General features: G+C 45.9%; 54 protein-coding genes (1 of these 54 running past the window's edge). 18 read left to right on the top strand and 36 right to left on the bottom strand.

All coding sequences use genetic code 11. The features are described from left to right. The 3 genes from ABIO93_RS19975 to ABIO93_RS19965 form a co-directional block, all read right to left on the bottom strand. Nucleotides 1-77 carry the start of a hypothetical protein gene (locus ABIO93_RS19975; protein ID WP_348070876.1) on the bottom strand. 475 nt of this gene lie to the left of the window's left edge, so 77 of the gene's 552 nt are visible here — the first part of the coding sequence; the start codon lies at nt 75-77; the stop codon falls past the left edge of the window. Nucleotides 78-167: 90 nt separating this feature from the next. Then, on the bottom strand, nt 168-923 hold the full coding sequence (locus ABIO93_RS19970; protein ID WP_348070874.1) for an SDR family oxidoreductase: 756 nt from the start codon (nt 921-923) through the stop codon (nt 168-170). A gap of 88 nt (nt 924-1011) precedes the next feature. After that, a complete protein-coding gene (locus tag ABIO93_RS19965; RefSeq protein WP_348070872.1) occupies nt 1012-1590 on the bottom strand; it encodes a TetR/AcrR family transcriptional regulator in 579 nt (192 codons plus the stop codon). A gap of 241 nt (nt 1591-1831) precedes the next feature. Here ABIO93_RS19965 and ABIO93_RS19960 point away from each other — a divergent pair, with 241 nt between their 5' ends. The 3 genes from ABIO93_RS19960 to ABIO93_RS19950 all read left to right on the top strand — a co-directional run bounded on the left by ABIO93_RS19960 (nt 1832) and on the right by ABIO93_RS19950 (nt 6134). Beyond that, the gene (locus tag ABIO93_RS19960; RefSeq protein ID WP_348070870.1) at nt 1832-4810 is read left to right on the top strand and encodes a histidine kinase; all 2979 of its coding nucleotides are present in this window, start codon (nt 1832-1834) and stop codon (nt 4808-4810) included. A 51-nt stretch (nt 4811-4861) separates the two neighbouring features. After that, nucleotides 4862-5608, top strand: coding sequence for a LytTR family DNA-binding domain-containing protein (locus tag ABIO93_RS19955; RefSeq protein ID WP_348070868.1), 747 nt, complete (start codon nt 4862-4864; stop codon nt 5606-5608). A gap of 145 nt (nt 5609-5753) precedes the next feature. Continuing rightward, nucleotides 5754-6134, top strand: coding sequence for a hypothetical protein (locus ABIO93_RS19950; RefSeq protein WP_348070866.1), 381 nt, complete (start codon nt 5754-5756; stop codon nt 6132-6134). 85 nt (nt 6135-6219) lie between these two features. Here ABIO93_RS19950 and ABIO93_RS19945 read toward each other — a convergent pair whose 3' ends face one another. Next, the gene (locus ABIO93_RS19945; RefSeq protein ID WP_348070864.1) at nt 6220-7461 is read right to left on the bottom strand and encodes a styrene monooxygenase/indole monooxygenase family protein; all 1242 of its coding nucleotides are present in this window, start codon (nt 7459-7461) and stop codon (nt 6220-6222) included. 174 nt (nt 7462-7635) lie between these two features. On the opposite strand from ABIO93_RS19945, the gene ABIO93_RS19940 reads away from it, so the two are divergent. Then, nucleotides 7636-13287, top strand: coding sequence for an AAA family ATPase (locus ABIO93_RS19940; RefSeq protein ID WP_348070862.1), 5652 nt, complete (start codon nt 7636-7638; stop codon nt 13285-13287). Here ABIO93_RS19940 and ABIO93_RS19935 read toward each other — a convergent pair. Next, nucleotides 13241-13579 carry an Hpt domain-containing protein gene (locus ABIO93_RS19935; protein WP_348070860.1) on the bottom strand — a complete coding sequence of 113 codons (339 nt, stop codon included), beginning with the start codon at nt 13577-13579 and terminating at the stop codon, nt 13241-13243. The genes ABIO93_RS19940 and ABIO93_RS19935 overlap by 47 nt on opposite strands. 8 nt (nt 13580-13587) lie before the next feature. After that, nucleotides 13588-14280, bottom strand: coding sequence for a response regulator transcription factor (locus ABIO93_RS19930; protein ID WP_348070859.1), 693 nt, complete (start codon nt 14278-14280; stop codon nt 13588-13590). 239 nt (nt 14281-14519) lie between these two features. Between ABIO93_RS19930 and ABIO93_RS19925 the strand changes: the two genes are divergently transcribed. The 4 genes from ABIO93_RS19925 (at nt 14520) to ABIO93_RS19910 (ending at nt 19080) form a co-directional block, all read left to right on the top strand. Continuing rightward, nucleotides 14520-15578, top strand: a complete 1059-nt coding sequence (locus ABIO93_RS19925) for a substrate-binding domain-containing protein (protein ID WP_348070857.1) — start codon at nt 14520-14522, stop codon at nt 15576-15578. Between the two features lie 152 nt (nt 15579-15730). After that, nucleotides 15731-16963, top strand: coding sequence for an Nramp family divalent metal transporter (locus ABIO93_RS19920; protein WP_348070855.1), 1233 nt, complete (start codon nt 15731-15733; stop codon nt 16961-16963). Next, entirely contained in the window at nt 16963-17979 is a 1017-nt protein-coding gene (locus ABIO93_RS19915) for an NAD(P)-dependent oxidoreductase (protein ID WP_348070853.1), read from the top strand. The genes ABIO93_RS19920 and ABIO93_RS19915 overlap by 1 nt, the downstream gene beginning before the upstream one ends. A 57-nt stretch (nt 17980-18036) precedes the next feature. Continuing rightward, nucleotides 18037-19080 carry a dihydrodipicolinate synthase family protein gene (locus tag ABIO93_RS19910; protein ID WP_348070851.1) on the top strand — a complete coding sequence of 348 codons (1044 nt, stop codon included), beginning with the start codon at nt 18037-18039 and terminating at the stop codon, nt 19078-19080. Between the two features lie 21 nt (nt 19081-19101). Here the strand turns inward: ABIO93_RS19910 and ABIO93_RS19905 are convergent, their stop codons facing one another. From ABIO93_RS19905 to ABIO93_RS19895, 3 genes are read right to left on the bottom strand one after another with little or no spacing between them, the layout of a single operon-like run. After that, a complete protein-coding gene (locus ABIO93_RS19905) occupies nt 19102-19587 on the bottom strand; it encodes a TlpA disulfide reductase family protein (RefSeq protein WP_348070849.1) in 486 nt (161 codons plus the stop codon). A gap of 54 nt (nt 19588-19641) precedes the next feature. Continuing rightward, nucleotides 19642-20163 (bottom strand): DinB family protein, encoded by a 522-nt coding sequence (locus tag ABIO93_RS19900; RefSeq protein ID WP_348070847.1) that lies wholly within the window; start codon nt 20161-20163, stop codon nt 19642-19644. Between the two features lie 27 nt (nt 20164-20190). After that, nucleotides 20191-20634, bottom strand: a complete 444-nt coding sequence (locus ABIO93_RS19895) for an SRPBCC domain-containing protein (RefSeq protein WP_348070845.1) — start codon at nt 20632-20634, stop codon at nt 20191-20193. Nucleotides 20635-21073: 439 nt separating this feature from the next. Between ABIO93_RS19895 and ABIO93_RS19890 the strand changes: the two genes are divergently transcribed. Next, nucleotides 21074-21511 (top strand): hypothetical protein, encoded by a 438-nt coding sequence (locus ABIO93_RS19890; protein ID WP_348070843.1) that lies wholly within the window; start codon nt 21074-21076, stop codon nt 21509-21511. Nucleotides 21512-21964: 453 nt separating this feature from the next. Continuing rightward, nucleotides 21965-22948: a helix-turn-helix domain-containing protein gene (locus tag ABIO93_RS19885; RefSeq protein ID WP_348070841.1), complete on the top strand. Its 984-nt coding sequence runs from the start codon at nt 21965-21967 to the stop codon at nt 22946-22948. A 78-nt stretch (nt 22949-23026) separates the two neighbouring features. Here ABIO93_RS19885 and ABIO93_RS19880 read toward each other — a convergent pair whose 3' ends face one another. Together ABIO93_RS19880 and ABIO93_RS19875 are read right to left on the bottom strand one after the other, a co-directional pair. Next, a complete protein-coding gene (locus ABIO93_RS19880; RefSeq protein WP_348070839.1) occupies nt 23027-23407 on the bottom strand; it encodes a DoxX family protein in 381 nt (126 codons plus the stop codon). Between the two features lie 213 nt (nt 23408-23620). Further along, nucleotides 23621-24079, bottom strand: coding sequence for a hypothetical protein (locus ABIO93_RS19875; RefSeq protein WP_348070837.1), 459 nt, complete (start codon nt 24077-24079; stop codon nt 23621-23623). A 201-nt stretch (nt 24080-24280) separates the two neighbouring features. Between ABIO93_RS19875 and ABIO93_RS19870 the strand changes: the two genes are divergently transcribed. Continuing rightward, nucleotides 24281-24823: a transposase gene (locus tag ABIO93_RS19870; RefSeq protein WP_348070835.1), complete on the top strand. Its 543-nt coding sequence runs from the start codon at nt 24281-24283 to the stop codon at nt 24821-24823. 214 nt (nt 24824-25037) lie between these two features. On the opposite strand, the gene ABIO93_RS19865 is transcribed toward ABIO93_RS19870, so the two are convergent. Then, nucleotides 25038-25883: a hypothetical protein gene (locus ABIO93_RS19865; protein ID WP_348070833.1), complete on the bottom strand. Its 846-nt coding sequence runs from the start codon at nt 25881-25883 to the stop codon at nt 25038-25040. 176 nt (nt 25884-26059) lie between these two features. Here ABIO93_RS19865 and ABIO93_RS19860 point away from each other — a divergent pair, with 176 nt between their 5' ends. Continuing rightward, a complete protein-coding gene (locus ABIO93_RS19860; protein ID WP_348070831.1) occupies nt 26060-26773 on the top strand; it encodes a LytTR family DNA-binding domain-containing protein in 714 nt (237 codons plus the stop codon). Nucleotides 26774-26779: 6 nt separating this feature from the next. Next, nucleotides 26780-28810, top strand: coding sequence for a tetratricopeptide repeat-containing sensor histidine kinase (locus tag ABIO93_RS19855; protein WP_348070829.1), 2031 nt, complete (start codon nt 26780-26782; stop codon nt 28808-28810). Between the two features lie 19 nt (nt 28811-28829). On the opposite strand, the gene ABIO93_RS19850 is transcribed toward ABIO93_RS19855, so the two are convergent. The 8 genes from ABIO93_RS19850 to ABIO93_RS19815 form a co-directional block, all read right to left on the bottom strand. Continuing rightward, a complete protein-coding gene (locus ABIO93_RS19850; protein WP_348070827.1) occupies nt 28830-29252 on the bottom strand; it encodes a secondary thiamine-phosphate synthase enzyme YjbQ in 423 nt (140 codons plus the stop codon). Between the two features lie 44 nt (nt 29253-29296). After that, nucleotides 29297-29869, bottom strand: coding sequence for a dihydrofolate reductase family protein (locus ABIO93_RS19845; protein ID WP_348070825.1), 573 nt, complete (start codon nt 29867-29869; stop codon nt 29297-29299). Between the two features lie 35 nt (nt 29870-29904). Next, nucleotides 29905-30399: a DinB family protein gene (locus ABIO93_RS19840; RefSeq protein ID WP_348070823.1), complete on the bottom strand. Its 495-nt coding sequence runs from the start codon at nt 30397-30399 to the stop codon at nt 29905-29907. A 35-nt stretch (nt 30400-30434) separates the two neighbouring features. Further along, the gene (locus tag ABIO93_RS19835) at nt 30435-30815 is read right to left on the bottom strand and encodes a VOC family protein (protein ID WP_348070821.1); all 381 of its coding nucleotides are present in this window, start codon (nt 30813-30815) and stop codon (nt 30435-30437) included. 29 nt (nt 30816-30844) lie between these two features. Next, the gene (locus ABIO93_RS19830; protein WP_348070819.1) at nt 30845-32170 is read right to left on the bottom strand and encodes an MFS transporter; all 1326 of its coding nucleotides are present in this window, start codon (nt 32168-32170) and stop codon (nt 30845-30847) included. 154 nt (nt 32171-32324) lie between these two features. Then, nucleotides 32325-32927, bottom strand: coding sequence for a hypothetical protein (locus ABIO93_RS19825; RefSeq protein WP_348070817.1), 603 nt, complete (start codon nt 32925-32927; stop codon nt 32325-32327). Nucleotides 32928-33114: 187 nt separating this feature from the next. Then, nucleotides 33115-33636 (bottom strand): DinB family protein, encoded by a 522-nt coding sequence (locus tag ABIO93_RS19820; RefSeq protein ID WP_348070815.1) that lies wholly within the window; start codon nt 33634-33636, stop codon nt 33115-33117. Between the two features lie 118 nt (nt 33637-33754). Beyond that, complete coding sequence (locus ABIO93_RS19815) at nt 33755-36043, bottom strand: glycoside hydrolase family 95 protein (RefSeq protein WP_348070813.1); 2289 nt, start codon at nt 36041-36043, stop codon at nt 33755-33757. A gap of 221 nt (nt 36044-36264) precedes the next feature. On the opposite strand from ABIO93_RS19815, the gene ABIO93_RS19810 reads away from it, so the two are divergent. Genes ABIO93_RS19810 through ABIO93_RS19800 form a run of 3 tightly spaced genes read left to right on the top strand, consistent with a single transcriptional unit; the run spans nt 36265 to nt 40146 of the window. Then, nucleotides 36265-37584: a glycosyltransferase gene (locus ABIO93_RS19810; RefSeq protein WP_348070812.1), complete on the top strand. Its 1320-nt coding sequence runs from the start codon at nt 36265-36267 to the stop codon at nt 37582-37584. Nucleotides 37585-37612: 28 nt separating this feature from the next. Beyond that, nucleotides 37613-39505, top strand: coding sequence for a 7TM diverse intracellular signaling domain-containing protein (locus ABIO93_RS19805; protein ID WP_348070810.1), 1893 nt, complete (start codon nt 37613-37615; stop codon nt 39503-39505). 2 nt (nt 39506-39507) lie between these two features. Then, a complete protein-coding gene (locus ABIO93_RS19800) occupies nt 39508-40146 on the top strand; it encodes a response regulator transcription factor (RefSeq protein WP_348070809.1) in 639 nt (212 codons plus the stop codon). Nucleotides 40147-40148: 2 nt separating this feature from the next. Here ABIO93_RS19800 and ABIO93_RS19795 read toward each other — a convergent pair whose 3' ends face one another. The 14 genes from ABIO93_RS19795 to ABIO93_RS19730 form a co-directional block, all read right to left on the bottom strand. Beyond that, entirely contained in the window at nt 40149-41093 is a 945-nt protein-coding gene (locus ABIO93_RS19795) for an L-histidine N(alpha)-methyltransferase (RefSeq protein ID WP_348070807.1), read from the bottom strand. A 15-nt stretch (nt 41094-41108) separates the two neighbouring features. Continuing rightward, nucleotides 41109-42266: an ergothioneine biosynthesis protein EgtB gene (gene egtB, locus ABIO93_RS19790; protein ID WP_348070805.1), complete on the bottom strand. Its 1158-nt coding sequence runs from the start codon at nt 42264-42266 to the stop codon at nt 41109-41111. Next, a complete protein-coding gene (locus tag ABIO93_RS19785) occupies nt 42247-43824 on the bottom strand; it encodes an ABC transporter permease/substrate-binding protein (RefSeq protein WP_348070803.1) in 1578 nt (525 codons plus the stop codon). Before ABIO93_RS19785 ends, egtB begins: the two co-directional genes overlap by 20 nt. Next, nucleotides 43824-44780: an ATP-binding cassette domain-containing protein gene (locus tag ABIO93_RS19780; protein ID WP_348070801.1), complete on the bottom strand. Its 957-nt coding sequence runs from the start codon at nt 44778-44780 to the stop codon at nt 43824-43826. The genes ABIO93_RS19785 and ABIO93_RS19780 overlap by 1 nt, the downstream gene beginning before the upstream one ends. A gap of 112 nt (nt 44781-44892) precedes the next feature. After that, nucleotides 44893-46275, bottom strand: a complete 1383-nt coding sequence (locus ABIO93_RS19775; protein ID WP_348070799.1) for a mercuric reductase — start codon at nt 46273-46275, stop codon at nt 44893-44895. Nucleotides 46276-46469: 194 nt separating this feature from the next. Then, the gene (locus tag ABIO93_RS19770) at nt 46470-47573 is read right to left on the bottom strand and encodes an exo-alpha-sialidase (protein WP_348070797.1); all 1104 of its coding nucleotides are present in this window, start codon (nt 47571-47573) and stop codon (nt 46470-46472) included. Between the two features lie 331 nt (nt 47574-47904). Then, a complete protein-coding gene (locus tag ABIO93_RS19765; RefSeq protein WP_348070795.1) occupies nt 47905-48831 on the bottom strand; it encodes a bifunctional riboflavin kinase/FAD synthetase in 927 nt (308 codons plus the stop codon). After that, nucleotides 48828-49529: a tRNA pseudouridine(55) synthase TruB gene (gene truB, locus ABIO93_RS19760; RefSeq protein WP_348070793.1), complete on the bottom strand. Its 702-nt coding sequence runs from the start codon at nt 49527-49529 to the stop codon at nt 48828-48830. Before truB ends, ABIO93_RS19765 begins: the two co-directional genes overlap by 4 nt. 31 nt (nt 49530-49560) lie before the next feature. Beyond that, nucleotides 49561-50340 (bottom strand): undecaprenyl-diphosphate phosphatase, encoded by a 780-nt coding sequence (locus ABIO93_RS19755; RefSeq protein ID WP_348070791.1) that lies wholly within the window; start codon nt 50338-50340, stop codon nt 49561-49563. Continuing rightward, nucleotides 50337-50552, bottom strand: coding sequence for a DUF3098 domain-containing protein (locus ABIO93_RS19750; RefSeq protein WP_348070789.1), 216 nt, complete (start codon nt 50550-50552; stop codon nt 50337-50339). The genes ABIO93_RS19755 and ABIO93_RS19750 overlap by 4 nt, the downstream gene beginning before the upstream one ends. A 55-nt stretch (nt 50553-50607) precedes the next feature. Next, a complete protein-coding gene (locus tag ABIO93_RS19745; RefSeq protein ID WP_348070787.1) occupies nt 50608-51486 on the bottom strand; it encodes a permease-like cell division protein FtsX in 879 nt (292 codons plus the stop codon). Between the two features lie 132 nt (nt 51487-51618). Further along, entirely contained in the window at nt 51619-52215 is a 597-nt protein-coding gene (locus tag ABIO93_RS19740) for a bifunctional nuclease family protein (protein WP_348070785.1), read from the bottom strand. Between the two features lie 286 nt (nt 52216-52501). Then, complete coding sequence (locus tag ABIO93_RS19735) at nt 52502-53476, bottom strand: electron transfer flavoprotein subunit alpha/FixB family protein (protein WP_348070783.1); 975 nt, start codon at nt 53474-53476, stop codon at nt 52502-52504. A gap of 42 nt (nt 53477-53518) precedes the next feature. After that, complete coding sequence (locus ABIO93_RS19730; protein ID WP_348070781.1) at nt 53519-54256, bottom strand: electron transfer flavoprotein subunit beta/FixA family protein; 738 nt, start codon at nt 54254-54256, stop codon at nt 53519-53521. A gap of 94 nt (nt 54257-54350) precedes the next feature. Between ABIO93_RS19730 and ABIO93_RS19725 the strand changes: the two genes are divergently transcribed. Together ABIO93_RS19725 and ABIO93_RS19720 are read left to right on the top strand one after the other, a co-directional pair. Beyond that, nucleotides 54351-54677, top strand: a complete 327-nt coding sequence (locus ABIO93_RS19725; protein WP_348070779.1) for a tetratricopeptide repeat protein — start codon at nt 54351-54353, stop codon at nt 54675-54677. Nucleotides 54678-54852: 175 nt separating this feature from the next. Next, entirely contained in the window at nt 54853-55209 is a 357-nt protein-coding gene (locus ABIO93_RS19720; protein WP_348070777.1) for a hypothetical protein, read from the top strand. A gap of 36 nt (nt 55210-55245) precedes the next feature. Here ABIO93_RS19720 and ABIO93_RS19715 read toward each other — a convergent pair whose 3' ends face one another. Further along, a complete protein-coding gene (locus tag ABIO93_RS19715) occupies nt 55246-56550 on the bottom strand; it encodes a Gfo/Idh/MocA family oxidoreductase (RefSeq protein ID WP_348070775.1) in 1305 nt (434 codons plus the stop codon). Between the two features lie 45 nt (nt 56551-56595). Then, on the bottom strand, nt 56596-57671 hold a 1076-nt coding region (locus tag ABIO93_RS19710), incomplete at its 5' end, for an acetylxylan esterase (protein WP_348070773.1).

The raw sequence follows: 57671 nt of genomic DNA, 5'->3' as shown, positions 1-57671 counted from the left end.
TTCTCCAATGGGGCCGATAAGTCCTCATTGAAAATCAAAATAGCCGCTTCGATAATGCTTTGCTCCGTATCCTTCATAAAACAAAGGTATAGGAATGTCTCACATTTGTGACATTTCTATACCTTTTTAATTTTGGAATAATATTGAACTACTGAAAATCAGAAGGTTTATAACGTAGCCATACCGCCGTCGATGATCAATTCGGTTCCCAATATGAAGCTGGAATCGTCGGATGCGAAGAAAACGGCGGCTTTGGCGATCTCTTCGGATGTACCAAAGCGACCGACGGGAATCTGACTCAAAATGCCTTCGCCCATTTGTTTTAGCTGGTCTTCGGTAATGCCAAATTTGGCGGTACTATGAAGTGGGGTAACGACCGGACCAGGGCTGATCGCATTCACACGGATCTTTCTGGAAAGTAATTCAGCGGAAAGGTTTTTAGCGAGGGAAAGCAATGCGGCTTTCGTGGCTGCGTAAATACTCGCGCCGGGCATACCGACGTGCGCATTAATGGAGGTGTTCAGGATAATAGAGCCGCCATCGTTGATCAATGGAAGCAGGGCTTGAATGGTAAAATAGGCGCCTTTGAAATTAATGTCGAAACTCTCTTCATAAAATTCCTCACTTACCTGATCAACCGATGAAAATTTGGCGATACCTGCATTGATAAAAAGTAAATCTATCTTTTCAGCATGTGCCTTTACCTCTTCCTGTAACTGTTGAATGTCAGCAAACTTGCTTGTATCTGACACAATTCCGTAAGCTTTTTCACCCAGCGCCGCGGTCGCTGCACCGATCGATTGGGGGTTGCGGCCAGTGATAATGACGTTCGCGCCTTCATTAATAAATTCACTTGCTGTGGCAAAACCAATTCCACTGTTACCACCTGTAATGACTGCTACTTTATTTGCTAGACGATTCATGATCTGTTAGTTTTTGTTGTTTTGTAATGATCGATACAAAACTAAAACAATAATTTGTAATGATCACTATAAAACTCAAAATATTTTTTTAGAGACTTGAAACAACTATCTCCATCGCAGCGTGGAGGAGCTTTTTGTCGGAATTGGTCGCGGCGACTACGCGGACACCCATGAGGTTTGTAAACACGTAGGCAGCCAGTATTTCGGGGTTTTTGTCTGATGAAATTTCTCCATTAGCCTGCCCCTTTCTGATCAGGTTTTGCAGGATGCTCTGCACCTGTTTTTCATTGTCAGCAGCCACTGCCAGGATTTTTTCGTCCACATTAGCAAGTTCGGTGACCGTATTCACCATAAAGCAACCCTTTTTTTCAGGGTCATTCAATGTGTCTTCGACCAAGGTATTCAGCAGCAGCCTGATCGTTTCTTTCACGGGGATATCTTTTGTACTGACATCATTCATCCAGTCGTGCTGAGAGCGCAGGTAGGTTTGTAGTGCAGTCAAAAACAGCTTTTGCTTGTCGCCATAGGTGTCGTAAAGGCTGGGCGCATTGATTTCCATTGCTTTCACGAGGTCGGCCATGGAGGTACCGGCATATCCTTTTTTCCAAAAAACCTGCAATGCTTTCTGCAAGGTAGCCGCTTCGTCAAATTTCTTAGGTCGTGCCATAGGGCGTAAATTTTGTAATATTCATTACAAATAACAAACTTTGGTTGAAAAATGTGCCACGTCGTCTAACCATCTACCCACCATTCCTGACCGATTACTAAGAAAAACAAACAACTTACTGAACGGTTTTACCAATGACTCATTTAATTGTACAATTTGCGTGCGTTAAGTCTTTTTAACGCGTAAATGTACCCCGGTGGTTTTTCTGAGGCGGTTTCGAATTGGTTTCGTCGTTTTGCTGATGACAGCGAAGCAAAGTTGCCTCGCCCAGTTGCCGGATTTCAATGTACAGCTGCTCGATGAAAGCAATGGGATCCAGACCGCGGACATTTCCAGCCTGGTACGCGACAAGCAAGGGTTTCTATGGATGATGTCGTCGCGGCACTTGCAGCGGTTTGATGGCCAGAATGTAAAACGCATTGAAACAGAAGGTGAAGACCTTACCGATGTCGCTGCCGACACTTCCGGGACGATATGGACCGTGACGGAATCGGAGATCAAACGATATGTCAATGACTTAAAGGGATTTGAAAAAATAAGAATAGAAGGTCCTAAAATTGAGCCACTTAACAAGCTGTACAAACTGCATGTGACGGCCGACAACCAGGTTTGGGCGAATGCGGGGAAGGGGCTGTATCGTTACGATCCGGCGAAGAACAGCTTCGTTTTTTACCCGTTGCCGGGTCTCGGCAAACATTACTTTTACCGCCGTATTTTTAGCAAAAGAAACAGTCAGCTTTATCTGGGCGATGTGCACAGGGTTTTTTGTTACGAAACACAGAACCGGAAGGTGAGGAGCGTAGCGTTTGAGTCGGTAAAATCCCTGATACCGATTTCCGATGACATTGCCTGGGCAACAGACGGTCATTTACAAACCTTTGAGATTAATTTTGCGAATGGAAAGGTGAGCCGTATCCATGGAAAAGACGAGCAACACCCGTCGGTATTCCCTGCTGCGAGCCTGATCAGTGTGATCCCGTTCAAGGCCAACACTTACCTCGTTAATACAACCAAAGGTTGCTATCTGTTTGATAGTGAGACGGGTGTCTTCAAAAAGGCGCTGATTAATGACTCGGGCAAACAGCTGCCCAATGACGAAAACTATGCAGATTTCTACGATAAGGACGGTACTCAATGGATCCTTTGTCAGGAAGGAATTATGTTTTTCAGGCCGCTTGAACATAACATTGGCTGGCTGAGAGGGTTTTCGCATACAGATAAAGGATGGAGCAACATTGTCCGGGCGATTACCGAGGATAATAAAGGGAATATCTGGCTTGGCACCGCTTCGGGGCTATCGCGAATGAACCTTGCCAGCGGGCAAATGAAATCTATTCATCCCGATCAAGCCACGAGCCGGCTGTTTCCATTGGGAGCGATTCGCGGGCTGGTTTTCGATGGTCAAAACCTGATCATTGGCCCTGAAAACGGCAGGCTGCTGATCTTTGATCCCGAGCGCGAGACATTCAGGGATGTGCAATATCCGGCCGGGGAAGCGGGGAAAAGTCTCAGAACGAAACTGGATAATGAACTGATCGCCACGATCTATACTTTAAAATCCGGGGATTTTCTGGTAGTAGGGGAAATGACTTGCTACCTGTTGGAAAAAGGTACTTACCGGATCAGTGAAAGGAAGTTCAAAGGTGCTGAAAACAACATTCAGGCTGTGACTGAGGAGGAAAAAGGCAACTTCTGGATGGGCTCGTATCAAGGTCTAATGTATGTCGACAGGCATTTCAGGACGCGTTTTCAGGATAATCAATTTTCGCCGGGTAATTTGGTCAGTTCGGTATTGATACGCAATGATTCAACGATTTGGTGTGGTTCGGTAGGTTTGTTTGAAGTAATAAGAAGTAAAGGTAGCCTCAAAAGAAAACTCATTTTTCCGGAATTGCGTAACCAGCGGATCTCTGTTTTACATCAGGATAAAAGCGGCAGGATCTGGATTGGCGCCGACGACGGACTGTACCATTTGAATGTCAAAGGAAACAAGCTGGAATGGTTTGATATTTGGGATAATATTCAGAATAAACGATTGAATTCCAATAGTTTGCTCGAATCTAAAAGCGGCTATGTTTTCATCGGGGGTTTTAATGGATTGAATTATTTTGACCCGGAAAAAATTGAATCGCGTGAGGAAAAACTGAACGTCAGCATTACCGCGGTCAGGATCAATCAGGACGACTCCTTGTTCATGCTCCAACAGCAACCACTGCAACTGACCTGGAAGCAGAATTCCTTTGAATTTCAATTCGTTACGGCATATTTCCGGAATCCGCAGAAGTTAATTTACAGATACCGGCTCGTGGGACTGGATAGCGGCTGGACATTGAATGGTCGCAATAACCGGGTGCGGTTTTCGTCACTTCCGCCCGGCGAATATACCTTCACGGTAGCGGCCAGCCTGGACGGCGTCACCTGGTATGAAACACCCAGGCCTTTCGCTTTTGAGATTATGCGGCCTTTTTGGAAGCAGTTGTGGTTCATTGTTTTGTTTGTAGCTGCAACGGGCGTACTGAGTTACTGGCTGATTAAAAGAAGAGTGACGGCGATCCGCAGGCAAACGGCACTGCGCGAACAGTTTGCTGAGATGGAAATGAAAGCATTACGGGCGCAGATGAACCCGCATTTTATTTTCAATTGCCTGAATTCCATCAACAGGTACATTGTGAAGAGCGACAATGCGACCGCATCACTTTACCTCACCCGGTTTTCGAAGCTGATCCGGCTGATACTAGACAATTCAAATAGCAAAAAAGTGCTGTTATCCAATGAGTTGGAAGCATTGAAGTTGTATATTGAAATGGAAAGGATCCGGTTTGATGAAAAGTTCGAGTACCACATTACATTGGGCGAGGAAGTTAATTCTGATTCGATAGAGGTGCCTTCCCTGATCATTCAACCCTATGTTGAGAATGCGATCTGGCACGGTTTGCTGCATAAGGAAACCAGTGGGAGCCTGTGGGTACAAGTGAATATGCGGGATGATAATGTGCTGGAATGTGTGGTGGAGGATGATGGTATCGGTCGTGAAAAAGCGCGGGATTTTAGAAGTAAGTCGGCGACTAGCAAGAAGTCCCTGGGGATGAAACTCACTGAGGACCGCATTGCGATACTGAACCAATATGCGCAGACCAATGCCAGCGTGGAGATCATTGATCTGGTTAATGAGGCTAACGGGGCCGCCGGGACGCGGGTTGTCATTAAAATTCCGGTATAGCAGGCCATTTGTTTCATTTTGATTAAATAAACTACTTTTAAGAGCTTTGAGATGATAAAATGTATCATTATTGATGACGAAAAAAACTGCATTGAAATGCTCGAATGGTTGTTGAAAACCTATGCGCCGTCGGTTTCAATAGTCGCGATGTGCAATTCAGCCGAGAAGGGTATCGAGGAAATCAAAAAGCACCGGCCGGACGTCGTCTTTCTGGACATTGAAATGCCACGGATGAACGGATTCGATATGCTGGAAAAGTTTGACAAGCTTTTCTTCGATGTGGTATTCACGACAGCTTACGATAAATTTGCAATTAAAGCATTCAAATACAGTGCATTGAATTACCTTTTGAAGCCCATCGATCCCGACGACCTGAAAGAGACCATTCGCAGGATAGAGGAAAAAGGAAGCGCACCCTCCAAGGAACAGATCGACCTGCTTTTTGAAAGTGTGAGACAGATGAAGCCTACACCCCAACGCATTGCACTCACCACCGGCGATGGCATGATCTTCGTCACTACCCAGGACATTATATACTGCGAAGCGGAGAGCAATTATACCAGCGTGGTGCTCTCAGGCGGCAAAAGGATCGTCGTTTCCAAAGTGCTCAAAGACATTGACGAGGCACTGAGCGGTCCGGATTTTTTCAGGGTACACAATTCTTTTCTGATCAATCTCAACAGGATCAAGAAATTCGTTCGGGGCGAAGGCGGGTATATTGTTATGGACAATGATTCTACGATCACCATTTCTCGTTCCCGCAGACAGGAATTCATGGATATGTTCGCGAGATTTTAAATTTTCCTCATTCTGCTCAATAAAAACGCAGGCTACTCAATAGTCTGAAAGAAGATCTTGTGCCCGATATAATTTTGATACGGCAAAACAGAAAGCTTAGCTTCTGAAACCAATATGTTGTAACAATCTTACTATAAACAAGGCCATGAAAAATCTTTTTAAAAATGCACGTCTGGGCAGTTTGTGCCTACTTATCGCAGCTACGCTGGTTTTTTCCTGCAAAAAGGACAATGAACCCGTACCACAGGGCAACCTGATTTTTTACACCAATTATGATCAGGCCAAGTACGACCGTATCGAGGTGATCGTCGATGGGAATGTGCTGGGCACCATTTCGCAGTCCATTACCACACGTCCCGAATGTAATGCTGCTGGCTCGCCATCGGTGGTCAGTCTGAATTTACCTGTCGGAACGTATGCGGTATCGGGTAAGCGTTACAAAGGCAATGAGATGGTGGGAAACTGGAAGGCAAGCTCGGCTACGGTAACGGTCGGGGATTGCAAAAGAATCCGGTTTGTGGACTGACTGCCAGTCCGCCGATAAGCAAACAGTTCCGTGACATTGTCGCGGAACTGTTTCATTTTAGAACCCTGTACTATTTTGCCGCTGCTCACACTGCGACGGCCATTTTACTTGCCATATATTTTTGGGCCTCTTCGGCATCGTCGAGCCATGGAAAAAGGCTTGGCGGATGATTGAAACCATTCACAAAATCGGAAGCGATCTCAGTATTTTGGGTCGCGGCACCCAGCAATTCCACCACGTGTGGCTGAGGTGGCGATAAAAATATGTCACAGAAGCGGTTGACGTGTTTGGAATATTCCCAAAAGTCGTCGAAGGTTTTGTTCATCCATTCCACATCAAATGGCTTATTACCGCGCTCAATGATGGATTTGGCGTAAGAATTGGCCATTTTAGTTGCATTATTTCCACCCTGGCCCACGATCGGGTCGTTCAGGATCACGGTATCGCCTATACCCAGCACCGCAGCCGAGGAATTCAGCTGAACGACTGGTTTGCGGACTAGCGGGGCAAATGCTCCTTTCAAAAATGCGTCATCACGAATGATCTCAGCATTGGCAAATGCCTCATAGCGCCACGGTAGCAATGTGCTGATCATTTCTTTGGCGCGGTGGAGATGTTCGGTACCGGATTTAATGTCTTCGAAAACATCCATAGGCCCACCCGGCACACTTTCTATCAGCAGAAAAGCACATTGAATGTCGTCTTTTTGATAAAATGGCGCGGTAATGATCTCACCGGCGCCCATTACGGCATCGAGCGTGATGGATGTGAATTTGGTTTTTCCCGGGTCGTCAAAATTGTTGATGTGCAGCTGCAAAAGTTTCCGGGCCGGTGTCTCGCGGGTTGATTTGCTATCATCCCGTGTGAAAAGTTTGGCCAGAGGCCCTTTTCCGGACGAAACGACCACGAGATCAAACTGCTCCGTGCAGGCCAGCAGGTCCGAAGGCGTCGTGTCGCTTACTACAAACTTGCCGCCGTTCTTTTCGAACAACTTGATCCATTGATAAAATTTGAGCCTTTGATCGATGGAAACACCTGGCTTGCGGGTTTTTGAATTGATACTAAATGCATGATTACCATCGGGTGTGCCGAAATTGATATTGAAACCGGTTGAATGACAGGCAGTATCATGCCAAAGATCGAGGCCGAGCTCCTTTTCGAGCTGTAATGTATCATTGAACAAATAAGTAGCACCGGTAGGAGGGCCATTAAAAATCTCGCCGGCCGACCGTTCCGAAATAATGGTTACGTCGTAACCGCTTTTAAGAAGCCTGATGGCCAGATGCAAGCCCGACTGACCTGCGCCCATGATTGCTATTTTTCTCATCTGAGTTAGATTTTGATGTCCTTTTTGATCGGTACAAATGTATGAAGGCATTGAAAGTGAAGACAGTAGTGAATCATTAAAAAGTATAAAAAATTATTAAAATCCGAATGGCAATGTTTTGCCTGACATTCGCCGGTGTTACTTTTACCATAGGCATAAAACCATTACCTGCTTATGATCATAGTTCCGGGTTACGAAATCAGTCGCGAGATTTTTACAGGGCCGAATAAAGTGCTGGCGAAGGCAGTCAGGACGGTCGATTCGGCCATTGTGATCTTGAAGATTGTCAGTTTTTCCAGTAGCGATGAGGCGGCTTTTAAGGAGACGGAGCATGAGTTTAGCGTCGGTAGTGACGTTTGTTTTGGGTATGTTTTGGAATATCTTCAAAAGATCAGGTTTGAAAACCATCTGATCATCGAGTTCGCGGATTTTGAAGGAATTGTGTTGAGTACCTACCTTGAAATGGAGAAATTATCGGTGGGTGAAAAGCTTGATCTCGCTTTTTCGCTGATCAGGGTGCTGGAAGAAATACATTATACTGGTCTGGTTCACAGTGACATTCGCCCGGAACATTTTCTGATCAACCCGGTTACAAGAGAAATAAAACTGACAGACCTGAGCCTCGCATTTTGGGCAAATGATAAAAGCAAACCAGGATACGCGGATTATAACAGCCGAAGGGTACTGCATTACATTTCTCCCGAGCAAACCGGCAGAATGGATATTGGCGAAGATTACCGGTCGGACTATTATGCCCTGGGCGTGTTGTTTTACAGGATTTGTACCGGCCAGCTGCCATTTGATCACAACGATGCCAATGAACTGGTACACGCTCACATGGCCAGGCAGCCCATTCCGCCGATTGACCTGGACAGTGAAATTCCGCTGATGGTTTCTGAATTGATTCAAAAACTACTCGAAAAGAAACCCGATTCCAGGTACCAGACTACCCGGGGCATCCGGCAGGATTTACGGGCTTGCCGGGATTTTTGTACGACTCAAAAGGATGATTCTTTTCAGGCTGGGAAAAACGATACACCCGGGCGCTTCGAAATTCCTGCACGGCTTTATGGGCGAAAGGAAGAAGCAGCATTCATATTGGAAGCATACGAGCGGGTGAGCGTCCAAAATGAAATTGTCCTCGTTTATGGCAATTCGGGTATCGGGAAATCGTCGCTGGCCGCGGAAGTACAGCACAGGCTCTCGTGCATGGGCGCATTGTTCGTGACCGGGAAATTTGATCAATTTGTCGAAAATATACCTTTTGAAGCAGTTATTAAGGCGTTTTCTGAATTGATCGGTAAAATTTCAAATGGAGATAAGGAAGAATTGATCAAGTGGAAAAAAGACATTTTACAAGCTGTCGGAACTTATGGGCAGATCATTATTGAGGTGATCCCACAGCTGGAACTGATCATCGGACGCCAGCCTGAGGTGCAAATACTGGCTCCTGCTGAGTCGCAGACCCGGTTTGTGCATGTTTTCTCGAATTTCATCAATGTATTTACCAAAGAAGAGCATCCGTTGGTGATTTTTCTGGATGACTTGCAATGGGCGGATGCATCCAGTCTGCGGTTTTTAGGTCGGGTGCTGAGGTCCGTCGGTGGCAAGTACTTGCTGTTAATGGGTTCTTACCGCGATAATGAGCTGCACAAAACCCACCCGCTGGCCGTGACCATTCAGCAAATGGAAGAAGCAGGCATTAACTTCCGGCAGGTAGGCCTTTTACCACTCAGTACCGAAGAAGTAGCCGAGCTGATCGCAGATACTTTTTCGTGCCCGCTCCGTGCGTCAACATTGCTCGCCGAACCGATTTTCAGCAAGACACTGGGAAATCCTTTTTTTATAGGCGAAACACTGCGGTCATTATACACCGACAAGCTGATTTACTTCGACGGAGATAATAACCGGTGGTCCTGGGATTTGCAATCTGTGGCCGATTACGCAGATTCCGGCTCGTCGCAGGACTTACTCACGGGCAAAATAAACCGGCTGCCGGCCCACACGAAGCAGGCACTGGTATGCGCTGCCTGCATTGGAAAGGAATTCAACATTGAGATCCTGTCGGCACTGAATGATAAAACGCCGCAGGAGACGATAGAGGACTTGCGCCAGGCTATTACGGAAAACCTGGTGCTGGTTTCGGTGGATAAAATGGCTGCAACTCAGGAAAAATTGTTCTCAAAATCGCGGTACGCCTTCGTACATGATCAGGTGCAGCAGGCAGCTTATGCATTGATGGGCGAGGAGCAAAAGAGGTCATTGCACCTGGATATCGGCTATTTTATGCTGGAAAGGCTGTCAAGCACCCAGGTGGACAACCGGTTGTTCGAAATCGTGAACCACCTCAATGCAGGCCACGATCAGACCCGGCAATCAGATGAAAAGTTCCGGATCGCAGCGCTGAACTTATCCGCCGGAAAAAAAGCAAAGGTTTCGACAGCCTATTCGGTATCATTGGAATATTTCAAAACCGGGCTGCGGCTGGTGGACGAAACAGACTGGCAAAGCCATCCGGATTTACTGCAATCTCTGCATACAGAATGTGCGGAAAGCCAGTACCTTACCGGTAACCTGCCCGCCTGCCAGCAGTTGGTGCAAACACTGCTCGATCATGCCCGCTCCCGGGAAGAAAAGATCAATGCGCACCAGTTGCACATTCAGTCAATGATTTTTCACAAAAAGAGTGACGAAGCCATTCAGCTTTCGCTTTTTGTTCTGGCTGAATCGGGCATCCGGTTTCCGGCCAAACCGCAAACCTGGCATGTGCTGGGTTCGTACATTCAAACCAAATGGCTCCTAAGGGGTAAGCAAATTGAGGACCTGGGCAATCTTCCGGCCATGCAAGATCCTGAAATATTGGCGGCAATGCGCATTTTGCAGAATATCACGGCAATCGCTTTTGTGAGGATACCTATTCTCTATCCGCTGATGGTATTGAAAATGCTGACGCTTTCGCTGAAATACGGCAATGCACCCGAATCCGCCCTGACCTACATTACTTACGGGGCGATCGTGAATGCGATAGAGATCAAAAACCAGGCCTGCTATCGCTATGGGAAGGTGGGGTTGAAGCTGCTCGATCACATTGATAGTATGGCGATCCGGGAGCGCTCCAATCTCGTTTTCAACATTGTAAGCAGGCCTTCCGGCGAGCATATTAGCAATTCACTCGAAGCATTGAAGCGATCATTTATGGTCGGTATCGAGTTGGGCGACATTGAATATTGTACTTATGCATCCAGCAGTTACAGTTTTTTTCTTTTGCTCTCGGGTAAAAACCTGAATTGGGTGAAAGACGAGATGATCCGTTTCAATCATCTTCCCAGGCCTATTTCGATCGATAACAGATCGAATGAAAATGAGCCGCTGATCCAGATCGTATCCAACATTCTGGGTGAAAATGAAGATCCTGTGCTGTTGACTGGTGCCTATTTTGAGGAAGGTGCGGCATTTTCAAAAATCATGGGCCTGAGCGACCAGACGAGGATTTTTGCCTGTTTTTTATACAAAATGATCCTATGCTATCTCACCGGCGAGTACGAGAAAGGGTATGAAAATACGGGCCACGCACTCAACAACATGGCGAATGTAAAAGGCCTGCTATTCCAGCCGCTGTTTTGTTACTATCATTCATTGCTGGGCTTTGCCATGGCCAGAAAGTATCCATCCAAAGGCTTGTACCAGAAGGCGGGGATGAAATACAAGCAGAAACTAAAAAAATGGGCGGACCAGGTACCCGTTAATTTCATGCACCGGTACTATCTGTTGGAAGCGGAAGCCCTGCGTAATGCCGAAATGACGGAAACGGCATTAGCGTTTTACGACAAAGCTATCTCCATGGCCCGGGACAATCATTACAGCCAGGATGAGGCGCTCGCGAATGAACTTTGTGGAGACTACTGGCTGGAAAAAGGCCAGGAGCGACTCGGTCATGTCTACATTCAAAGCGCATTGGAGGCATATAAGAAATGGGGTGGGGTGATCAAGGTGAAACAGCTGAAAGCAAAGCACGGAGAGCTTGCAACTGCACCTGCGGAGTTTTCAGAAAACGGCCGTGTGACCGGAGTACCCGGCCAGAACATTGCCTCCACACTCGACATTGCCACTTTAATGAAGGCATCGACTGCTATTTCAAGCGAAGTGGTATTTGCCCGGCTCATGGAAAAACTGATGCAGTTTGCAATCGAAAATGCGGGTGCGCAGGACGGATTTTTTATTCTTGACTGGGGCGGAAAGCTTTGTATTGAAGCGTGGCAATCGGTATCGGACAGTAAAAGCGAGATCCGGCAGCTTCCGCTGGCTGGCTCGGGCCTGATCCCGGAAACCATTATCGAGCACGTGTTCCGGACTAAATCGGATGTGATCCTGCATGATGCAAAGGCCGACGAGCAGTTTAAAAACGACCCGTTGGTGGTACGCAATGATGTGAGATCGGTCATGTGCATTCCGGCGATGAACCAGGGGAAGCTGGTAGGAGTGCTTTATCTTGAAAATAACCTCACAACAGGCGCATTCACCCGGGAAAGAACAGAACTCTTAAAGCTACTTTCGGGACAAATCGCTGTTTCGATCGAAAATTCAATCTTATATGAAAACCTGGAACAAAAAGTAGCTATCCGGACGACTGAGATTCAGGTACAGAAGGAAGAAATTGAGAGGCAAAAGCTGCTGGTGGAAGAGAAATCCAAATTCAAGGAGCAATTTTTTGCCAATATGAGCCATGAGATCCGTACTCCGATGACGGCCATTATCGGGATGTCGGAACTGATATTTGACACACCGCTCAGCCCGAAACAACTCGAATATGCCAAAGGAATAAGGTATTCGTCCGAAAACCTGCTGGCGATCATTAACGATATTCTCGACTATTCGAAAATAGAGGCGGGCAAATTTTCATTTGTTCAAAAACCCTTCCATATCCGTGACAGAATGAACCGCCTGGGTTACATTCTCAAAGTAATCGCGGAAGAAAAAGGCATTGCGCTCGACATCGCGGTGGTGGACGATGTAAGCGGGCAACTGATCGGCGACCCATTGCGGCTGCACCAGATCCTGCTCAATCTGGCCAGTAATGCAGTCAAATTTACGGATCATGGCTCTGTGCAAATACATGTTTCGCGACTTTCGGGGGATCATGAAACCGAAGAACTTCTGTTTAAAGTGACTGATACGGGAATTGGTATCGCCGAGGAAAAGCTGCAATACATCTTTGAAACTTTTACCCGCATAGACGAAGATCTGAACAGCAAGCAGACGGGTACTGGCCTTGGCTTGTTTATCGCAAAAAGACTCGTGGAGGAACAGGGAGGCGAAATGAAGGTGACTAGTCAATTAAAAGCAGGAACCGAATTCAGTTTTAACTTGTCCTTTGAAATTTGCGAAACGGACGAGGATACGGACCGGGCTGGTGATGAGATTTTGCTGACCGGTGTCCGTATTTTACTGGTGGAGGACAACCTTTTCAACCAGGTAGTAGCGGAGGAGACTTTGAAGAAAATGATCCCGGATGTGCAGGTAACCATTGCCGATAACGGGCAGATCGCCGTGGAAAAATATGAAACGGGCACTTTTGACATCATTCTAATGGATGTGAAAATGCCGGTCATGGATGGCTACAAGGCTACGCAAGCTATACGCGCGACGGAAAAGGATGTGAGGATACCCATATTGGCGTTTACATCCAATGCAAACCCGGCCGAGGCTCAAAAATGCAGAGCCGCCGGCATGGACGACTACATTACCAAACCGATTGAAGCAAAAAGGCTCAAAGCGAAGATCAGGAAGCTTTTGGATCAGAAAATTCTTTTGACCAAAACGCTGTAAAACGAGTTTCGAAATCGGCCAGGAGACGATGAATGTCCGTTAGTTCACCATTATCGATCAGTGTTTCAATGTGTTTCATCTGGTCGGAGAAATCGTCGAGCCCCATGTAGCCAAATTGTGTTTTCAGACTGTGTACCGTGTTTGAAAGGTCTTCCCAGGCTTCATTGGCAAGTAGCGTTTTGATTTCTGCGAGTTGCTTTGGCGTTTGGTTACGGAATATCGTGACGAAGCTATTGACCAGTTTCTCATCGCCACCCATCAGTTTTTTCAGGAAGGAAAGATCCAGGGTCATGTGGTGGTTTAAGCTTTGGTGATCAGTTTGTAGCCTTCGCCGTGCAGGTTCAGAATTTCCAGTTGCGGGTCTTCTTTCAAAAACTTCCTGATCTTGCTAACATATACGTTGAGGCTATATCCGCGGTAATGTTCCTCGTCGCCCCAGATGCCGACCATGGCCGTTTCGCGGGTGAGTACTGTGTTTTCATGCTCACAAAGCATTTTCAGCAGCTTGGATTCAATGGAAGTGAGTTTGATCACTTTGTCCAAAACGGTTAGCTCCCGCAATTCTGCATTGAAACTGGACTGGCCCATGTTGAAACGGTCTATCACCTTCGTCTTTTCCTGAACCTTCACCCGTTTGAGAATAGCCCTGATCCGCAGGTAAAGCTCTTCCATACTGAAAGGTTTGGTCAGGTAATCGTCCGCACCGATCGTCAGCCCCTTGATCTTATCTTCTTTCAATGATTGACCGGTCAGGAAAATAATGGGTATCGCATCATTGATCTCTTTGATTTCCCCGGCCAGTGTGAACCCGTCTTTTTTAGGCATTTTGACGTCCAGCACACAAAGGTCAAACGGTTTCAATTTGAACGTTTCGAGACCTGCCACCCCATCGTGTTTGAGTGTGACCTTGCATCCCCTCATTTCCAGGTATTCCTTGGTAAGCTCACTATATTGTACTTCATCATCAATTAGCAGCAAGTGGATGTTGTCCATGGATTACGACGTTAAGTCTAACATTGAGTAGCGATCTAATTATATGAATAGAACAAGACCAAATATACACTTTTCCAGGAACTGAAATTATTTCACCAAAAAAAGTCCTTGCAGGAGTCGTAAAACAAGGCCTATATTTACTTATCGGAAAGGATCGAGGGCTGTTGACCATTAACCATTGATTGCCGACCGCTGAATGCCGACAGCCGTCTCGCTTTTTAGTAAAAACTAAACCTTGAATGGAAAAAGAAAATACTGCTTCTGGAGTGAAAGAAATAGCGAGGCGTGCGAATGTCTCCACCGCGACAGTTGACAGGGTGCTTCATAACAGGACCGGCGTTTCAGAAAAGACTAAAAAGAGGATTAACGATATCATCAAAGAGCTTGACTATCAGCCTAATATTCTGGCCAGCAGGCTTGCCTCCAAAAAGATCATTACCCTTGCAATCATTATACCGAGTGTTTCGGAAGAAACTGATTTCTGGCTCGCACCATTGAGTGGTGTTCGGCGGGCGGAGGCTGAGATCAGGCAATACGGTGTGCAGACGCTGACTTTTTTCTTCGACCTGAACGACAAGGAGTCATTTGCCGAACAAATTAAGCAGGTACTGGCTCAGGATGTGCACGGTATCGTTATCGCGCCAGCTTTTGTGGAGGAAACCAGGGAATTTGCGACGCAATGCATGAAACGGAAGACCCCGTTCGTATTCATTGACTCCAACATTCCCGATCTGCACAGCCTTTCATACATAGGCCCCCACCTGTACAAGAGTGGATACGTGGGTGCGAAGCTGCTGACTTACCGGCTGCAACCTGATGCTAAAATTCTGATCATCAATATCTCCAAAGAGACTGATAATTATAACTATTCGGAAATAGAGGAGGGGTTCAGGGCTTATTTCAATGACCATGTCCAACCCAATGACATCGTTCGGATCGACATCAGTGAAACAGATTACCAGTCAGTGTCACGGCACCTTACCTATGTCTTCCATTTGAATAAGGATATAGGGGCGGCTTTTGTCACTAACTCGCGCGTCCATACCGTTGCTTCATTTCTTAAAAACAGTCACCGTACCCACGTTTCTCTGATCGGTTATGATTTCGTAAAGGAGAATGTAGGTTATCTGGAAACCAATGTCATCGACTTCCTGATCTGCCACCGGCCCGAGGATCAGGGTTATCGGGGTGTTATGGCGCTGTATCAGAAGCTGGTGATCAATTCTTCGGTGACAAGGCTGAACTACATGCCGATTGACATTGTGACGAAGGAAAATTATGAGTTTTATCAAAATTGAGACAAGACAGCGCATACATTGCCTTTTCGACAAAATTTTATCCATATAAATTAGAAAAAAATAGAATTGAATAAATCTTTTATATCTTTACGGGCACGTGCCCGTAACTTTCCTATCCAATCAGATTTCTTACACCAACAGACCCTTACACCTTGGAAAACATTAAAACCAAATTACTGAGATGGCTTAAATCGCTTGGTCCCGGGATGATCACGGCTGCGTTGGTTTTCGGACCTAGTAAAATGACGATCACTTCAAAAATGGGTGCACTTTATGGCTATTCATTGTTGTGGCTTGTCGCCGTGGCAATATTTTTTATGGCAATTTTCACCGCAATGGCAACTCGCATCGGGGTGGCGACTGACATTTCCCTGTTAGCGACGATCAGGCAGAAATGGGGTAAGAATGTTGCGGTTGCGATGGGTATAGGTGTGTTTTTGGTGGCCACGTCATTTCAGGCGGGGAACTCTATTGGGGTGGGTATTGCCGCTGGTGAACTGTTTCATACTTCATCGGTTCCGTGGATTATCTTTTTTAATTTTTTTGCGATTTGTTTGTTGTTTTTCCGAAGCTTTTATTCAGTGCTGGAAAAGACGATGATCTTCCTGATTGTGGTGATGCTGTTTTCTTTTATCACTACTTTTTTCTGGGCCAAACCGGACCCCGCCGAAATGGTGAGAGGTTTGACGACGCCTCAGGTTCCCGAGGGCTCTCTGGGGCTGATCATTGCTTTTACAGCGTCCTGTTTTTCCATAGTAGGCGCATTATACCAGTCATATCTCATTCAGGAGCGTATTCGGGCCAATCCTGCCCTGAAAAATAGCAGGAATGACAGCATTAGTGGTATCGTTTTACTTGGGGTCATGTGTTTTATTGTCATTGTGTGTGCAGCGGCGATATTGAATCCGAAAGGGATCACTGTCAGCTCTGCAAGTGATATGGCCAAGGCGCTGGAACCACTGTTTGGGAGTAATGCATCCGTTTTTTTTCTGATCGGTTTGTTTGGGGCCGCTTTCTCGTCGGTGATTGGTAATGCTTCGGTGGGAGGTACATTGTTGGGAGATGCGCTGGGGTTAGGCAGTAATTTCTCTTCAAAACCAGTACGTTACCTGGTAGCATTGGTGATGGTGATTGGTGCTTCGGTAGCGATCCGGTTTGGTAAGCTGCCACTGGAACTGATCGTATTTGCGCAAAGCGTGACAATCTTCGTGGTTCCGTTTATCGGTACGGCCATGTACTTCATTGGAAATGACAGGAAAATAATGGGAGAAAAGGTCAATAATACTTTTGTGAAGATTTTCGGAGCATTGGGCCTGATCATTATTTTTTCGTTGGCTATCATTAACAGTAAAGAATTATTTTTTAACAATCCGCTTTTTAAATAATGACCGGAACAGCATCATTGGAAGAAAAATGGCTTAGCCCCTCAGACGCACTGATTGAGGATATGAAAAGCATGAAAGGGGATATTATGATCCTCGGAGCTGGTGGAAAAATAGGGCCGAGCATTGCCCGGCTTGCCCGTCAGGCGATCGAACGCGCAGGGTTACCGACGCGTGTCATTGCGGTTTCACGATTCAGTGAAGAAGGGTTGGTAGATGCACTGAATGAGGAAGGTATCGAGACGATTGTTGCTAACCTAATGGATGACAGTCAGTTGCAGGCACTTCCCGAAGTGGAAAATGTGCTGTATCTGGCCGGTACCAAGTTCGGGACGTCGAACAATGAGCCTTATACCTGGGCTATGAACACATACCTGCCGGGCCGGGTGGCTGAAAAATACAAAAATTCAAAGATTGTCGTTTACTCGACCGGTAACGTGTACCCGTTCACGACTGTGGCTTCTGGCGGCGCTACTGAGGAGCTGCGCGCTGACCCTGTGGGCGAATACGGGCAATCGTGCCTGGGACGCGAACGGTTGTTCCAATACTTTTCATCGTTGCACGGTACGCCATTGCTGATTTACCGCTTGAATTATGCGATCGATTTCAGGTATGGTGTGTTGCTTGAAGTAGCGAAGTCTGTTTTAAATGGCAAACCAATCGATTTGAGTACGGGGCATGTGAATGTGATATGGCAGGGCGACGCGAATGAAATGGCGATCCGATCGCTGCTGCATTGCGAGGCTCCTTCCAAAATATTGAACATTACGGGGCCTGAGACGGTTTCGCTACGTTGGCTGGCCAGGGAATTCGGACGTATATTCAATACCGAACCGCAGTTTGTAAATGAAGAGCAGGCAACGGCTTTGCTGAGCAATGCGGCGGAATCTTTCCGGCTGTTTGGATACCCGCGTACCACCCTGAAACAAATGATCGGCATTACGGCCCAATGGTTGCAGGAAGGCGGACAGACTATTAATAAACCGACTCATTTTCAGGAGCGTAAGGGCCAGTTTTAAGGCATAACTGCGGGTTAACTGATTGAAAATGCATTTGAAATAATAAAATTGAAGGTAATGCTAAGAGAAGAATTGAAGAAACTGCTGTTTGAGGGAACAGTCATTCCTGCGCATCCGCTTGCATTGGATGCGGACCTGCAACTGGATGAAAACAGGCAGAGAGGCCTGACAAGATATTATATGGCTAGCGGGGCAGGAGGGATAGCGATAGGGGTCCATACGACCCAATTTGAGATCCGCGATCCGGAGGTTAATTTGTTTGAAAAAGTATTGCAAATGACTGCTGATGAGATAGATAAGGTGCAGTTGAATCGTCCGTTTATCAAAGTCGCCGGTGTGTGCGGACTTACTGCCCAGGCTGTGAATGAGGCCAACATGGCGGTGAAGTATGGGTACGATATGGGCCTGGTGAGCATGGCGGCATTCAAGGAAGAGCCGGAATCGGATATCATCGAGCACATTAAAACCATCGCAAATATCATCCCTGTTTTTGGTTTTTATCTGCAAGCTGCGATTGGCGGCCGGGTTTACAGCTACGACTTTTGGCAGCAGTTTGCTGAGATCCCGAATGTATGCGCGATCAAAGTGGCTGCATTCAACCGGTACCAGACGCTGGATGTGATGAGAGCGGTTTGCAGTTCATCGAGAAAGGACGAAATCGCATTGTATACCGGTAATGATGATAACATTGTGGCCGATCTGATTACGCCTTACCGTTTTAATATCGATGGTCAAATCGTTGAAAAACGCTTTGTTGGTGGGCTTTTGGGGCATTGGGCCGTATGGACTGAGAGGGCTGTCGCATTGCTTTCGACCATTCAAACGACCATTGAAAATAAAGGAGATCTGTCCAAACTACTGACGTTGAATGTGGAAGTGACCGATATGAATGCGGCCATTTTTGACCCGTCGCATGACTTTCACGGATGCATAACGGGCGTACATGAGGTGTTGCGCAGGCAGGGGCTACTGGAAGGTATTTGGACGCTTAATCCAGACGAAAGCCTTTCGCCGGGACAATTTGAAGAAATTACAAGGGTGACGGAAGCTTACCCGCACCTGATCGATGATGAATTTGTAGTTAGACTTGGCAAGTCTTGAAGACTTACCAAGTCTTGTTGCTCAGATTTGCTTGATCGTTTTAAATATCTCAGCGTGAGGTTGTTCACCTTCGAACGTTTTCACCAGATTTCCTTTTTTGTCATAAATAGCAATGTAAGGGAAAGAGCGGATCTGGTAATATCGCTGAACCAGGTAAGAGGTCCCTTCCGTGCCGACTTTGATATTGGGATAAGTGCCAAGCCGGTACTGGGTCACAAACGGTTTGAGCATGTCCATCGCCTGGAACGTCACCATGACAACCTGCTTGTTGGCGATGACATTGTAGTTTTTCAGCATGTCTTTCGTAAAATCCTGGCAATGATCACAGTCGGGTGAAAAGTAGACCAGTACGACCGGTCCGGCTGCAAGTTGCGAGGATGTAAACTGCTGGCCGTTGGTAAGGCGGATCTGGAATGGGGCGATCTTACCAGAACTAGCGGCTGATTGTGAGTAACTTGTGATGCTTGCTGTCAGAAGCAAAAACAGAATAGCTAATTTTCGGTTCATTATATTGCGACTCATTAGTACTAAGAATCTGCAAGATATTAATCTTTTGAAGGACTAGCTCTCTACCTTTTCAGTTACTTTTTCAAAAATGTTACGTAGCTGGAAAGTATGTCTTTTGGAATGAGCGATAATGAAGGAGAGCCATTCCAGACGGGTGAGTTCGCCCAGATTGGGAAAACGAAAACTTGTGCAGGTCAGCGTCAGGTCTTCGGTACCAGCAATCGCTGCTATTTGCGCCCTTTTGTTTGCAAAGCCAGATAGCAATTGTCTCTGATCGTGCGGCCCTTCCGAGGGTATAATGAAAGATGGTGCCTCCAATTTCGTGCTGAAATCCAGAAAAATCGAATCGATAATGGCTATTTTCTCGCCGCTGTCGCGGTTATCACGGTTGGTCGGGCCCAGCAATGTCTCAGGTAATCCTCCTTCCGATTTTAATATGTGTTCGGCGACCTGTCCGGCCGTCCAACTGCCTTCAAATGGCACAATATTGATCTGGTCAGGTTCGAAAGCGGATAGCGTTTTTAGGAAATTCTCAGTCGTTTCGTCGAGATCTTTCAGAATATCAGCGGTTTTCATGGTCTGTTGGTGGTTGAAGTGACTGTTTCAGTTTTCAGAAAAATCCTTGATTTTTTCCAGTGCCTTATCCCATGCCGCCGCCATCATTTCGAAATACTCGCTACCCATATCACTTTGAATATCAAGACGGATGTTGTCGCCGTTTTCAGTCAGCCAGTAACATTCCCGGAAGCCTTTGACAAGCTGAGCGTCGGGGCTTTCGAAATCTTCAATTCCATTTCTGACCATTCCGGTATATTCGATAACGAGTTCTTCGCCGGGCTTGTTCGACTCGATAAATCCAATGATACCGCTCTTGCTATCGTCCTGAAACACAACTTTGCTTCCCTCTTTCCAATCGGATTCAGCGTAAGTACCCTCGCTGAATTCCGCATACCACTGTCGCGAATAATGGTCATCCATTAATACATTCCAGACTTTTTCTTTGGGAGCATGAATGTCAACCGATTTTTTAATGACCATCGTTTCCATGTTGATTGATATTTAGTTTGAAGTAAATTGATTTAAGTGAGCGTCAATCTTGCTATTGACAATACAAACCTACTGGCATTTACTGTAAAAAATGGGGTGTAAATATGTCAAATAGAGGGGTTGAATGCGACAAACGCCAGGATATACCTTCAATGGCGCGGAAGAGATTAAATTCCGTTGATCTACTAGACATCTTTACAATGAAAATCACAATATTAGGATTATATATGTCAACAAGCGGAAGTAATATTTGACGTTATCTTATTGTCTTACAGTATCATATCTAACGAGACGTATACTCTTGGTGGGTGAGATCTGGAAACTTTATCAGCAAAACTTTTTTCTATATTTATTGTGTTGTAGCAGGGTATATAGTTTTATATTTACAAAAGCGTTATTTCAAAAGGCAGATTAGAAAAAGAATTTAAAGCATATATATATGGTAGTTGAAGGCAACATAGAAAGTGTTGATGTTGTTAGAAAACAAATAGACAGTTTAAGCTACAACATCAAAAAGATATTTTGTGAAAATTGTCAGGAGGTTGGAATACCTGGTAATCCCGTGGATTTTACGGAATTCGTTGTAAATACTATTGACGAACTAGTCGCATTATCGACTGTGTTGACTCATACGACTGTCCTGGATAGCGACCTTCCTAGTGTCAACAGTGTGATATCTTCTTACCGGTGGGTAGCATTGGAGCTCAGAAAGATGGGTGATTTTTTAAAAAACTACATTGCAGAAGAGTACTTTAAAATGTATTTGAGTAGGATACAAGACCTTGAAGAATCTGCTGATGATCTTGACATGATTTTTTCCCAATTGAAAGATGATCAAAAGTTTAATGATTTGACCAAAGAACTAGAAGGTCTCTGATGGTTATTTGTTGTACCAGAGCTTTTAAAGATGAGGTCGATAAGCTTATAAAAAACAACTCATACAGCGGCATCACAATTGCGCTGAAAGACTACCTTAAAGTTGACAAATTAACCGATCTTGCCGGGGAGATTTGTTAAACAGAAACCCGCGATTCCCATTCCTCAAAGATCGGATCGAAGGCAGTAGTGGATTTAGAATTTATCAATTCTTGCACTATAAAGGCGACCGAGCGGTACTGGGTTATATTCATCCAAAGACAGGAGCCAGTGGTAGGCAAAATACGACAGCAAATGAGCGTAAAGATATTTTGACCCAAATAACACAGAGTATTAAAAGTAATGACCTCCTCTATCTATCATTAACCGATGATGGGATAATATTCAAGGATGAGCCTCAAGAGTCAACCGAATAGGCATTGAATGCGACATACTATTTCTTTACTTTTGATTTATGAAGCACATATCAGTTCTTGTTCCAAAAGGTGACGCCGCGCTGGGAACCATTGAAGGGCCTTTTAAATTCTTTTCCTTCGTCAACGATTTTCTGACCGCCATGGGAAAAGAACCTGCCTTCAAAATACAATTGGTAGGTCTATCTTCGGAAATTCAAAAATACAGTGGTGTCTTTGGCGTAACGCCCGACGCTACTATTCACAACATTGAAAAAACGGATCTTGTAATCATTCCTGCGGTGAATGGCGACAGAGATAGCGTCATTGAGATGAACAAGGAATTCTTTCCATGGATTATCAAACAGCATGATGCAGGCGCGGAAGTAGCAAGTCTTTGTGTAGGGGCTTTTTTACTGGCTGCAACGGGTATTTTAAACGGAAAAAACTGCACTACACACTGGATGTCAGCGGGAGATTTCAGGAGAATGTTCCCGGATATCAATCTCATGGACGACCGCATCATCACCGATGAAAATGGCGTGTATACCAGTGGAGGAGCCAATTCTTTCTGGAACCTGCTCGTGTACCTCGTGGAAAAATATGTAGACCGTGAAATGGCGATCTATACCACCAAGTTTTTTATGATCGAAATTGACCGCAATTCGCAATCGCCCTTCATCATGTTCACCGGTCAGAAAGGGCATGAAGATGATACTGTCAGAAAAGCGCAGGAATTTATTGAGAAGCGCTTTCAAGACCGGATAACGGTCGATCAGTTGTCAGAAATGTTTGCCGTTGGGCGCAGGAGTTTTGAGCGAAGGTTCAAAAAAGCGACTTCCAATTCTGTGATCGAATACATTCAACGCGTGAAAATAGAGGCTGCCAAGAAGAGCTTCGAGGTAAGCCGGAAAAATGTCACGGAACTGATGTACGAGGTGGGTTATACGGATACCAAAGCTTTTCGCAGTACATTCAAAAAAATCACCGGGCTCTCGCCTGTGGAATACCGGAATAAATACAATAAAAGTGCCATGAGCGCTTAAAAAGCATTAAAGCTCTGGATTAGTTCCAAAGCTTTAAGAGGCTCTTGCTTGTTCTACCTGGTTTCGAAGTATAAAATGTCACGCGGAATAGGAGAGTTCTGATCTCCTTTTGTGATGATAAATGTAGGAGACGGCGATGATTGCCAGCCCCACAAAAAGGGGTGCCCACATTTTAGGCGCGTCCCCAGACGCAAAATGCGAATATATTGCCCCGATCAGATCGTAAGCCAGCCCTGCGTACGCCCACTCTTTCAGTCTGGGGTAGCCGGGGATCAGTATGGCGATGATACCCAGGAGTTTAGCGATCCCAAGAAACGGCACCAGGTACACGGGGTAACCGATCCTTGTAATGTGCTCGACTGCCTCAGGAGCCGAAATCGCATCAAAAACCGACCCGATTCCCAATAACACGGCCAGGAGACCGGTAAAAACCCAATAGATGATGTTTGTTTTTTTCATGATAAAAAGTTTTTAAGAAATTAAAAAATGGCAGACATGGCTAATAGATATCCTGCCGGACAATGGTAAAGTTGTTGGTTGCGAGACATTTTTTTACATCTATTCGACTAATGCGCAACCGAATGGTTTCAAAATTAAGCGAAACTGTTCGGTTGCGCAAACTATTCGGGCGTTTTTTTTATTTTTTCTATTTTATACCTAAAAACAATTGAACTACTGGTACTTGACTAGCCTCAATGAAGTGCGCTTGCGTCGGGGAGTGATATCATTCATGATTTCAGCGGCAAAACCGAAATCCTGTAATAGCCTGATCAGGCAGGCCGAGCGGATATCAGGGCTGTCACTCCGAACGCGAAGTACTTTGTCGCAGTCTTCCAGGTCAAAGCTGGCAGCATACCCGTCAAATAACCTGTGAATCTGATCGATCAGGAGTTTGGCTTGAACGTATTGCTGCACATTTGTTTTAAAAACTTCTACCATGTCGCTATCGTTATGATCAGGTCTCGATCTTGATTCGGCTCTCCAATGAATGATATCAACGCATTGCTCAACAGACTGAAAATAACGTCCGCGATCACTGACCAGCGGACATTTTCCGTGCAACAAACTTTGCAGGATAAATTCAATAAAATGGATGCGATTTGCGACAGAAAAAGGGGGGGATTGTGACAATCGGGGGTTTTGGTAGCCATAGGTAGAGTGAAGCAAGAGCAGGTAGAAGCAGAGCATCACCGTATTATGGACCGCCAGCGATAAAACAAAAGTTGGGCGTAGTCTAAGACCGCCAGCGGTTTGACTACGTCCGAGTGAAAGGCGGTCTCCGACCGCCCGACATGTGACCAATAGCAACACCAGCCGTCTCAATATTAAAACATGAGTCAGAGCTACACCATCCAAGACCAATCAGCACCCCATTACTTGACATTTCAGGTGATTGATTGGGTCGATATTTTTTCAAGAAAGATTTATCGTGACATTGTTATTGACAGCATGAAGTTCTGCAGAAGTAAAATGGGCTTGGAAATATATGCTTATGTTATTATGACGAATCATGTTCACGTGATATGGAGAGCAAGCAACGACAATCTATCCGTGGTAATAAGAGAGTTTAAAAAATTTACGGGACGCACAATTATTGAAGCTATACAAAATGAACCAGAAAGTAGGCAATACTGGATGTTGAAGCGCTTCGAGTTTGCTGCCATGCGAAACGTTCGTAATAGTTGTCACCAATTTTGGACCCACGAAAATCATCCGGTTGAATTGTATTCAAAGAAATTCATTGAGCAAAAGTTTAATTATATTCATGCTAATCCGGTTAGGGCAGGATGGGTTGAGAAGCCGGAAGATTACTTGTATTCCAGTGCTCGGAATTATGCAAATGAAAATAATTTGATGGAAATTGATTTGATGTAGGTGGTTTTGCGGTCGGAGACCGCGGTCGCTCGGACGTACCGGGCCGCCGGGCGGACCGAGTCTACGCCCAACTTTCTTGACGTATTCGGATCGCTAACGTTCTGAATACAGCGCTCAGAGACCACTAACGGTAAAAGAGTTGGGCGTAGTCTAAGACCGCCAGCGGTCCGACTACGTCCGAGTGAAAGGCGGTCTCCGACCGCCCGCATTTCCATCATTTACCAGCATTATAAATACTCAATAAAAATGCCTTACTAATCCGCGTCGCGGCTTTTTCGCATAAATGACCTTGTCCTTCGGGTGCATCCACGCCCTGGCCTTTGCTTGGGCAGGCCGCAGTGGAGCGGTACTCGTCGCAGATCCGCCAGACGGCGCCGAGTTTGCAACTTCCATTGTTCGACTCAATTTGTTCGAGATCGAAAATGACGTCCTTGTCCCGGAATGTGTCTTTCATCCATTGCGCGACCTTCATTTTGGCAGCATTACCCTCGTCCTTTGTGGCAATGTAAATGAGAGGAGGTGTCACATGCACGAAACGGATACCCGGTACCTGTGCCCGCAGATCGTCGATCACTTGTTTATAAGCCGTTTTTACTTCTTCCATATTATCGTCACGAATGTCGGCATAGCCAAACTTGAAAATGGCGATCTTGACAATACTTTTATGGGTCAGCACATGCTTTTTGAACTCAGCTATTTTTTCAAACGGCATACCGTTGGAAGCACTGAACACATTGCCGCTCAATCCCTTGTCAGGTTTTTCAGTCAGGTCGAAATATTCGAAACGGAAACCATTCGCGGAGGCACCATCTTCCAAGTCTGCACCGACGGACTGGTGCATGAATATCGTATTCCAGCCCTTAATGCGGTCTCGTTCAGATACCGAAAGCTTTTCCCAGGCTTCGATACCTTCCGTCCCGACTACCCCGGCTTCTCCTTTTCCGGGCGTGGTAGTGATGGGATCGGGATCTTTATCGGTACCCGACGGATCGGGCTCGTTTTCAGATTTGGAACAGCTAAAAAAGCCGAATAGTAAGACGAAGGCGATGATTTTTTTCATTGCTAGATTGGAATGGTCGTTGTTGTTTCAAAACTATTCAGGACCTTCTGGCCAGGCAACCGACGATAGACGAACGACATTTTAAATAGACCAGCAACTAAATCGGGGCGGTATGCACATTGTTTTATCAGAAAGTGCCTTAAATTTGACTACCTATCAATGACCCTTTTCAAACCATGACCGGACCGGCCGTTTACAGCTGCATTATTATCGACGATGATGAAATTGATCGTTTGACGACATTGATGTATGCACGAAAATATCCGTTTCTGGACATTAAGGGTGTTTTCTCATCAGCGAAAGAGGCGGCGGACGCATTGCAAGATGGCAGCGTCGATGTTCTGCTCAGTGACATTGATATGCCGGAGGTTACCGGTCTCGAATTCAGGGCCGGTATGATGCATGTTCCCGCCTGCATTTTTATCACAGCTTATCCTGATTATGCTGCGGAAAGTTTTGAAATGGAGGCTTTTGATTTTTTGGTAAAACCCATAAAAGCCGAGCGTTTCGAGCATAGTATGAACCGTCTGCAACATTATTTTGAGTTGAAACGGAAGGCAGAATTGTTTGAATACAGCCTGGGAAGTGACAATACTGTCTTTATCAAAGACGGTCATCAGCAAATTAAGTTGAACTTGCACGACATTGTTTATCTCGAAGCATTAAAGGATTACACGCGCATAGTTACCACAACCAAAAAGTATAGCGTGCTCTCTTCCATTGGAAATTTGCTACTTAACACTGCATTTCAGTCATTTTTGCGCATTCACCGCAGCTACGCGGTTCAGCGCCATTTTATCGATAAGGTTACCCCGCAGCAGGTGTTTGTGCGCGATTATTCATTACCGGTAGGCCGTAGTTTCAAGGATGTTTTGATCAATTTAAAATAGACCGTTATGACTCTGCGGTTTGTGATTTTTGTTTTGCTTTCCATTAGTATTCCCACTTTTGCTCAAAAGCAGGGGCAGGAGCTTATTGATTCACTGGTAACTGAGCTTCCCAAAGTCACGAACGATACCCTGAAAGCCAGGCTTTACAACAGAATCATCAATGAATACTTCCTTGTAGATGCCAAAAAGGCACTTTTTTTTGGCAGACAGGCTCTGAGCCATACTACGCGAATGAAGTGGAATAAGGGAATTGGTGTTTTTAATTCAGTTATAGCACGTGGGTTCAGTAGTCTGGGCAATTATGATTCTTGTATGTACCATAATCAGCTCGCACTGGCTTTTCACAGGAAGGACGGTGATACCCGGAACATGGCGTCCACGCTGAACAATATGGGTGCCGCCGAGCAAAATTTAACAGCCAACTATCCCAAAGCGATACAATACTATCTGCAAGGGTTGAAAGAGGCCGATAAACTGGACGATAAGTATATGGTGGGGGTGGGTTACGACAATGTGGCGCAGATCTATTTTACACAAAAAAATTACCCCAAGGCACTGGATTACGCTTTTAGGAGCCTGCGCATACGTGAAAAGTTGCCGGATACAGATGTCAGCAGGACGTCGCAGGAGGTAGCCAACTCATTTAGCAGTATTGCCGGCATTTATATGGAAATGCAAGAGCCCGCCAAAGCGAAAGCCTACTACCAAAAAGCGATTACGTTGTACAACGATGCCGGAAATAATGAGGGACTGGCCAAAACCTATTCCAATTTCGCGATCTTGCTGGGAACCGATTATCGTAAAAAAATCGAGTATGGTTTAATGGCTGAAAAACTCTGGAATGAGATAAATCCTTCCGACACGAAGGCAGTGACCAATACTGGTAATCTGGGGTCTGCGTATCTGGATATGTACCGTGATGATACGCTTTCCCTTCCGGGCTATTCCAAACCCTACCTTCTGGCAGAGGCTGAAAAATACCTGAAAAAGGCTGTGAGGATCAGCGATGAAAGTGGTGACATTAGCAACCGGGCATATTATACCGGCATATTGGCCGAATTGCAGGCGCTTAAAGGAGACTACAAAAATGCTTATCTCAATTTCAGAGACTATCAGACGGTGCAGGATTCATTGTTTTCTCAGGAAAGCAAAAACCAGATCGCAGGTCTGGAAGGCGAAAGGGAGATCGCGTTGCGGGATAAGGAAATTCAGATTAATAAACTTGCATTGCGAACGCAGAAAAACCAACAGATCGGTTTGATCATTGGTCTGGCAATGTTGGCGACCATTGGAGGGTTACTTTACTGGCAAAGCAGGATGCGGAAGCGAAGTAATATCAAGCTGCTTCACCTAAACAGCGAGCTGGATGAGGCTAATCAGGTGAAAGCGCGGTTCTTTGCTATCCTGAGCCATGACCTGAGAAGTCCGGTGGCTAATCTGGTCAACTTCCTGCATTTACAAAGGGAAGCTCCTGACCTGATGACGCCGGAAATGGCGGACGCTCATGAGAAGCGCATCACCGGATCGGCGGAGGGTTTACTGGAAACGATGGAATCCATGTTGCTTTGGAGCAAAAGCCAGATGCAGCAATTTAAGCCGCAAGCCAGACCGGTGGCTGTCAGTGAGCTTTTTAATTACATTGAGAGATTTTTCTCTGGAACGTCCGGTGTTAGTTTCAGTTTTGAAAATCCTTCGTCGCTGGTCGTGGTGACGGATGAGGATTACCTGAAAACCATCATGCAAAACCTTACACACAATGCCGTGAAAGCATTGAGGCAAACGACGGATGCGCAAATTCGATGGGAGGCGCGGGAAGAAAATGGGTCAATCGTACTGGCGATCATGGATAATGGCCCTGGTGCTTCCGAAGCACAGCTCGAAGCGCTCTACTCGGATCAGGTTTCTATCGGGATCAAGTCGGGCCTTGGTCTGCATTTGATCAGAGACCTTGCAAAAGCTATTTCGTGCCAGATTTCCGTTACGCCCAATTTGGATCAGGGTATGGTTTTCAGGCTGGCATTTGTTACTATTAGCTAATTAGTTCTGCTCAATTTATTCAATTTCCCCAGGCAGTTACTACCAGGTTTCTTGTCCCGCCGTGATCACGGTGTTCGCACAGATAAATCCCCTGCCAAATGCCTAGTGCAAACTTGCCATTTCGAATCGGTATCATCACGGAACTGCCAAGGAGAGAGGCCTTTAAATGTGCAGGCATATCGTCGGAACCTTCGTAGTCGTGCTCATAGTCAGGATCATTTTCAGGCACTGACTTATTAAAATACATTTCAAAATCCTTCCTGACCGTTGGATCGGCATTTTCATTGATAGTCAATGAAGCGGAAGTGTGCTGAATGAAAACCTGACATATACCGACCTTGATTTCTGAAATCTGAGGTAGTGCATACAAAACTTCACCGGTAATGAGGTGAAAACCTCTCCTTTTCTCTCTCAGTTGAATGCTTTGCTGAAATATTTTCATTTTGAACTTGCCCTGTTTTGCACCGCAAGAAAACACAAATCCACCTATTTTAACACCCGAAAATAAATATGTGTAGCCGCGGGAGATTCTATCAGGTTATATTTTTCCAGTTCAATGTGTTCTTCACTGATTGTTTCAAACAGCCTGGTACCACCGTTAAGCAACACATGGGCAATGTGGATATGCAATTCGTCTGCCAGCCCTTTACTCAGGTATTGCCGAATTGTATCCGCACCGCCCATGATCCAAACATTCTTGTCGGCGGCTGCTTTTCTTGCTTCTTTTAATGCATCCTCAGGCCCGGTAGTGATGTAGGTAAATCCGGGTACCGCCAGCTCGGGCACCTCTCTGATCAGGACAAATGCAGGTACCTCGAACGGTGTGGCACTTCCCCACGCATCTGGAATGGCAGTTGTATAGGTACGCCCACCGGTGATCACCGACCCGGAGCTGCTTACCATTTCATTCAGAATTTTCTCATCTGCGGGTGTTTTGCCTTTGAAGAGCCAGTCATGTAACCGTTCACCACGGACACCGAGCGGAGTTTGCGGCGATATGTCCCGGCCAGCAATATAGCCGTCCAGGGACATAGTAATGTCCAGAATCACTTTTTGCATCACTTGATCAGATTGATTTTAAAGAGGTTAATGCATTACATATATTTCATGGCGGGATAGTTGAGCAGCCTTCTCCATAGTGCTATCTGCCCGATCACGTTTGCCTCGCGGTAGCTGATGAAAGTGATTAGATCGTAAAGTGGAAAGGTCATATCGGGTCCCATATGAATGAGTTTTTCCAGATTTTCGTCTGTCAAATTGAGCAATGCTTCTTTCAATATTGGGCTGATGGCATCCCAGTCTTGTCTGAAAACATCCAGCGAAGGATATTTCACATCTTCCTGAATTCCCTTATTGTCCTTAAAAAGATCCGAAGATGTTTGTTTTTGATCCAGGCCCAATTCCCTGGCTAGCTCATAGCGCTGTTCAACTAGGCTACCCGACAGCCATGCAATGTGATTTGCTTTGGTATCAAGACGATTATGGGTGTCATCATCTGAGATTCCGTCAAGAACATTTCTGAAATAGGTCGTTTGCATATCATATAATGAAATGATCGCGTACAACTTGCTGCTTTTTAGATTTTCCATTTGGCTTTTGGTTTATTGACTAGTGTATAAAAACATTACTCTTGCATCACTGAAAGGATATTTCCTGCCGGATCGGTAAACCATGCCACTTTTGGCCCTTCACCTCTTGAAATGTTGTCTTCGTCGGTTTTTAGTCCCGGGTAGTCGTAGCTTTCGAACTTTACGCCTCGCTCTTTTAATGTTTTAACGGCTTCGTCGATGTCGGAAACCGGAAAATTGAGAACGGTAAATGTGGCTGGCTGGTGATTGGGTTTTTCATAAACAACGATCTCGTAGCCTCCATAAATATGCAGTTTCAGCAAAGGCATTTCCGCTACCTCTGAAACTTCCAGGTTGAGTGTCTCTCCGTAAAACTGTTTGGCTTTGGCTAGGTTATCTACCGAAAATCCGCTGAATGCTTTGGTTTTTCTAAACATGATGTTGATTTTTAGTTTGTTGTGAATAATTATCTCAATGCGGTTTCTGTATCATAAGCTGTTTCAGGCTTTTTATAAACCAGCGAAAGCTGACGATAGGCTGCTGATTGCATGGCGATCAGCGTGACAATTAAACCGACTACTCCGGTGACCATAAATAAAAGTGCCAATCCTCGGTCAGTTCCGGTACCAAACCATGAACCGATGAGCCCGGCTCCTTTGCCTGTGGTCATGAAAGGAATAAATATGTACTTGGCGATAGGTCCGATCATAAATGCTGTGAGCGGCGAAGCAGCTTGCTCAATGCTTTGCGCAAAACCAAAAACACGGCCCTGACGGTCAGGAGGGATCACTTTTTGAAGAATAGTTTGCTCGGTTGCTTCTACCACAGGTATCAGACAGAGGTAGACGAACATCCCTGTACCCAGTAGTATGATGGAAGCCTGCACGGGGAAAATGATACAAACTATCCACATCGCGATGTTGGCGAGGAACAATGTTCTCAGCGGTTTCTTGCCTAGTCCCTTTTTAGCAACGATGAGTCCACCCACGATAAAGCCGAGGCTCAGTACTCCCCAAAGCAAGCCCCAGGTTTGTACCGAAACCATAGATAGGCCGTAGGCATCCATCAGGGACATAAATACGCCTCCGAGGAAGTTGTTGAAGGTGTTAAAAAAGATCAACCCGAAGAGCCCCGGTACCAACCCGACAGCAGCGATTGTTCCCCGGATATCGATACTTTCCATATGCGAGTCCGTGTGAACAACGCCTTCCTCGTGAATAGAAATAGTGGTTAAATGGATCAGTACCAGCACTGTGAGGCCGATCGCCAGCACAAGCATCCAGAGTATACCCATAAATCCGATTACGAGCCCGCTGAAAATCGACGCGACTAAAAAGGAGACACCATTGACAGTTCCCACCATACCATTTGCCTTGTCCCTCGTATCCTCTGGAATCAAAATGGTGACGACCGTCGAAAGTGCTATGGCACGGATATTACCGGCAATCGCACCAAACAGGCAAAGCGTAATAAACAGCCACAGATAAATGCTGGAATCATCATTAAATGTATCCGTCGGGGTCGTCAGGTAAATTATTAACGCCAGTATATAAAGTACCAATGTCACAACGCCCGAAAGCATCATGGAGGTTTTCTTTTTGTAGCGATCAACCAGCGAGCCCAGGAAAAATCCTGAAATGGCAACCGTAGCCAGGTATACCCCGGCCATGACAGAAGTTGCCAGCACTGATTTTGTTTGAAGATAGACCCAGAAAGTCACTGCAAACCAAACAGAATTGTTGGTTAGCGAAGCAGCTAGGGAATTTGCCAGTATGGCATAAAACGTTTTCATGGCTTTCTTTCGGTTACATGCTGAAATTGAGACAATTTCCAATCCCGATATACAAAATTACCAGCTACTGCCTTTACATTAGGCGGCAGTATAGGACAATTTAAGGGTGGAGTTGTGCCAATAAAAGGCAGCCGGGCAAAAAGCCATGAAGGTATTATTGGGGATCCACCCGTTTCCTCGCAGCCGGTACAGCACTTTGTGGCTTCATGGATTGTATCTGCGACGGTGATTTTTGCGCTGTCGGTGGCGGAACGGTTGTAGTTTGTTGTACTGGCGCAACTTGTTGGTTTGGACTATTTTGTTGCGTTGTCGTGGTGGTAGTGCCATTTTGCTCTGCCGGCATTACGGTTGAGCTTTGAGTAGTACTAGTGGTACCGGCCGGATTCTGCTGTTGCTGCTGGATAACCTGCGTTTCCAGGTTGGAAAGAACCTGGGGCTGGGTGGTAGCACTCGGCTGATATCGCTCAGGGAATGTTCGGGGATCCTGATTGGTATTCACTTTTGGTACCTGGCCGGCCTGTGTGGGTTGGGCTGGCTGCGTATTGACTGGCGCACCTGTGATCTGTACACTTCCGGCAGGCGCTATCTGTCCGGTCGGTTTCGGCTGATGACCTGCAAAAGGACGGCTTGGCTGCCCGGATGAAGGTCTGGCTATTTGTCCGGTGGGTGCTGGCTGGTTTCTGACCTGGGCAATGCAATGTGCTGTCCCTATGGTTATAAACATAGTAGCAGCGGATATCAGGCTTGCGATTTTCATGTGTGGCTTCTTGTGATTGATAAATAATTTCAATGTTACACTCTTACTAAGATAGTTATTAAAATTATTCCACAAAGAATTGGCCTTTTTTAATGCATATATCCCCCAACCGAAGAAATTACGCCGTCACTTGGTGTGATGTATTTCTTCAGTCGGGGATGATTATGCTCATGGCTAATAGTATTGCTTAGTCTCGCGCCCAGAAGAAAGGAGGTTGTATGCCCAGTGATCGCAGGTACACAAATCCCTGTGCGCGGTGGTGGACCTCGTTGTCAATCAGATATAGTATGGTGCCATAGATGGTATTTTCATATTGACCAAAAGCAGCCTCCACTTCTTGGAAACGGCCTTCTGGTACTTGCGGCCACAGGTGGTCGATGTATTCGGTTACCAGGTCCCAGAGCTGCAATATCTCTGCTTTGGTAGGGGGCGGCGGTGTGCTGCTATCCAGTACCGGCTCGCTGAAAGTCCATTCGCCGTACGCGATCCCACGGATTCCGGGAGCCGCCAAACCGATCATTTCCATAGCCAGTTGGGCGAAAGTGCGCATGCCGCCAATCGAATGATCATAAAGTTTATCCTCAGGAAATGCCTCAATAACCTTGCGGGTAAGGCGGCGATGCCCCTGCCAATGTTCCAGTAATGCATCGGATGGGATAATGCCCGCAATAACGTCGATTTCGCTGTTCTGAATGTTTTTAGTTTCCATGTCAAAGGTTTTTGTTGTTTAAAGTTTGATAACATTACAAACTAAACACCTCCCAGTGACAGCAGTATGTCAGCAGGTTTTTCGACACGTGAAATTTTTTACTTCGACCACCGAATGCCTACTCCAATTTCGGCCCAAGCTTATACACTTTCCCCTTCTCAGTGGCAAACGTGACGACTTTGTCACCGTATCTTACCTTACATGTGTTGCCGGTTTTGGAGAGGATTTGAATGTTGCCCAGTTTGCCTTGCTTCCATTCCATGGTTAGTTCAAATCCGCCTCTTGCGCAAAGACCGGCAATTTTTCCGTCTGGTAAGCTGGCGGGCAAGGCAGGAAGCAAATGCAGCTCTCCCAGGTGACTCTGCACCAGCAATTCCAGGATCCCGGCGGCCCCACCAAAGTTTCCGTCGATCTGGAAGGGCGGGTGCGCGTCGAAAAGATTAGGGTAGGAGCCTCCGCCGCCTTTTTTCTGAGCTGCATCGATCACCGGATAAAACAGTTTGCGGATCATGGTGTAGGCATGCTCGGCATCCAGAAACCGGGCCCAGTAGTTGATTTTCCACGCTAGGCTCCATCCCGTACCATCATCACCCCGAAATTGCAGGGATTTTTTGGCAGCCTGGATCAGGTCCGGCGTCTGAGAAGGCGTGATTTCTTCACCCGGGTACACGCCCCACAGGTGGGAAACGTGGCGGTGATGACTTGCAGAATCGTCAAGGTCGGTCATCCATTCCTGTAATTGGCCATATTTTCCAATGTGGTTAGGGGCTATTTGTTCCAATGTTTTGGTGAGTTTTGAAGCAAATTCCTGGTCCGTTTTCAGTACTTCCGACGTGGCAATGCAGGCGCGGAAAAGCCCGCGGATGATCTGGTGGTCCATGGTGGGCCCGGCCACGAGTCCGCCATTTTCAGGGGAATTAGAGGGAGAACTGATCAATTTTCCGGAAACCGGATCTTTCACTAGGAAATCCAAAAAGAATATGGCTGCGCCTTTCATAAGCGGGTAAGCGGTGTTTTTCAGGAATTCTTTATCTTGCGTAAAGCGGTAATGTTCCCAAAGATGCAGGCTGAGCCAGGCACCGCCGGTTACCCATATCCCATGATCCGAAGCATTGATCGGGGCCGCGCCGCGCCAGATATCCGTGTTGTGGTGCAAGACCCAGCCATTTGCATTATAATGTTCCTTTGCAACCTCACTGCCGGTTTGCGATACTTCTTTGATCATTGAAAACAATGGCTCGTGACATTCACTGAGGTTGGTCATCGCCACCGGCCAGTAATTCATTTCAGTGTTAATGTTGACCGTGTACTTGCTGTCCCATGAAGGATTGAGCTTATGGTTCCAGATACCCTGCAAATTGGCTGGCTGGGTACCTTTCCGGCTGCTGGAAATCAGCAGGTAGCGGGCATATTGTACGTACAATGCGAGCAGGGAAGGATCATCCGGTTGGTCTTTAAACCTGATCAGTCGCTCGTTGGTAGGTAGCGAGGACTGGGTTTTGGAAGGGAGATCTAGCTGGAAACGGTTGTATAATGTTTGGTAATCAGCCAAATGTGCCTTTTTTGCCAGGTCGTAGGCGGGAATGCTTTTTAGAATCTGAGCTGTTTTTTCGGAAGGATTGCCGTCAACCTGATGATAGTTTACAAAATTGGTTGCAGCGGTCAGCACAATAGTCGCCTGTGAGGCGTTTTCAACAGAGATCTTACCATTAAGCTGGGTTAGCTTTCCATCGGTAATAACCTTAACCCGTGCCACACCTGCCAGCACACCCTTCTCGACATTCACTTCCAGCATCAGCTCATTACCAGTTCCTGAGATCTTTTTGGCGGTATGCAATGCATCCGTACGAACAGCGAATCCCAGTTTTCCGGCCTTGCTGCCCGTTAATTTGATGAAAATCGCTTTGGCGGGAAAACTTGCAAAAACTTCGCGTGAGTAATCAATGCCATCCGCGTTGTAGGTCACTTTGGCCAGTCCGGTTTTTAGGTCCAATTCTCTTTTATAATCCTTGTAATGGGTATGTCCTGGAAAATCAATGTATAGATCGCCAAAAGCCTGGTAAGCCATTTGTCGCATCGGTGCGCCCATAAACTGTTCGGTAGCCAGGTTTTCAGCTTCCTTTTGCTTGCCATTATTGAGCAATGAGCGCATTTCGTCCAGATACTGGTAGGCACCTTTGTGAGCGTAACTCCTTGGCTCACCGGTCCATAATGTTTCCTCGTTGAACTGGATCTGCTCGGTAGCAACGCCTCCGTAGATCATGGCGCCCAACGTGCCATTGCCCACAGGCAGCGCGTCTTCCCATTGGCCGGAAGGTTTTTGATACCATAATTTTTGGTCAGCCTGGCCGAAAACGGCGGAAGAAATAACCAACAGCAGGCAGGTAATAGAGCGAATGTGTTTCATAGCATTAAGTATTGCGTACAGAAATTCTGACGTGCTTTTCCAAAGTCTGCCCGTACAGCCATTCATAAAACGCCGGATATGAGCAGTACTACCTATTAAAATGAGCACCAAATCCTATTCATGGCCGCCTTTTGTACCTCTAATTTTGTAGCGTTCAATGCGTCGGTAACGATTCAGGGATTTAAAATCATTAGCAGTTTACATTCAAAAAATCATTAGCCATGAAAAGAATTCTTTTTGCAAACATACCGTTTGACGGTCATTTCAATCCGCTCACCGGCCTCGCCATGCATCTCAAATCGCTGGGCCACGACGTAAGGTGGTATTCAAGCAACTTTTACCAGACAAAAGTCCAAAAACTGGACATTCCATTTTATTCATTTAAGAAAGCATTGGAATACAATCAACATAGCGTGAATGAAGTATTCCCTGAGCGCGTCAAAGCCAAAAGCCAGATCAAAAAATTGCAGCTGGATATCAAAAATTCCTTTGTTTTAAGGGCCCCGGAATTTTTCGAAGATATCCAGGAAATCAATGAAACCTGGCCATTCGATCTGATGATCTCGGATGTTGCTTTTACGGCTATCCCTTTTGTAAAAGACCTTTTGCACAAAAAGGTAATCGCTGTCGGTGTGTTCCCTTTGACAGAGAAATCACGGGATCTTCCTCCGGCAGGTCTGGGAATGGTGCCTTCTGACACTTTTTTGGGGAGAATAAAGCAAGACTTCCTCCGGGCGTTTGCCGATCATGTTTTGTTCAGAGAGTCTGCTGTGATCTTTAAGGAAATGTTTAAAGAATATGGCATTGGGCCAGTCAAAGGCAATATTTTCGATATCTTAGGACACAAGTCTGACCTGCTGCTACAAAGCGGAACACCGGGATTTGAATACAAGCGGAGCGATCTGAGTGCGCATGTCAGGTACGTAGGCGCATTACTTCCGCACGCTGGAAAGGCAATGCAACTTCCCGACCTGGGCGACAAACTGAACGCCTATGAGAAAGTGATCCTGGTAACGCAGGGCACATTGGAAAAAGACCCGGAAAAAATCATCGTGCCTACATTGGAAGCATTCAAAAATAGCCGGTATCTCGTCATCGCGACTACCGGTGGCTCACAAACTGCCCAGCTCCAAAAGAGATTTCCTGAGGATAATATCGTGATCCGCGACTTTATACCTTTTAACGACATTATGCCACATTGCCACGTGTACGTCACCAACGGAGGCTACGGAGGAGTGATGCTGGGTATTGAGAACAGGCTGCCGCTGGTTGTGGCCGGTATCCACGAAGGGAAAAATGAAATCAATGCGAGGGTAGGATATTTCGAACTTGGAATCGATCTCAAAACAGAATTTCCGAGCCCGGAACAAATCCGTACCAGTGTTGAAAAAGTACTGTCCAACGGTTTTTACAGTAATAATGTGCAAAAACTAAGCACGGAATTTAGAAACTATAACCCGCTGCTGCTCTGCGAACATTACATTCACGAACAATTAGATATCCCAGTCAAAGGCCCTGACGTATATTCTGAATATCTTTGATCTTCCTACCTCATCAGTTTGTTTCAAAATGGCAAAGTATTGTTACCTGCTTGTTTTTCTGCTCGTTAATTCGCTAGGATTAAAGGCAGGTACCATTGCTTTGAAAAACGCACACCATGCTTATGATCTCAGCCAAGACATGCTGATACTGGTGGACAAACCAGCCACGCTGACTTTCAAGGATGTAGTGAAACGTACGGCGGATTTTAAGAAAATGGAGCAACCAGTACTGAACTTCGGGCCTTCGGATGTGGCAATATGGGTGAGGTTTGAGGTTCGTAACGATGTGGGAAAGGAATGGTTCCTGCACATTGGTGCACCATTTCTGGCCGAGATTGACCTTTACAGGTTGTATGGCAGCGGAGGTTTTGTGCATTCGCAAATAAGTTCTGCCAGGCCATTTGAGGAAAGGCCCATACTGACTACGCAAATGATATTGCCGATGAATGTGGCCATCGGGAAAACGGAGGTGTACTACCTGCGGGTCAGTAGCAATTCGGTGCTCAGGGCTCCGCTGGAAGTAGCTACGATGCCATATCTGTTCGAGCAAAGCCAGTCGACAGATATCTGGAACGGGATGTATTTTGGCCTTATTCTGGCGCTGGTTCTGTATAACTTGTTCGTTTTCATTTCGTTGCGGGAGCGTGCGTACCTGTATTACGTCTTTTACGTTTTAAACATTGCTTTGAATATCTCCTATACCAAAGGCTATTTTCTTCAATTTGTCGTTCCCGGGTTTCCGCAAGCCAATCACTCCAATTTCACTGGTTCGGTCGCCTGTATTTTTCTCTTGCTTTTTACCAGGTCATTTTTGGACACCGGGCTGCGTGTCCGGCATTCGCGGAAGATCGAAAATGTGTTGTTTTTGCTCTGCACAACTTGCATTGTAATGTCTTTGAACGGGCAAATGCTTTCCGGCTTTATCCTCGTTTGGGTGATATCCCTCCTGGTGATCCTGTATATTTTGATTGGCAGCGCAGTTGTGGTACTGAAAGGATTCAGGCCGGCCAGGTTTTTCATGTTTGTCCCGGGGATCCAGTCTGAGGAGACGCTTCGATGTGGCTTTAAGCCAGCCAGGATTTTTCTGTTTGGCTTTTTTATACTTTCGGTGGGAATCATCATCTATGCATTAAAGGACCAGGCAATTCTCCCGCAGAACTGGTTTACCGAGAATGCATACATCCTGGGATCGGCATTGGAAGCCATTATTCTGTCTTATGCATTAGCCAAGAAGCTGCATATTTACAAAAGGGAAAAGGAAGAAAGCCAGCTGGAAGCATTGGCGCAAGCGACGTTGTTCTCTCACCAATTGATTGAATCACAGGAAAGTGAAAGAAAAAGAGTAGCCGCTGAGCTGCACGACAGTCTGGGACAAAGCCTGGGAATGGTCAAAAACAAGGTACTAATGCTCAAAAGGGACATAGAGATCCCATTGGCCAAGGAAAAGCACGTAGCCGATCTGGAAAAAATGGTAGGGGAGAACATTCAGGAGGTGCGCAACATTTCTTATAATCTGAGGCCGCTCCATCTCGATCTGTTAGGTATTACTCAGTCCGTCAATAGCCTGCTGGAAGATGTGATGGAATCGGGTACGCTGAATGTAGTCACCGACATTCAGCTGTTCGATAATCTGCTATTTAAGTCGAACGAGATCAATGTATTCCGCATCATTCAGGAATGTTTTAACAATATCGTTAAGCATGCAGAAGCTACCGAGGCGCGGATCCGGATCATGCAATCGCAAACCCAGCTGATGATCACCATTGAAGACAACGGGATAGGCATGCGGGAGCGAGCGCCGGGAAAAGGAGGTTTCGGGCTTCTGGGCGTGCGGGAGAGGCTTAATATCCTGAATGGTCACATGGAAATCACCAGTAATCAGCCACATGGCACCATTTTGAACTTTACAATATTAATCTGATCATGGAAATCAAAATACTGACGGCGGACGATCATCCGATTTTTTTGAAGGGATTGAAAGAAGTAATCGAAACAGATCCGGATTTTAAGGTAACAAAAAGTGCGCAAAACGGGCAGGAAGCATTACTGGCTTTCCAAACACATTCGTTTGACGTCGTCATTCTCGACATTGATATGCCCAAAATGAGCGGCCTTGAAGCTGCGGAAAAGATATTGCAGATCAAGCCTGACTTTCCGGTAGTCATGCTCACGATGCACAAAGAGAAAGCGCCTTTCATGAAATCCCTCGAAATTGGCGTCTTAGGTTACGTATTGAAAGAAAATGCAGTTTCCGACATTATTCATGCGATCTATAAAGTCATGGACGGGGACTCTTATCTGAGTCCTGAAATATCCTCCTACTTGCTCAATAAGGCCACAGCGAACCATAAGCATGTGAGTACCGACCTGTTGGGCCAGCTTACGCCCGCCGAAACCCAGATCATTAAAATGGTAGCGGAATATAAGTCCAGTAAGGAGATCGCTGACGAATTGTTCATCAGCGAAAAGACCGTTTTTAATCACCGGACCAACATTGCCAAGAAGCTGAACCTGACCGGCAAGAATAGTCTGCTGCGGTTTGCGCTAGGGAATGTCAGGTAACATTACACTTTCTCCCACAGGCTGTCGGTGAAGAAATGCTTGCAATCCAGGAAATGTTCAACGACCTCAAAACCATTATGATGCGCCGTGGTTTCAATCTCGGTTAACGTATATTTTTTGGATAACTCCGTCCATATCAGCTCATTTTGCCGGAAATCGTAACATTTGTCCATCCGCTGAATGTGCACTTTCTGGGGAACCAGACTCACCAGATAGCTCCGCACTTCACCATTCATGGGGTTGTAATGAGAGTAAAAGTCAAACTGATTAGTCTTGAAATTACCACCCAGTTCACGGTTAATCCGGTGTAATAGGTTGATATTGAATTTCTTGGTAATACCTTTCGGGTCGTCGTAAGCACAACGGATCGTCGCCGGATTTTTTTGCAGATCAAAACCAGTCAGCAGCTTATCGCCGGGGCGCATGCTTTGATTGAATTGGGTTAGCAGGCCATTGACCTCATTCAATTCATAGTTACCAATGTTGCCGCCCAGAAACAGGTACAGGCTTGGCGTATGTGCCGCGGACAGTTCTTGAATCATCGAAAAATAGTTGCCGATCTTCGAATTCATCTTTAATCCCGGCAAGTGATGCAGCATATTCGCTTCCAACTCTTCAATCGCCTTTTTGGAGATATCAATGGGTACATAGGAGAAATCAGTTTCGCTATCAACCAGCTTTTTGAGCAACTGACGCGTCTTAATGCCATCGCCCGCACCAAATTCGACAATGTTGAACGGTTCCTGAAAATGCAGCCGCTTAATGATCTGCTCGCCCTGCAATGATAGAATCTCGAATTCACAGGCAGTAGGGTAGTACTCAGGCATTTTCATGATATCCTGAAAAATACCGCTGCCGATATCGTCGTAAAAGTATTTGGAAGAAATATGTTTCAAAGGTGCCGAAAGTCCCCGGTGAACATCCTTTGCAAAAGTATTGTCTGACATAATGATAAAATCAAGTTACTTCACCAACCTGATGCCGGTGTACTGCCAACGTTCGTGTGTGTGAAAAAAATTACGATAAGTCCTCCGGCTGTGCTCCGGTGATGTCGCCACAGAAGCACCCCGCAGTACCATTTGGTTAATCATGAATTTGCCATTGTACTCACCCACAGCACCTTCCGCTTTCGAAAATCCTGGGTAGGGAAGGTAAGCACTGTTGGTCCATTCCCAGCGCTGGCCCCAATCCAGGTTCACAGAGGCAATTTCCCATTCCGTTTCCGTAGGCAGCCGCATTCCTTTCCATTGTGCAAAAGCCGACGCCTCGAAAAAATTAACATGACTCAATATTGCCTTCGGATTGACCTTTTGGAGGCCAGCAAGGGTATAATAGTGCCACTCCCCGTTTATTTTATGCCAATACATGGGCGACTGAACAGCGTTAGCATTCACCCATGACCAGCCCTCATCGAGCCATAAATTGAAATCTTCGTAGCCGGCGGAATTCATAAAACCAATGTATTCTTCATTGGTAACCAATGACTTACTAATTTCGAAATTATGCAGATACACCTTGTGGCGCCCCAGCTCATTATCAAAACAGAAGCCATCACCGGCAAAACCAATGTCATAAACACCTTCCTGAATTTGAAGCCAACCTGTTTCCCTGTTTGTTGCATCCACCAGATTATGACCGGCTTTGTAAACCGGAAACAATGGATTATGGCCCAGAATATATTTAATGTCGGTAACCAGCAATTCCTGATGTTGCTGCTCGTGATGCAAGCCAAGTTCTATCAATGTCAAGGTCGCATCATCCAGCTCATTTTCGAGCAGGTCATTCATGCACGCATCCACATGTTGACGGTATGCATACACAGCTTTGGTCGTCGGGCGTGTAACATTTCCCCTGTCCGTGCGCAGGGTGCGCTCGCCAACATTGTTATAATAGCTGTTGAACAAATAGTTGAAATCCGGGTCAAAAACCTGGTGGTTTTCGATGGCACTTTTTAATATAAATGTCTCAAAAAACCACGTAGAATGTGCCAGGTGCCATTTCGGGGGGCTTACAAATGGTACAGGTTGAGGGACATAGTCTTCTGTTTCAAGCGGTTCGCAAATATGTTCGGAATATTTTCTAACACTGTTATAAGCTTCCCTAATGCTGGTGGTTCTCATTAGATGAATATTGTTTTAAATCGGAAATGGTTTTAATGTTCAAGGATTGTGCCTGCTCTTTACGCATCATTAAAGCATAAGCATTATTAAAGCCGATGGGTTCAAGCCATTCAAGCTGGTATTGTTTCGAAAACTCATTTTTTACAAAACCGAAAACCTTGTCACAGTCGCCTGAGAGTTGATTAAGCTGTTTTTTTGTTGGTTTAAGAATGACCAGCAGACCAGTTCCGGTGTATTCCGGATACATATCAATTTCATTATTGGTCAATGCGTCAAAGCATATTTTGGTACCGCCCAGGCCGGTCCGTGTCAACACTTTCAGTTCGGTGTTTCCCTCGATCAGCTCTTTGTACATGTTGATCAGAATGTATTGTTCTGCAAATATTTTAGAACCCAGGCGAACTGTTCCTTTGTTCCCGCCGAGTGGTTTTTTATAAAGTTTTTGGGCAACCAAAAAATCATGGGCGACCTTTTCCGGCACCTGTTTGAGATAATCCACACGATAATTCAGCTCCGTCATCACCGCGTCATTGATCTTCCCGGAAAGCTGTTCCAGCGCTGGTTGTAGCTCAGGATATTGGACCAAAACCTCTTTTCGGATCAATGGAGAAGCATAGTAGGGCGGGAAAATGTGTTTGTCGTCTTCCAGTGTCACCAGGTTATAAGCTTTGAGCCGGCCATCGGTGCTGTACCCGCTGATCACGTCCAGTTTTTTCTCAAAAGCGGCCTTGTACATCACCGCATCGCTGATCACCACTGTCGGAATGTTGAGTTTGTACTGCGATTTTAGACCAAGATAGCCGTCTTCCCGTCCCATAAACTCAGGCGTAAAACCGCCAAGCATGTTTTGCGAAGCATTTGGTATAATGTAAAACGAGGATAATGTCAGGAGAATGACGGCTAGTATTACCGGCATTTTTCGCATGCGTTTCACATTGGTTTTTTGGATTAATGACAACAAAAAGTCCAGCAGAATGGCGAGTAACGCCGCCGGGATCGCCCCGGCGAGGATCATATTGGTGTTATTAAGCGCTATACCTCCAAAAATAAACTCACCCAACCCACCTGCCGCAATGTAAGCCGCCAGCGTCGCCACACCCACATTGATCACCGTTGCAGTCCGTATTCCAGCCAGAATGACGGGCATGGCCAATGGCAGTTCTACGCTGAAAAGGATCTGCCATTGGCTCATCCCCATTCCCCGCGCCGACTCGGTAATCGCTGCATCCACGCCCGTAATGCCTGTGTACGTATTGCGGATAATGGGCAGCAGCGCGTATAAAAACAATGCGGTGATGGCTGGAAGAGCTCCTATGCCGAGTAAAGGAATCATAAAACCGAGTAATGCAATGCTCGGTATGGTCTGTAAAATTCCCGCGACGCCGAGTACCAACCAGGCTGCTTTTTTCTGTTGGGCAATCCAGATTCCCAGCGGCATACCAATGATCACGGCTACAAGCAGGGAAATGCAGGTAAGGCCAATGTGCGACACCGTCTGGCTCCACAGCTTGTCCGACTGTTGCATCATAAACTCCCACAAGCTTTGCTGCGCGTCCATCAATGGCTATTTTGAATGTGGTTAAATGCAGCTTGAATCACTGCCAATGTGACTATTTTGGGGCTGTCCCGTTCAGCATCGGTCACAATGAGTTGCTGCAATTTCTTTTCGGATAATATTTCCATTGCTTCCCAAAGGCTCGCTTCACTGGTAATGTCTGATTTGGAATCGTTTTGAGCATCCGCAAGCTGTTCCCAGATTACTTTCAATCGGAGTGATTTCAGTTGTAGCAGCAGTCGCTGATCTTTAAAAAACGATCTGGTAAAATCATTCTCCGGTTTAAATATCAATGCCTCAGGCGTCCCGGTTTGTAAGATTTGGCCTTTATCCATTAAACAGACCTGGTTTCCAAGTTCAAAAGCCTCCTGTACATCGTGCGTCACGAGTACAATGGTCTTGTTTTTCAATTCGGGCAACTGCTTAAATTCCTTCCGCACGCCCGAGCGGGTGACCGGATCCAACGCTCCAAAAGGTTCATCCATTAACAACACCGGCGGATCGGAAATGAGTGCCCTGGCCAGCGACACGCGTTGCTTTTGTCCGCCGCTGAGCTCGTCAGGATATTTATGATCAAATTCAGAGAAAGGTAATTTAAGTTGATCGAGCAGTTCGGCAGATCTTTGTGAAATTCTTTCCCTGTTCCATCCCAGCAGTTTCGGGACGATAGCCAAATTTTCACCCACTGTGAAATGCGGGAACAAGCCATTATTCTGCGAAACGTAGCCAATGGTACGTCTCAGCATTTCCGGCTGTTCCTGAAAAATATTTTTACCGTCAATGGTAATCGTGCCTGATGTAGCTTCAATTAACCGGTTCAACATTTTCAGGGTGGTGGTCTTTCCGCAGCCGCTGGTACCGAGCAGTACCATGGTTTCACCTTCTTTTACCTGAAATGAAATGCTTTTAACCGCCTGGATATCATTAAAATGCTTGCTGATTTGGTCGGCTATGATCATGATTTTAGGACGCGGCTGGGAAGTTCAGGACATACAGTGGTAAACTGCACCTTTTATTGGTACATAAAATAAGCCGAATTCGATCCATTTATAATCAAAAATGATCGCCTCTTTATTCGTCCAGTGTCATAAACAGGTTGTTGAGCGATTCGGCGTAGGTAGGATGCGCGAACACTCCGTCCCGGATTTTGTCGTAAGTAATGCCGCCGATCATCGCCATTTGCAGGATCGTGACAACTTCACCACCCTGCTCGGCCAGGACTGCCGCACCCAGTATTTTTTTTGTTTTGGTATCCACAATGGCTTTCATCAAACCTCTTTCATCGCCGGTTTCAATGCACCTGGCGACGCTGTTATTTTTCAGTATCGCTACTTGGAAATCCAGACCTTGTTTTTTGGCTTGCTCTTCTGTAATTCCAATGCGACCGAGTTGCGGGTCAATGAACATGCAATAAGGAACCAGCCGGTCGCTAAGGGTCGCTTTTCCTTTTCGAATGATATTTTCCGCCAGAATCCGGTAATCGTCATAAGAAATGTGCGTGAATGCGGGACCGCCTTTCACATCTCCAAGTACGTAAATGTCTTTTGCAGTAGTTTCCAGCTTGTCATTGGCTTTGATAAAACCTTTTTCATCTGTTTCCACACCGGCTGCTTTCAGATTGAGCGTATCAGTTTGAGGTTTGCGGCCGGTCGCTACCAGGATGTGAGAACATTTGATCTCCGTTGTTTTACCTTTTGACTCCACGGTAACGGTGATTTTGGCCCCTTTCTTTTCGACTTTTACGGCTTTGCTTTTAACTAGTATTTCAATTTTTTCTTCGTCCAAAATGCTGGTAACCGCTTCTGCAATATCCTTATCCTCCTTTTTCAGAATTCGCTCCGAAGCTTCCAGTATTGTTACTTTGCTGCCAAACCTGCTGAACATTTGCCCAAATTCCAAACCAATATAGCCGCTTCCGAGTACCAGCAAATGTTCAGCAATATCGGTCAGTTCCATAATGGATGTGGAAGTAAGGTACTCAACGTCCTCAATGCCTTCGATTTCGGGGATAGTGGGTTGTAGTCCTGTATTGATAAAAAACTGGTCTGCCGAGAGTATCAGCGTTTTTCCATCATTTAACGCAATGGTAACCTCCTTCTCACCCGAAAAGCTGGCCGATCCGTAATATAGATCCAGATTTTTAGTACCATTAATTCCTTCTTCGACATTACCCCGCATGGATTGTACGATGTCGTTTTTTCTTTTTAGAATGGTCTTAAAATCAATGGTCGCCTTTTCGGAAGTAACACCAAGACTTTTGTTGTGCCCCACCGACCACGCAGCCTTGGCCGAGGCGATCATGGCCTTGGTAGGGGAGCAGCCGTCATTGACGCAGGTGCCGCCAACCCAGCGTTTTTCGATTAATGCTGTTTTCAGGCCTGATTTGGCCAGTTTTTTGGAGAGAGGAGTACCTGCCTGGCCGGAGCCGATTACAATAGCGTCGTAATGTTTCATAAGAATGTTTTCTGTGTGGCCTGGAATGGAATGCGTTGCCGTAGCAACGTAAAAGTTACGTATAGCCAATAATAATAAAAGCGTGCCGTTAAGACACGCTTTTAATTTCAAAATCCTTACAGCTAACCCCTTCCACCCGCAACAGATCCCAGAAATTCATTGCGAACACACATTATTTCTAAGTTTGGAACTCTTCAACATCCTTTATTTGGTATGAGATACATGACGTTGCCCGAAACAGATAAGTTGAAGCCATAATTTTCAACAGCAGGAAGTGATAGTTGTTGCCATGTTTTGCCCATGTCAGATGAGCGAAATATGCCATCTGTGCGGCCACATATTAAATATCTGCCCATTTGTTTAATTGATAAAATATCCGATGGAGATTGAAATAAGCCAATCTTTTTCATGATTCGACTACTCCACGAAGGTTGAAGGTCTTCGCCTATGGCATTCCAGGTTATTCCGCCGTCCATTGAAACGTGCATGCTGTTTGTTTGGGTTATCGGGTTGTTTACTATGGCAGCAAACCCTCCATCAATACGTTCCACAGCAATACCAAGACCTCCGTCACTAATCACACGCTCCCAGTTTTGACCATCATCAGTCGATCTTAATATCCCATCTTTGCTGGTAGTCAGGATTACACCGTTTGACTCTACCAATTTCATTCTACCGTTTCCAACATGCAGTTGTTTCCAAGTTTTTCCATTGTTAGTGGATCTAAAAAGACTGTTGTTGGAGCCGATAAGAACTGTGCCTGCGGCAGTTTCAAAAATGGTGCGTACTTCTTTCTCTTTATAAGTCTTGTACATCCAATCTATCGTGCTGTCTAAGCGTACGGCTTGCTCTTGAAAATTTGTGTACGTGGGCGACCAATCACTCGTTCCGTCCATTTTTTTTAAAAATTGACCCCTGATATCATAGGCAAGTATCCCATTCTTGCCAGAGACAATGTTACGTTGCCTACCAGGGAAAATTTCTTTTGTCCAAAAAGGAGTTGTGGAATTTGGCTCATTGTGATAAACGCCATTTCCAGCACGTAAATAGAGCCCACCGTCATTTGAAAGTAAACCATTGCCCGACACACCTTCTCTCTGCAATTTTTCAGGCAGTCCTTCGCTAATGTCCTGCCAGGTTTGTCCGCCATCCGTAGATTTGAAAATGATGCTGGCATTCCCCGCTGATTTGCCTTCTTTTATTGGTTTCTTTTTTGCTTCCTTTTCTTTTACCATAAAAGAATTCAGTAGCAATAAAACAAGGAGGATTGCCGGAATAAAAACAAATGATTTTTTCATTTTTTTAATTTAAGGTGAAACCAAATTAATTAGTGAATAGCGGAAAGTAGCAGGTGGGGCAATAGAGCGTGACCCCAGGAAGTGCTCAACTAATGCGTTGGCCGACACTCCGTTGGCCGACACTCCGGTGGCCGCCATTGCGGTGGCAACAAAGCTATAAGGCTTTATCCAGGCGTCTGTTAAGGACTGGTAAAAGAAGGTTAACGAAATGTAAAAGTTGTTTGGGCTGGCCAACAACTCAATCAAATGCGGGAAACAGGGTGCTAAGGCTGTATGTAAAAGAGCGCGATTTCACCATATGGTGCTCGCGGTGGGGGGTAGGGCAAATATTTTATGAAAAATAAGCCAGAGTAGCTCCTTTATCTACGTTAATTTGCTTAACGAGCATATCCAGATTATCGAATTTTTGTTCCGGACGCAGGTAATGCAGCAGTTCCAGTTTCAAGTCTTCTCCGTAGATTTCCTCATCGAAGTCAAATAAATGTGCTTCAATCGTTCGCATGGTGCCGTCCACTGTCGGGCGAACGCCAATGTTCAGCATTCCTTTGTACATCACGTTCTCGTGCGTAGCATGCATGATGTAGACGCCATTCATAGGTACGAGTTTATACGATTCGTGCAAATGAAGATTGGCCGTTGGAAATCCGATGGTACGGCCCAGCTGCTTTCCTTTCACTACCGTTCCCGATAAGGTATAGTAACGTCCCAGTAGCTCATTCGCTTCGTGAATGTGCCCTGTAACCAATGATTTGCGGATTCTGGACGAACTGATCGCCATGTTTTCAATGTCTTCCCGCGGAATTTCTTCCACTTCAAAGCCATAGGTAGAGCAGTTTTTTTGAAGGAATTCAAAACTGCCTTCCCGGTTCCGTCCAAAACGGTGATCGTAACCGATGACCAGTTTTTTAGTGCCGATTTTGTCAACCAGAACATGCTGGATGAATTCGTCTGAGGAAAGTTCTGAGAATGCGCGGGTGAAAGGAACGATAGCGAGATGCTGAATGCCGAGCTGGGCAAAAAGTTCTATTTTTTCGTCAATGGTAGAGAGCAACTGCAATCCCTGGCTGTCTTCGGAAACTACCGTGCGGGGATGCGGCCAGAAAGTAAGCACCACAGATTCTCCTCCCGACTGCTCGCTGATCTCTTTCAGACGGGAAAGTATTCTTTTATGTCCAAGATGTACCCCGTCGAAAGTACCGCTTGTTACGACGCCATATTCCAGCTTATCAAAGGAATCAAGGCTATGATAAATATTCATTCGTCCACTTCTAACTTCAACTCAACTCGTTTTTGATGAATGAAATCGGTCAGATCCCATGCATTTTTCAATTCAAAAGCTCCGATCCTTGTCCTGCACAGCGCACTCATATACGCGCCACTGCCTGCAAACTGACCAAAGTCCCGAACCATACTGCGAATATAAGTACCTTTTGAACAAATGATCCTAAAATTGACAGAAGGGAAGTTGGTAGCATCGATTTCGAAAAGTGAAACGGTAACATTCCTCTTTTTGATTTCAACCTCTTCGCCACGCCTCGCTTTTTTGTAAAGCCGCTCTCCGTCCACACGTATCGCAGAATAAATAGGGGGTACCTGCTCAATCTCTCCAACCAGTTTGAGCCGTGCTTCTTCGAGCACTTCGGGCGTAATGTGGTCGGTAGGATATTCAGCGTCAAATTCAGTTTCCAGGTCAATGGACGGAGTCGTTTTTCCCAATACCATCGTGCCGGTATACTCCTTTTCCTGCGCCTGGTAGGAATCTATTTGTTTGGTTTTTTTGCCGGTACAAAGGATCAGCAGGCCGGTGGCGAGCGGATCGAGAGTTCCTGCGTGCCCGATCTTTTTGAACTTACAAGCTCTTTTCAGCTTGTTGGCCACGTCAAATGAAGTCCAGGTCAAAGGCTTGTCGATTAAAATGACTTCGCCTTCGTCTGGTATGTTGGTTTCGTTATTCAATTCTCGATGAAATAATGGTCAGGCAAGTGGCTTATACAATGTCCAGCTTGTATCCTGACGCCAGCAATGCCAGTAAAACAAGTCCCAGAATGATCCGGTAGTACCCGAACACTTTGAAACCATATTTGGTCAAAAAGCTGATGAAAAATTTAATGGCCAGCATCGCAACCACAAATGCGACCAGGTTTCCGATCAAAAGTATTTTAATGTCTTCTGCCTGAATGGTATCATAGGTTTTGAGCAGCTTGTACCCACCCGCAGCGGCCATCGTAGGCACAGCCAGGAAGAACGAAAACTCAGCAGCCTGCTTACGTGACAATCCCTGTAGCATTCCTCCAATGATCGTGGAAGCGGACCTGGAAACGCCGGGTATCATCGCAATACATTGAAAAAAGCCGATTTTCAACGCATCGAAGTAAGATATTTCACGCTCACGGGTGTTGTCATTCGCGATACGGTCAATGAAAACGAGGATGATACCGCCCACCAGTAATGATATGGCGACCACAACAACATTTTCAAGCATCGAATCGATGAAATCGTTAAGCAGAAAACCAATGATAGCTGCGGGAAGGAATGCAACGGCTAATTTGAAATAAAAATCGGTTGTCTGAAAAAAGCGTTTCCAGTAAAGCACCAGTACGGAAAGAATCGCGCCGAACTGAATATTCACGGTAAACATTTTGGTGAACTCCAAATGACTGATCCCCATGAAAGAGGAAGCAATGATCATGTGGCCGGTGGAAGAAACGGGTAAAAACTCTGTAATCCCTTCAATAATTGCTAAAATAATCGCCTGCCAGATACTCATGAATTAGCGGGTTTACGTAGAATAGCCCAAAACTCAATGATAAAGCCCGTAATGGTAACAAGAGGGCCGAGGGTAAGACCTAAGAAACCAAAACCAAATTCGGTACTGTCGAAGGTCATAATTAGGAAGCCCGCGAGAATAATTGCAATACCGATCAGCATCGTGGTATAGTTCGATGTCGCAAATGGGAGTTCGTTTTTTGTGTTACTCATGTCTTTTGTAGTTTCTTTTATTGTATCGAATAATCAAAAGGAAATGGAAAATCAATCAGTACAGGTCATCCAGCGCCATTCTCAGGTACCGAGCCAAAGACTGGTAGGTACTGGCAACGCCTATTAAAACGCCTAGTGAAAGTACGGTCAGCACAAGGATTATGATCTTGTCGTATTCCTGCAACATGCCCAGCCCTTCCACATTACGAACTGCCAGCTGTTGCAAACCAATCAGCATAATACCTGCCAACACACCGCCCACGAGCCCCTGGATAGCACCACGCACCACATATGGGCGCTGGATAAAACCGTTGGTGGCACCCACCAGCTGCATACTCCGAATCAGGAAGCGCTGGGAGTAAATTGCCAGTTTGATGGTATTGTTGACGAGCAACACAATGATGATGAGCATAATCAATGCAAAACTTGCCAGCACAATGTAGATTTTGGTAACGTTCCTGTTAATGTTATCAGCCAGGTCTTCCTGGTACACGACTTCGTAAACGCCTTTAATTTGTTCCAGGTCTTTTTTAATCTGCTGTAACTTGGCTTCCTCAAAAAAGTCCTCCTGAATTTTGACACGATAACTGTCCCGCAATGGATTTTCACCCAGGAATGAAGCAAAATCCTCTTTGGTATCTTCAATAAATTCTTTGGCAGCCTCTTCCTTAGAGACAAATGTGATGGGTTTGACGTCCGTCGCGGCGAGCACAAAAGGCTTCACCTTAATGATGTTCAGAATGGAGTCTTGTCCTGCTTTGGTTTCTTCTTTGTCTAGAAAAACCCGGACTTCAATGTTCTGGCGAATAATGGAAACCAGTTTTTTCGATTGTATTACCAGCAATCCGCAAAATCCAATCAGAAATAATGCAGCGGTGAGGCTCATTACGATCATGGCATTGGGGTAACTTCCAATCTTCTTTTTTTTAGGCATAGCAGCGTAAGATTTCGCTTGTCGTTTTATTCAGCTTTTCGAAGTTAACGAACAATGGCAAAAATAAGGATTAAAATTTCAAAAGAGCCGAAATTAGGCTATCCTTAACTATTTTTAACTTAATGAGCTTGATTAGTTGCGTCTGCCCATTTCATCACGGATCTTGGCAGCCTTTTCGTAGTCTTCTTTGGTGAGCGCATCGTCGAGCATTCTTTGCAGCTCATCGAAGGTAAGATCACGCAACTGGTCTTTGGAAGCACCGGAGGTTTTCAAAGTTTCACGAACGGCGTCTTCATCTTCGTCTTCTTCTTCCGTTAACGAACTGGAAACAATTCCCGCTTCGGACAAAATGGCCTCATAGGTGAATATAGGAATGTCAAAACGCAGCCCGATCGCGATGGCGTCGGAGGGACGGGCGTCGATCTCCACCTCTCTCAGACTGTCTGTGCAAACGATCTTGGCATAAAAAATACCTTCTTTGAGATCCGAAATGACGATTTCTTTTAATGTATAATTCATTCCGTCGGCGAATGACTTGAACAAATCATGCGTCATCGGGCGGTTAGGGACAATATTTTCGATTTGAACGGCAATAGCTTGTGCTTCAAACACACCTATAATGATAGGCAGGCGGCGGTTGCCCAATTCTTCTCCGAGTACCAGCGCAAAAGAGCCGGCCTGGGATTGGCTTGGGGATAGCCCCAGGATTTCTAACTTGATTTTTTTCACGTTTAAACTAAATGCGCAAGTATTGTTAACAGTTGTGGTGAATTATGCCTGAATAAGTACTTATTCCTATGAGTAGCTGACTTGCTTGCCGACCCCGATTCGCGGATCGAAGTTGCAAAAATAAATAACCCGTACTGCATAAAAAAATGCAGTACGGGTTGAAAAGAATCTTAATGACAGTTATCCTGAAATCTTGCTGGGTTAAACACCTGATTTCTAACCATGTTTTTTGACAAATCACACGACAAATATTCCAATTAATTTGAAAAACTGCCTTTTTGCGTGATTATTTCAATTTTTTTGCTGCCTCGGTTAATTTTGGCAGGATCTCAAAAACATCCCCCACAATTCCGTAATCTGCTGCCTTGAAAAATGGCGCTTCGGGATCTTTATTGATCACCACGATACATTTTGATCCGTTGACGCCCGCTAAATGCTGGATCGCACCGGAAATTCCGCAGGCAATGTACAGGCTTGGCGCTACTTTGATGCCGGTTTGCCCGATATGTTCATGATGCGGGCGCCAGTCCAGGTCCGATACAGGTTTGGAGCAGCCGGTAGCTGCGCCAAGCGCTTTCGCCAGATCCAGCAGCGGCTGCCAGTGGTCGGCGCCTTTCATTCCGCGTCCACCTGAAACAATGATCTCAGCCTCAGTTAATGATAATTCCGAATTTGCTTTTTCAACACTCTGAACAGTTGCCTTGAAATCCGAATCACGCAATTGCGGAGCGAAATTTTCAATGGTTGCGGCTGTGCCTGTCAGTTGTGTTTCGTCTATTTCGATGGCGTTCTTTTTGACCACCAATATTTTAATATCTGATTTGATTTCAGCTGTCGCAAATGCTTTTCCTGTAAAAATGCTCCGCGTCACCTTAAATGAGCCATTTGTTTCAGGCAATGCAGTCACGCCGGAAACGACACCGGCTTTCAGCTTCGCGGCAGCACGTGCCGCCATCGCATCTCCAAGGCCGGATTTGCTGAGAATGATCACTTTACTGCCTTCCTGCTGCGCTGCCTGCACGAGCGCGTCTGCATAGGCAAGGCCATTTTCGTGCACAAGTTTTTCATCTGCTGCATGCAGCACTTTTGCCGCGCCATAGCTTCCGGCTTTTTCGAGTTCAGCATTTTCTGCTTTTCCCAAAGCGAGTACGGTAGCTTTTTCGCCTAATTGTTCGGCGACTTTTGCACCGTAAGCTACGGCTTCCAAAGAAGTCTTTTTGATGGAACCATTGTCCAGTTCTACATATATCAGGACTGACATATCTTTAATGTTTTAATGTTTTTTAAAATGATGAAGTGAAGTTTAGAGCACTTTGGCTTCGGTTTGTAGCAACCTGATCAGCGTTTCTGCTTCACTGGCCGGTATCATTTTGCAGGCACCTTTCGGGGCTGGAAGCGAGTACTTTTCAGGTACTGTCAATGCTTCGACACCGACGGGCTCCACCACGTTCAGGGGCTTGGTCCGTGCGGTCATGATTCCGCGCATGTTCGGGATTTTCCATTCGGCAATGGGTTCCTGGCAGCCTAGTACCAATGGTAGTGGTGCTTTCAGGATCTCCTTTCCACCGTCGATTTCCCGGCTGATCGTCGCAGTGGTACCATCGATATCCAGCTTCATGACCGGTGAGTAGGAGGGAATGCCCAGCATTTCACCTACCAGTCCGTGCACGACGCCACTGTTATAATCAATCGATTCGCGGCCCATCAGTATCAAATCGTAATTATTTTGAGAGGCAATGTGCGCAATTTGGGTTGCTACAAAGTAAGAATCCAGCGGATCAGCATTCACCCGAATCGCATCATCCGCCCCGATAGCCAGTGCTTTACGAATCTGCGGATCGGCATCGGCTTCTCCTACATGCAATACAGTCAATGTCCCGCCCGACTGTTCTTTCAATTCCACGCCTCTTGCCAACGCATAGTCGTCGTAAGGGCCTATAATATATTGAACACCGTTTTTATTGAGCTTAGTGTCATTATCGGTGAAGGTTATCTTGGCGGTTGTATCCGGTACATTAGTTATACAAACGAGTATTTTCATGAGCATTTAGTAATGAATCTTAACTTTTATGAGAATAACTTTGTCCGGGCAAATTAGGGAAATCTAAAATAGTATGCAAGCATAATAATACTCAATGAACAACTCACTGCTTCCGGATTTACTGGCATTTTACGAAGAAGATCCAAACGATCCTTTCAACATTTACGCGCTGGCAATCGAATACGTAAAGACTGATTCGAAGAAGGCGGAACAGTTTTTCAAGATACTTTTGGCGCAGCACCCGGACTATCTGCCAACTTACTACCATGCTGGTGCGTTTTTTGCGGCCCTGGGAAACGTGGAACAGGCTGAGGGAATTTATCAAAAAGGCGTGGCATTAGCGCTTTTACAAAAGAATACCAGAACGCAGCAAGAGCTTCAACGGGCCTACAATACCTTCCTCGACGAGCTGGATGACTAAAACTGATTTGGGCCAAAATTTGCGCATTAGGGCAAAAAATCGTACCTTTCGTGCTTCGTAAGAATACTACATACAAGACTGCTTTCGGTTAAATACTTTTCCTCTGCTCAGTTTAGTTTGATTTTTATTGTGAGTTCCCAGTAGGATGGGGAAAAAAATTATTCATTATATTATTATGGAAAAGGAATTATTTATTCCACTTGTGGTAAAGTGGGCACAGGCTCATGGGTTTAAGGATATCCAGGCCAACATCGAGGGATATGAAACACCGAAATCATATGAACGGGCCGCTGACAATATTAAATTTACACCGGATGTTACCGGGGTAAACATGTTCAACAGACATTACCTGGAAGTGTCGGTGAAAACCGATCAGCTCCGCGGAAGCATTTCAAAATGGAAACTGTTGAGTGAATTAGCCGGAATGAAGGGCGCAAAATTGTATCTGATGGCTCCGAGAGGCCACGTCAGGTTTACACGCGAAACTATTGAGCAATATAACATCCCGGCCGAGGTTGTTAAGATTGACTAAGAAAAAGAGAAAGGGGCATTCGCCCCTTTCTCTTTGCTATACTTTCGGATATTTCCACTCCCCCCGGTACTCTCTGCTCAGCAGTTTATTCGCTTCCGCGTCTTCTTCAATGACTTCTTTTTCGCCGTCCCAGATAATGCTTCTGCCTAGTTTGTAAGAAAGCATTCCTAGCAACGCCACATTGGTGGAGCGCTGACCCACTTCAATTTCGCAGATCGGCGGCTTATTGGTTCTGATGGATTCAATGAAATTCGCCCATAATTGCTGAATATTCTGATCGTCCGGCTTATTCAGCTGAGCATCCTGGTGAATGACGGGTTTATTGGGGTTGGTAGGGTAAAATGTCCAGCCGTCGAGCCAGCCCATGTGGAATGTGCCTTCCGTTCCGTAAAAATATACGCCTACTGCCTGCTGCGGATGCGTTTTTTCAGCATTGTTTGCTGCGAAATTGCGATGTTCCCATTCTAATGTAAATCCGTCGAAGTCATAAACCGCCACCTGATGGTCCGGCGCATCGGTATTATCCTGACGTATCGCCCGGCCTCCGGTTGAATAGATTTTCTTCGGATATTTTTGCTCCGACCACCATAGTACCTGATCCAGCCAGTGAATTCCCCAGTCGCCCAGCGTACCGTTTGCGAAGTTGAGGTAACCCCGGAAACCACGTGGGTGAATGGTCTTATTATAAGGTACCAGCGCAGCGGGACCGCAATAGAAATCCCAGTCCAGCCCTTTTGGCGGTTCTTCGTCGGGTGTTTTTTGACCGGGGCCACCGCCGTAATGTACAAATGCGCGCGCCATTCCTATTTTGCCTGCTTTGCCGGATTTCAGAAATTCCATTCCTGATACATTATGCGGGGAAACGCGTCGGTGGGTTCCTACCTGCACGATCTTACCGTGCTTGCGGGTAGCATTCACCATTGCGCGACCTTCCTTAATGGTATGGGAAATCGGTTTTTCCACGTATACATGCGCCCCGGACTCGATCGCGGCAATGCAGCAGAGCGGATGCCAGTGATCAGGCGTTGCTACTATGACGATTTCGGGCTTTTCTTTGGCCAGCATTTCACGGAAATCCTTATAAAGCTTAGGTTTGTCCGGTGTCAGCTTGCCCATTTCCGTCGAGCAAATTTTGAGCTGGTTTTCATCCACATCGCACAATGCGACCAATTTGTTTTCACCAGACTGCAGCGCACAGCGAAGAATGTTCGTCCCCCACCAGCCCGTACCTATCAGGGCGGTCCGGTAAGGTGCTGCGCGTTTCAATGCGGAGAGAAGCGGGAGGGAAGAAAATGCCGCCCCCGCCAGCGTCGACTTTTCAATAAAGGTTCTACGATCCATAAGAGGTGATCTTGAATATCTTGTTAAGCGTTTGTAATTCCAATGCTATTTGCCTTTCAGCTTATCAATCAGCCAGTTGTTCATGATATCTCGTTCCTCCGCATACGTCCAATGGCCGGTATCGAGGTAAAGTTTGAGTTCTTTTGGCGCTGTGGTGACATTGTATGCCGAGTACATTGAAGTAGGCGGACAGGTTTCGTCATTGAATCCCCACATATAATATCCTGGCTGTTTCACTCTTCTCGCGAAGTTCACGACGTCGTAATAAGCAATGGTAGCGAGTTTTTCTTTGGTATTATTCACCTTAATACCTCCTTTGTCAAAGTAATGCGGCCAGCCTCCCGCACGTCCGTGCAGGTAACCCGTCACATCGCTTAATGCAGGATAGAAAGCGCCCAGCCATTTCACGCGGGAATCAAGACCAGCGGTAATGATAGACAATGCGCCACCCTGACTGCCACCAGTCACCGCCAGATTTTTGCCATCATATTGCGGAAGGCTGGTCAGGAAGTCATTGGCCCGTATACATCCCAGATATACTCTTTTGTAATAAAATTTATCCTTGTCATCCATATTATAAGCCGGGTAGCCATTCAATACGCCCGCGCCCATATCCGTGTAAACCGACGGGTCCATAATGACCGGAATTCCGTGGATACCAATTTCAAGCGTAATGATTTCTTTGTCAGCCGTCGTTACATCTCCGTAGTAAGCCCGCACACCTGCGCCGGGTACACGTAGTAACGCTGGATATTTTCCTTCTTTTTTAGGGACGCTGAGAATTCCGTACACGCGCGTTCCCACTCTGTTGTTTTGCAGGTTCAAATGGTACACGTTCGTTTTTTCCGTGCAACGTTCTGGGAGTAGGGTCATTTTGGCATCCATTGGAACAGCTGCAAGTTCTTTTTTTGCATTGTCCCAGAATGTGTCGAAATCCTCAGGATTGGAAACGGTTGGCTGTATTTTCAATGGTTCAAAACCCGCAGTAGCAAGTCCGCGGTATTCGCCGCCGTCGACATTCGCCCAGGCAATGCATCTCAAAAAGCCTGGTGTTTTCAATGTGCCGCCGTCGATCGTGATTTTGCCGTCGGCTGCGGTTTTGGTTTCTTTAATGGTAGGAT

It is taken from the genome of Dyadobacter sp. (genome assembly GCF_039919315.1).
In the GTDB taxonomy this organism is placed as follows: Bacteria; Bacteroidota; Bacteroidia; order Cytophagales; family Spirosomataceae; genus Dyadobacter.
The sequence above is the reverse complement of the archived record's forward strand: the minus strand, read 5'-3'. Positions and strand labels throughout refer to the sequence as shown.

Excerpts from the sequence above, each read along its gene's own strand:
- ABIO93_RS19935 (WP_348070860.1), bottom strand. The coding sequence starts at position 13,579 with ATGACCCTGGATCTTTCCTTCCTGAAAAAACTGATGGGTGGCGATGAG.
- ABIO93_RS19805 (WP_348070810.1), top strand. The coding sequence starts at position 37,613 with ATGGCAAAGTATTGTTACCTGCTTGTTTTTCTGCTCGTTAATTCGCTA.
- ABIO93_RS19845 (WP_348070825.1), bottom strand. The coding sequence starts at position 29,869 with ATGCAAAAAGTGATTCTGGACATTACTATGTCCCTGGACGGCTATATT.
- ABIO93_RS19795 (WP_348070807.1), bottom strand. The coding sequence starts at position 41,093 with ATGTCAGACAATACTTTTGCAAAGGATGTTCACCGGGGACTTTCGGCA.
- ABIO93_RS19930 (WP_348070859.1), bottom strand. The coding sequence starts at position 14,280 with ATGGACAACATCCACTTGCTGCTAATTGATGATGAAGTACAATATAGT.
- ABIO93_RS19730 (WP_348070781.1), bottom strand. The coding sequence starts at position 54,256 with ATGAAAATACTCGTTTGTATAACTAATGTACCGGATACAACCGCCAAG.
- ABIO93_RS19970 (WP_348070874.1), bottom strand. The coding sequence starts at position 923 with ATGAATCGTCTAGCAAATAAAGTAGCAGTCATTACAGGTGGTAACAGT.
- ABIO93_RS19860 (WP_348070831.1), top strand. The coding sequence starts at position 26,060 with ATGACCGGACCGGCCGTTTACAGCTGCATTATTATCGACGATGATGAA.
- ABIO93_RS19945 (WP_348070864.1), bottom strand. The coding sequence starts at position 7,461 with ATGAGAAAAATAGCAATCATGGGCGCAGGTCAGTCGGGCTTGCATCTG.
- ABIO93_RS19715 (WP_348070775.1), bottom strand. The coding sequence starts at position 56,550 with ATGGATCGTAGAACCTTTATTGAAAAGTCGACGCTGGCGGGGGCGGCA.
- ABIO93_RS19780 (WP_348070801.1), bottom strand. The coding sequence starts at position 44,780 with ATGATCATAGCCGACCAAATCAGCAAGCATTTTAATGATATCCAGGCG.
- ABIO93_RS19745 (WP_348070787.1), bottom strand. The coding sequence starts at position 51,486 with ATGCCTAAAAAAAAGAAGATTGGAAGTTACCCCAATGCCATGATCGTA.
- ABIO93_RS19915 (WP_348070853.1), top strand. The coding sequence starts at position 16,963 with ATGACCGGAACAGCATCATTGGAAGAAAAATGGCTTAGCCCCTCAGAC.
- ABIO93_RS19955 (WP_348070868.1), top strand. The coding sequence starts at position 4,862 with ATGATAAAATGTATCATTATTGATGACGAAAAAAACTGCATTGAAATG.
- ABIO93_RS19940 (WP_348070862.1), top strand. The coding sequence starts at position 7,636 with ATGATCATAGTTCCGGGTTACGAAATCAGTCGCGAGATTTTTACAGGG.
- ABIO93_RS19835 (WP_348070821.1), bottom strand. The coding sequence starts at position 30,815 with ATGTTTAGAAAAACCAAAGCATTCAGCGGATTTTCGGTAGATAACCTA.
- ABIO93_RS19755 (WP_348070791.1), bottom strand. The coding sequence starts at position 50,340 with ATGAGTATCTGGCAGGCGATTATTTTAGCAATTATTGAAGGGATTACA.
- ABIO93_RS19890 (WP_348070843.1), top strand. The coding sequence starts at position 21,074 with ATGGTAGTTGAAGGCAACATAGAAAGTGTTGATGTTGTTAGAAAACAA.
- ABIO93_RS19765 (WP_348070795.1), bottom strand. The coding sequence starts at position 48,831 with ATGAATATTTATCATAGCCTTGATTCCTTTGATAAGCTGGAATATGGC.
- ABIO93_RS19775 (WP_348070799.1), bottom strand. The coding sequence starts at position 46,275 with ATGAAACATTACGACGCTATTGTAATCGGCTCCGGCCAGGCAGGTACT.
- ABIO93_RS19895 (WP_348070845.1), bottom strand. The coding sequence starts at position 20,634 with ATGGAAACGATGGTCATTAAAAAATCGGTTGACATTCATGCTCCCAAA.
- ABIO93_RS19900 (WP_348070847.1), bottom strand. The coding sequence starts at position 20,163 with ATGAAAACCGCTGATATTCTGAAAGATCTCGACGAAACGACTGAGAAT.
- ABIO93_RS19870 (WP_348070835.1), top strand. The coding sequence starts at position 24,281 with ATGAGTCAGAGCTACACCATCCAAGACCAATCAGCACCCCATTACTTG.
- ABIO93_RS19735 (WP_348070783.1), bottom strand. The coding sequence starts at position 53,476 with ATGTCAGTCCTGATATATGTAGAACTGGACAATGGTTCCATCAAAAAG.
- ABIO93_RS19880 (WP_348070839.1), bottom strand. The coding sequence starts at position 23,407 with ATGAAAAAAACAAACATCATCTATTGGGTTTTTACCGGTCTCCTGGCC.
- ABIO93_RS19750 (WP_348070789.1), bottom strand. The coding sequence starts at position 50,552 with ATGAGTAACACAAAAAACGAACTCCCATTTGCGACATCGAACTATACC.
- ABIO93_RS19910 (WP_348070851.1), top strand. The coding sequence starts at position 18,037 with ATGCTAAGAGAAGAATTGAAGAAACTGCTGTTTGAGGGAACAGTCATT.
- ABIO93_RS19810 (WP_348070812.1), top strand. The coding sequence starts at position 36,265 with ATGAAAAGAATTCTTTTTGCAAACATACCGTTTGACGGTCATTTCAAT.
- ABIO93_RS19840 (WP_348070823.1), bottom strand. The coding sequence starts at position 30,399 with ATGGAAAATCTAAAAAGCAGCAAGTTGTACGCGATCATTTCATTATAT.
- ABIO93_RS19725 (WP_348070779.1), top strand. The coding sequence starts at position 54,351 with ATGAACAACTCACTGCTTCCGGATTTACTGGCATTTTACGAAGAAGAT.
- ABIO93_RS19720 (WP_348070777.1), top strand. The coding sequence starts at position 54,853 with ATGGAAAAGGAATTATTTATTCCACTTGTGGTAAAGTGGGCACAGGCT.
- ABIO93_RS19820 (WP_348070815.1), bottom strand. The coding sequence starts at position 33,636 with ATGGAAACTAAAAACATTCAGAACAGCGAAATCGACGTTATTGCGGGC.
- ABIO93_RS19855 (WP_348070829.1), top strand. The coding sequence starts at position 26,780 with ATGACTCTGCGGTTTGTGATTTTTGTTTTGCTTTCCATTAGTATTCCC.
- ABIO93_RS19815 (WP_348070813.1), bottom strand. The coding sequence starts at position 36,043 with ATGAAACACATTCGCTCTATTACCTGCCTGCTGTTGGTTATTTCTTCC.
- ABIO93_RS19825 (WP_348070817.1), bottom strand. The coding sequence starts at position 32,927 with ATGAAAATCGCAAGCCTGATATCCGCTGCTACTATGTTTATAACCATA.
- ABIO93_RS19865 (WP_348070833.1), bottom strand. The coding sequence starts at position 25,883 with ATGAAAAAAATCATCGCCTTCGTCTTACTATTCGGCTTTTTTAGCTGT.
- ABIO93_RS19830 (WP_348070819.1), bottom strand. The coding sequence starts at position 32,170 with ATGAAAACGTTTTATGCCATACTGGCAAATTCCCTAGCTGCTTCGCTA.
- ABIO93_RS19850 (WP_348070827.1), bottom strand. The coding sequence starts at position 29,252 with ATGAAAATATTTCAGCAAAGCATTCAACTGAGAGAGAAAAGGAGAGGT.
- ABIO93_RS19800 (WP_348070809.1), top strand. The coding sequence starts at position 39,508 with ATGGAAATCAAAATACTGACGGCGGACGATCATCCGATTTTTTTGAAG.
- ABIO93_RS19925 (WP_348070857.1), top strand. The coding sequence starts at position 14,520 with ATGGAAAAAGAAAATACTGCTTCTGGAGTGAAAGAAATAGCGAGGCGT.
- ABIO93_RS19950 (WP_348070866.1), top strand. The coding sequence starts at position 5,754 with ATGAAAAATCTTTTTAAAAATGCACGTCTGGGCAGTTTGTGCCTACTT.
- ABIO93_RS19960 (WP_348070870.1), top strand. The coding sequence starts at position 1,832 with ATGACAGCGAAGCAAAGTTGCCTCGCCCAGTTGCCGGATTTCAATGTA.
- ABIO93_RS19905 (WP_348070849.1), bottom strand. The coding sequence starts at position 19,587 with ATGAACCGAAAATTAGCTATTCTGTTTTTGCTTCTGACAGCAAGCATC.
- ABIO93_RS19785 (WP_348070803.1), bottom strand. The coding sequence starts at position 43,824 with ATGGACGCGCAGCAAAGCTTGTGGGAGTTTATGATGCAACAGTCGGAC.
- ABIO93_RS19770 (WP_348070797.1), bottom strand. The coding sequence starts at position 47,573 with ATGAAAAAATCATTTGTTTTTATTCCGGCAATCCTCCTTGTTTTATTG.
- egtB (WP_348070805.1), bottom strand. The coding sequence starts at position 42,266 with ATGAGAACCACCAGCATTAGGGAAGCTTATAACAGTGTTAGAAAATAT.
- ABIO93_RS19965 (WP_348070872.1), bottom strand. The coding sequence starts at position 1,590 with ATGGCACGACCTAAGAAATTTGACGAAGCGGCTACCTTGCAGAAAGCA.
- ABIO93_RS19885 (WP_348070841.1), top strand. The coding sequence starts at position 21,965 with ATGAAGCACATATCAGTTCTTGTTCCAAAAGGTGACGCCGCGCTGGGA.